This window comes from Cryobacterium sp. PH31-AA6, assembly GCF_030063195.1.
Classification (GTDB): domain Bacteria; phylum Actinomycetota; class Actinomycetes; order Actinomycetales; family Microbacteriaceae; genus Cryobacterium.
Window position 1 is genome coordinate 112,999 of sequence record NZ_JASISS010000001.1, and the last position, 57,671, is coordinate 170,669.

The following is a 57,671-nucleotide window of genomic DNA, read 5'->3' on the forward strand; positions in this document are numbered from 1 at the left end:
CGATCCCGGCACCCCGGACCGACTCGCGGCGCTGCTCGCGGATGCCGGCGGTGCGGAGGATCTGGGCTCCGACCTGGAACCGGCCCTGCAACGGTGGCGACCACGACTGTCCTCGGCGGACGTCATCCGGGCGCTCCGGCAGGCCGCTCGAGTCTCGGCCCGGCTCGCCATTCCCGGGGACGATGTGTGGCCGTGCGGGGTGGACGACCTCGGCCACCACGCCCCGATCGCACTCTGGTGGCGAGGCATCGCACCGGCCCTCACCTCGCTCCCGAACTCGATCGCCCTGGTCGGCGCTCGGGCCGCGACCGGGTACGGCGAACACGTCGCCATGGAAGCCTCGGCCGGGCTGGTCGACCGCGGCTTCACGATCGTCTCCGGAGCCGCCTACGGCATCGACGGGATGGCGCACCGCGCGGCCCTGGCCAGTTCGGGGCTGACCGCGGCCTTCCTGGCCGGGGGAGTCGACCGGTTCTACCCGAGCGGCCACGACGCGCTGCTCGGCCGGATCGTCGCCGCCGGCGCTGTGCTCTCCGAGCTGCCCTGCGGGGCGGCGCCGACCAAATGGCGATTTCTGCAACGCAATCGGTTGATCGCGGCCTCGAGCACGGCCACGGTCGTGCTCGAGGCCGGCTGGCGGTCCGGTTCGCTCAACACGGCCGGTCACGCCGCAGCCCTCGGCCGTCCCCTCGGCGCGGTGCCCGGCCCGGTGACCAGTCCGACATCGGCCGGCTGCCACCGGCTGATCCGCGAATACGACGCCGTGTGCGTGACCACGGCGGCGGAGATGGCCGAACTCGTCGGTGATCGGGTGGTCCAGGTGCCGCTCGATCTGCCCGGCGACGTCGTCGGTGGTCAGCGCACCAGCGACCAGATTCGGGTGTTCGACGCCCTGAGCGCCCGGTCCCCGCGCACGGTGCATGACATTGCGCGCCGGGCCGGGCTCTCGGTCGCCGCCGTGCAGGGCTCCCTCGGCGCCCTCGACCTCGACGGGGCGGCCAGGGAGCGGGAAACCGGCTGGGTGCGCGCCTCCACCTGACCGGCGGGTTAGGTTGGACAGCATGACGCAGGCAACGATGCTCAGTTCCGTGCTCTACGACGCCGGGCTGCCGCGTCCATACGCCGACAGCCGACCGCTGCGGCTGGAGTCCGTGGCGATGCCGGCACCGCGCGCAGGCGAGGTGCTCGTGAAGATCGAGCGGGCCAGCCTGTGCCACTCGGATCTGTCCGTGGTCAACGGGGCACGTCCGCGTCCGCTGCCGATGGCTCTCGGCCACGAGGCCGCCGGCACCATCTCGGCGGTCGGCTCCGGCGTGACGGACGTTCGCCCCGGCGACCGGGTCGTGCTCGTCTTCGTGCCGAGCTGCGGAGACTGCCGTGCCTGCGACGCGGGTCGCCCCGCCCTCTGCCACCGTGGGGCCGAGGCCAACGGCACCGGGGACCTCCTGCATGGCGCGGCCGTCCTGACCACGCCGGCGGGGGAGCGGCTCAACCACCACCTCGGAGTCTCCGCCTTCTCCGGGTTCGCGGTGGTCGCCCGCGAATCCGTCGTCGTCGTGGACGACGACGTGTCGTTCGAGATCGCGGCCCTGTTCGGGTGCGCCGCCCTGACCGGGATCGGAGCCGTGGAGAACACCGCTCGGGTCACCGCCGGCCAGTCCGTCGTCGTCTTCGGCCTCGGCGCCGTCGGCCTGATGGCGGTCATGGCCGCCGCGCGCATCCCCGGAACCTGCGTGATCGCCATCGACCCGCTGCCGGCCAAACAGGAGCTGGCCCTCCGGGCCGGCGCGCACTTCGCCGGTTCGCCGGACCAGGCCGCCGCGCTCGTCGCCGACCACGCCGGCGACGGCGTCGACGTCGCCATCGAGGCCGTCGGCAGCGCCCGGGTCATGGAGGTGTGCCTCGAGCTGCTCACCCGTGGCGGAGCCCTGGTCTCCGTCGGGCTGCCGCACCCCGACCAGACCGTGAGCGTGCAGGCGCTGCAGTTCGCCGGACGGGGGATTCGCATGCTCGGCTCCTACCTCGGCGACTCCGTGCCGGCCAGGGACATCCCGCGCTACCTCCAGATGTGGCGCGACGGCACCCTCCCGGTCGAACTCCTGCACACCGACACGAAACCGATCGCCGAGCTCAACGAGGGCCTCGACGCGCTCGCCGATGGATCCGTGGTGCGGCGGCTCTTCACTTTCGCCTGACCGGGGGCCGCGCCGCGCCGACCGAGCGTCGGCGGCGAGCCGTAGGGTGAAGGGCATCAAGGAAAGGCAGGTCATGGCAGGGGTTCAGAATCACCGGGTCCAGTTCGGCCAGCACGCGCCGGCCAGCCACCTGATCGTGCACATCAGCGACACGCATTTCCTCGGCGGCTCCCGCGAGCTCTACGGCACCGTCGACACCGACACCCCGGTGCGCCAGGCACTGACCCAGCTCGAACGCTCCGGGCTGCGCCCCGACGCCCTCGTCTTCACCGGGGACATCGCCGACACCGGCGAGCCGGATGCCTACCGCCGGGTGCGCGCGCTCGTGCAGGCGTCGGCCGACCGGCTCGGCGCCCGGGTCGTCTGGGTGATGGGCAACCACGACAAACGTGCCGCCTTCCGTGCCGACCTCCTCGGCGAAGCCGAGTCCGATACCCAGGCGGATGCCCCGGTCGACGCGGTGTTCGACCTGAATGGTCTGCGCCTGATCGCGCTGGACAGCAGCGTGCCCGGCTACCACCACGGTGACCTGACCGGGCAGCAGCTCGACTGGCTCGCCGAGGTGCTCCGCACACCGGCGCCCCACGGCAGCCTGCTGGCGCTGCACCACCCGCCGATCCCCACCCTGGTCCCGCTGATGAGCATCCTGGAACTCCGCGGGCAGGAGCGGCTGGCCGCGGTCATCCGCGGCACGGATGTGCGGGCCGTTCTCGGCGGTCACCTGCACTACGCCACCACCGGTCTGTTCGCCGGAATCCCGGTGTCGGTGGCCGCCGCCACCTGCTACACCCTCGACGCGAGCGCGCCGCAGGGCGAACTGGTCGGCCGGATCGGCGGCCAGTCGATCAACCTGGTGCACGTGCACGACGACCAGATCGTGCACTCGACCGTGCCGCTGGGCGAATTCGACGTCGCGACCCGGTTCGACGCGGACTTCCTGGCCCGGATGGAGGCGCTCACCCCCGAGGAACGCACCGAGGCGTTCTCCCGCCAGGCCGGCTCCGCGCCAGGAAGCGTGGCGTGACGCCGTGCGCCTGACGGCGACCCTCGCCGATTTCACCGTCTACCTCGCCGCCGAGCGAGGGTTCTCACCGCACACCATCCGCGCCTATCGGAGCGACCTGTCCGGGCTCCTCTCCTTCGCCGAGGGGCGCGGCGTCGTCGACTCCGCAGCACTGACCCTGGATCTCCTGCGGGACTGGCTCTGGGTGGGCAGCCAGGCCGGCCTCGCCCGGGCCACCATCGCGCGGCGCTCCGCGTCGGCCCGGGGCTTCACGGCGTGGCTGGCCCGCACCGGCGCGAGCCCGGCCGACCCGGCGATCCGGCTGCGCTCACCCAAGCCCGGCCGCACCCTGCCCCGGGTGATCAATCGGGTCCAGATGCAGGATCTGCTCGGCCATCTCGAGCAGCGCGCAGCCACGGGCGAGCCGCACGCCCTGCGCGACCTCGCGATTGTCGAGCTGCTCTATGCGTCGGGGCTCCGGGTCTCCGAGCTCGTCGGCCTCGACACCGCAGACGTCGACCTGCACCGGCTCACCGTGCGGGTGACCGGAAAGGGACAGAAGGAGCGGGTGGTGCCGTTCGGCGTGCCCGCCCAGTCCGCCATCCTCGCCTACCTCGACCGAGGACGCCCCGCCCTCGCAGCGGCGAAGCTCCCGGACGGACTGCCCCCGTCGCCCGTCGCGGCGCTCTTCCTCGGCACCGGGCGGAGGCGGTTGGGCGTGCGGGCCGTGTACCGTCTTGTCGCCACCCTGCTCGCGGATGTTCCCGGGAACGGGCCGGCCGGCCCGCACGCCCTGCGCCACACGGCGGCCACCCATCTGCTCGACGGCGGGGCCGACCTGCGGGCGGTCCAGGAACTGCTCGGCCACGCCAGCCTCGGCACCACCCAGATCTACACCCACGTGTCGGCCGAACGGCTCAAACAGAGCTACCTCAACGCCCACCCCAGGGCCTGAGCGCTCGTCCCCGGCGAGCGGAAGCAGCACCGCCCGAGGGATGCCGCCCAGGTAGACCCGCGGAGAGACGTAGCGGCCGTGCAACCGGGACCCCAGGTGCAGGCATCGATCCGAACAGTGACCGCCCGCGGCGACGTGACCGACCAGCTGGCCGCGGCCGACCTCGTCGCCGACCGCGACGATCGCGATCACGGGCTCCACACTCGAGGTCAGGTCACCGGTGTGGCGGAGCGAGAGCACGGGGCGGTCGACGACGACGCCGGCGAACGACACGACGCCGTCGGACACGGCGAAGACCGGCGCCTCCGCGGATGCCGCCAGGTCCAGGCCCCGGTGGCCCGCGGCGTAGTCGGTGGCGGGCGCCACGAACTCGGCCACGACCGGGTGCGGCGGGGCCAGCGGCCAGGTCCACGGCGCCGGCAGCGTCACGCCGACGGGGACGAAGGAGGCGGCCGCAAGCGCGGCGGCGGCGAGCATTCGGGGGAGCAGCATGCCTCCACCGTGCGGGAGTCGCCGCCCCGGTCGGCTCGGTCCGGGGCATCCGTGCACACCTCCGCCACGGTCCGCGCTGTGGGGGGACCCTGCCGGGACAGGGGTGCACCGGCGCCCCTCCGCCTGGTGCTAAACTCATCCAAGCAGCGCTTCGTGCGCTGACTACGCGTGCCCAGTCGGCCTCCGCATCCACTCGGTCCTCGCTTCCTCGGAAGCAGGCGGATGCGCGCCGGGCACCAGGAGTAGTGATCATCCGATCACGACACAAACCGATTGGCGTTGCTCTGCCCTGCAGGCGCGCCGGACAAGGAGTACGGCTCATGGCCGTCGTAACCATTCGCCAGCTGCTCGACAGCGGCGTGCACTTCGGGCACCAGACCCGCCGTTGGAACCCGAAGATGAAGCGCTTCATCTTCACCGAGCGGTCCGGCATCTACATCATCGACCTGCAGCAGTCGCTCGGGTTCGTTGACAAGGCCTATGACTTCGTCAAGGAGACCGTCGCCCACGGCGGCACCGTTCTCTTCGTCGGCACCAAGAAGCAGGCGCAGGAATCGATTCAGGAGCAGGCGACCCGCGTCGGCCAGCCCTACGTCAACCAGCGCTGGCTCGGTGGCCTCCTCACCAACTTCCAGACCGTTTCCAAGCGTCTGGCCCGCATGAAAGAGCTCGAAGAGCTCGACTTCGAGGACACCGCCAAGAGCGGTTTCACGAAGAAGGAAATGCTCATCAAGAAGCGCGAGCTCGTCAAGCTGCACAAGAGCCTCGGCGGTATCCGCAACCTCACGAAGACGCCGTCGGCGCTGTGGGTCGTTGACACCAACAAGGAGCACCTCGCCATCGATGAGGCGCGCAAGCTCGGCATCCCGGTCATCGCGATCCTCGACACCAACTGCGACCCGGACGACGTCCAGTACCCGATCCCGGGCAACGACGACGCCATCCGTTCCGTTGGCCTGCTGACCCGCATCATCGCGGACGCAGCGGCCGAGGGCCTCATCCAGCGCCACGCCAAGCCGGAGGCCGAAGTCGAGCCCCTCGCCGCCTGGGAAGCCGAACTGCTGAAGAGCGGCGAGACCGCCGCGGCAGAAGAGACCCCCGCACAGTCCTCCGCCGAGACCGCTGAGGTTGCCGACGTTGCCGTCGCCGCCGAGCAGGTCGCCGACGTTGCTGTCGTCGCCGAGGTCCCCGTTGTGGAAGAGGAAGCCGCAGTCGTTGCTGCCGCCGACGCTCCCACCGAAGAAGCCAAGTAAGGATTCGAGTATGGCAAGCATCAGCCTCGCAGACGTCAAGGCACTGCGCGAGCGTCTCGGTACCGGCATGGTCGACACCAAGAACGCCCTCGTCGAAGCCGAAGGCGACATGGACAAGGCCGTCGAGATCCTCCGTATGAAGGGTGCGAAGGGCAACGCCAAGCGCGCCGACCGTTCCACCTCCGAGGGCCTCGTCGCCGCCAAGGAAACCGGCGACACCGCCACCCTGATCGAGCTCGCCTGCGAGACCGACTTCGTCGCCAAGGGCGACAAGTTCGTCGCGCTGGCGGAGAAGGTGCTGGACGCGGTCGCCGCGGCCGGTGCCGGCTCGGTCGAGGAAGGCCTGGCCGCTCCGGCCGGCAGCCAGACCGTCGCGGAACTGATCGACGGCGAAGCCGCGATCATCGGTGAGAAGTTCGAACTGCGCCGCGTCGCATCCGTCAAGGGTGAGAAGTTCGCGATCTACCTGCACAAGACCAGCAAGGACCTGCCCCCGCAGGTCGGCGTTGTCGTCGGCTACTCAGGTGACGACGCTGACACCGCGCGCAGCGTGGCCCAGCACATCTCGTTCGCGAACCCCGAGTACCTGACCAAGGAAGACGTCCCCGCGGACGCCGTCGAGGCCGAGCGTCGGATCGTCACCGAGATCTCGAAGAACGAAGGCAAGCCGGAAGCGGCACTGCCCAAGATCGTCGAGGGTCGCATCCACGCGTACTTCAAGCAGGTCGCCCTGCTCGAACAGGACTACGCCAAGGACAACAAGTTGTCCGTCAGCAAGGTCCTGGCCGATGCCGGACTGACCGTGTCGGGCTTCGCCCGATTCAAGGTCGGCGCGTAACAGGATTCACAATGAGGGAGACCGGGTTGCATCTGCAATCCGGTCTCTTTCTCTGTGTGGGCGGCCAGCCGCGCACACAGTAGTTTTAAGAACAGAGTTTTGGAAACGGCACAACGGAAGGACGCTCACGGGCATGTCAGACACGGAATCGAAGCCGAGCAAGAAGCGCAGGGTCCTCCTCAAGCTGTCGGGTGAAGCGTTCGGGGCGGGCAGCCTCGGCGTCAACCCCGACGTGATCAGCGCCCTCGCCCGCGAGATCGCCGAAGCCGCCAAGACGGTGGAAATCGCGATCGTCGTCGGCGGCGGAAACTTCTTCCGCGGGGCCGAGCTGTCCCAGCGCGGCATGGACCGGGGGCGCGCCGACTACATGGGCATGCTCGGAACCGTGATGAACGCCTTGGCCCTGCAGGACTTCCTCGAGCAGGCCGGCGCGGAAACCCGCGTTCAGTCCGCCATCGCGATGACCCAGGTCGCCGAACCGTACATTCCGCGTCGCGCCGAGCGGCACCTGGAAAAGGGCCGCGTTGTCATTTTCGGCGCCGGTGCCGGACTGCCCTACTTCTCGACCGACACGGTCGCGGCCCAGCGCGCCCTGGAAATCGACGCGGACATCGTGCTCGTGGCCAAGAACGGTGTCGACGGGGTCTACTCCGCTGACCCGCGCACGGATCCCGACGCCCGCAAGATTGACCACATCACCTACCAGGATGCGCTCCAGCGAGGCCTCAAGGTGGTCGACTCGACCGCGTTCAGCCTGTGCATGGACAATGGGATGCCGATGCAGGTGTTCGGCATGGCTCCGCACGGCAACGTGACGGCCGCCATTCTCGGCGCCGATCTGGGAACCCTCGTCTCCAACTAGGATTATTGAAGCCACCGAAGAAGGAGTCACCGTGATCACGGATGTACTATCCGATGCGACCGCACGCATGCACAAGGCGCTCGAAGCCGCCAAAGACGATTTCGCGACCGTGCGAACCGGACGCGCGAACCCGCAGATGTTTGCCAAGATCCTGGTCAACTATTACGGCACCGCGACGCCGCTCGAGCAGCTCGCGTCCCTGCAGAACCAGGAAGCCCGCACGCTTCTGATCGGCCCGTACGACAAGGGCGCCCTGCGCGACATCGAGCAGGCCATCCGCGACACCCCGAACCTGGCAGCCAACCTCGGCAACGACGGCAACGTCATCCGGGCCACCCTGCCGGAGCTCACGGCGGACCGCCGCAAGGAATACGTCAAGATCGTTCGCACAAAGGCGGAAGATGCCAAGGTGTCGGTGCGCAACCTGCGCCGCAAGGCGAAGGACGAGCTGGACGCGCTGAAGAGTGAGGTCGGAGACGACGACGTGGCCAGGGGCGAAAAGGAACTCGAGCAGATCACCAAGACCCACGTCGACGCGATCGACGATGCGCTCAAACGCAAAGAAGCCGAACTCCTCGAAATCTAGGGCGGAGTCAGCGTCATGTCGCACGAACCCACGGACGAACCGCCGCCCAAGCGCGCGCGTGGCGTCAGCCGCGCCGAATTCCGGGCCCAGGTGCATGCGGCCAGGTCCGACATCGAGCGTCAGGTTCAGTCGACCCGCGCTGATTTCGAACGTCAGGTTCAGGCCACCAGGGCGCAGCTCGACGCGACCAATGAACGGATCGAGGCCCGCACCGGGCGCAACCTGATCCTGGCGATCCTGATCGGGCTCGCGCTGGGCCTGTTCATGCTCTTCAGCCTCATCTTCATCAAAGAGCTGTTCATGGTGTGCGCCGCGGCGTTCGTCGGCCTCACGGCCTTCGAGCTGGCCCAGGCGCTCCGTCACGCCGGCCGGAACGTTCCGCGCATCCCCGTGGTCCTCGCCGCGGTATCGGTCGTTCCCGCGGCTTTCTACTTCGGTGCGGCCGGCCAGTGGCTCGCGACGCTGGGCGGAATCGTACTGATCGGGCTCTGGCGCCTTGCCCTGCTGGCCATCGCCTCCCACCGCGCACCCGCCCGCGACGTGCTGGGGGACATCGGCTCGGGGTTCTTCATCCAGTCCTACGTGGTTTTCCTCGGCAGTTTCTCCGTGCTCCTGGCCGCGCAGCCGGAAGGACAGTGGTGGACACTGGCCTTCCTCCTTCTGGTGATCTCCGCGGACACGGCCGCCTATGCGACCGGACTGAGTTTCGGCAAACACAAGATGGTGCCGACGATCAGCCCGAAGAAGACCTGGGAGGGTTTCGCCGGTGCCGGCGTCGTGTGCCTGATCGCCGGTGTGCTCCTCGCCGTCTTCATGCTCGGACAGCCGTGGTGGTTCGGCCTCATCTTCGGCGTCGTCACCCTGCTCAGCGCGACCTTCGGTGACCTGGCCGAGTCGCTGATCAAACGCGACCTGGGGATCAAGGACATGAGCTCGTGGCTGCCCGGCCACGGGGGATTCCTCGACCGGCTGGACTCGATTCTGCCGTCCGCGGCAGTCGCGTATGCTCTGTACCTCATCTTCGCCTGACGTGCCCGCTTTCGACACGACCAGCCGGGTGGGGCAGAATGATCCAGTGACCACCACCTTCCCCCGCACGCCCAAGAGGACGCTCGGCTACAGCGCCGCTCAGGTTGACGCGTTCCTCGAGACAGCCCGGCGAGCCTACGACGGTTCGGATGTGAGCGCGAACCTCTCGGCCGAGAAGATCCGCAACACGGCTTTCGAAATGAAGAAGGGCGGGTACTCGCCCGCACACGTCGATGCGGCTCTTGAACGGCTGGAGGACGCGTTCGCCTCCCGTGACCGTGAGCTGGCCTCCCGCATGGTCGGCAAGCAGGCGTGGCTGGAGGACGCGAAGGCCAGGGCGCAGGTGCTCGTCAACCGACTCAGTCGTCCTTCCGGCCACCGATTCTCCCGCACCAGTTTCCTCAGTGTCGGTTACCGTCGAGCCGATGTCGACCGGTTCGCGAACAAGCTCATCAAATACTTCGAGGCGGGATTCCCCGTTACCGTCGAGGACGTTCGCGGGGCGGTCTTCCGGCCCGAGCGAGGCGGTTACCGTGAGGCGCAGGTCGACGCGGTTCTGGACAGTGTCGTCGACGTGATGTTGGCGGTTCGTTGATCTGGGCCCCGTTATCTGGCCGTTACCTTGAATCTGGGATAGGCTCGACAAATCGTGGCTAGACATCTGAACATCATCGCGACCGTACCGGTCGGCAGGCCGTCCAGACCCCGGATGCGACGGGCCCGCTCTCGCGGTCAGGCCTCCCTGTTCACGTTCGCCTTCACCGCCGCCGCTGCATTCGTGCTGGTCAGCGTCGTCGACCCGTACTCCGGCGCCACGGCATCCCCCTACTTCCAGGTCGCCGGCGACCGCTTCGGCGGCGAGGCGGTCCAGGAGATCCAGGTCGCGGGCGCCTTCGCGAACACGATCACCCGGGACAACTTCACGGTGACGGAGAAGCCGAAGCCGCCCCCGGTTCCCGTCGCCGTCCAGGCCGCGTCCAGCGGCCGGGCACCGACCGCGGCCATTCCCGATCCGGGTTCGGCCCAGGCCATCGCCCGCGACAAGGTGAGCTCCAGAGGGTGGGGCGACGACCAGTTCAACTGTCTCGTCTCGCTCTGGAACAAGGAGTCCGGCTGGCGAGTCAACGCGTCCAACTCGTCGAGCGGAGCCTACGGAATCCCGCAGGCGCTGCCCGGGTCCAAGATGGCCACCGCAGGCGCCGACTGGGAGACGAACGCCGGCACCCAGATCGAATGGGGCCTCGGCTACATTTCCGGCCGCTACGGCACGCCCTGCGGCGCCTGGGCCCACTCCGTCGACAGTGGCTGGTACTAGAAGCGGTCGCCCGTCGCCTCCCTCGGCGCTGCCGTCGTAGACTGGCCGAATGCCACGCAGCAACCGACCCAGAGGCCACCGGCCCGGTTCGGACGAGGGCGACGGCGACGGGCTTGACCGGCTCCGCGCAGGCTGGCGCCGCACGGAAACCCGCCGTGACGGTCTCTGGACGGTGCAACCCGTCGCGGCGACCCGGGCAGGGAAGAGCTACGTCTGCCCCGGCTGCAACCTGGCGATCGAACCTGGCCGTGCCCACCTCGTCGCCTGGCGCGGCGACGGTCTGATGGGGGAGGCCGCCGACCTCGAGGCCCGCCGGCATTGGCACGCGCACTGCTGGAAGATCAAGTGACGCCGCCGGGGTCCGACCGAGAAGGAGCATCCGTGAGCGAGAACACCGTCGAGATTCGCGGAGGAATCGAACTGCCCGCCGTGCGGGAGCACATCGAGTTGCACACGACCGACGGCCTCACCCTGGTCGGCGAGCTCGCGACGCCGGCGGATCGCCCGTCGGTGGCCACCCTCGTCACCCTGCACCCACTGCCAACCCACGGCGGTTTCATGGACTCGCACATCCTGAGGAAGGCTGCCGGGCGCCTGCCTGCCCTGGCCGACCTCGCGGTGCTGCGCTTCAACACCCGCGGGACCACCTCGCCGCGCGGCACGAGCGACGGCACGTTCGGCCAGGGCGACGCCGAGCGAGCCGACGTTGCCGCTGCCATGGCCTTCGTTGCGGAGCGCGGCCTACCGAATCCGTGGCTGGTCGGCTGGTCCTTCGGCACGGAACTCGCGGTCAAGTACGGTCTCGAGCATCCGATCCGCGGGGCCATCCTGCTGTCCCCACCGCTGCACCGGGCGACGGATGCCGAGTTGGCGGCCTGGGCGGGCAACGAGCGCGAACTCGTGGCGATCATCCCGGAGCACGACGATTACCTGCGCCCGGCCGAGGCGAGGCAACGGTTCGCGAGCGTGCCGGGGACCCGGTTCATCGCGGTCGACGGGGGCAAGCACCTGTGGGTGGGGGAGAGCCAGACCCGGCGCATCCTGGACGAGATCGTCGCCGTCGTCAACCCGTCCGCGGCCCCGCTGCCGACCGCCTGGGCCGGCTGAACCTCTGGTCGAACCGGGTCAGAGTTCGTTCTGGCGCGGGACGACGACCTGCTTGATGATCATGATCACCGAGGCGGCGACGGGGATCGCAATGAGCGCACCGAGGATGCCCAGCAGCGAGCCGCCGGCGAGAGCCGCGACCACGACGACGGCGCCCGGAACCGATACGGCGCGATTCATGATGTTGGGGCTGAGCACGTACGCCTCAACCTGCATGTAGATGAGGTAGTAGATCGCGGCGACCAACGCGGTCAGTGGGGAGCTGCCGATCCCCGGAATCAGGCAGGTCGCGACGATGATGACCGAGCCGCTGATCGTTCCGACCAGGGGGATAAGGGAGAGCAGGAACGCGATCAGGGCGAGCAGCGCGGGGAACGGCGCCCCGATGATCGAGAGGAAAGCGAAGCTCAGCACGCCGTTGCACAGGGCGAGGGCGGCCTGACCGACGACGAAGCGTCCGACGGCGGTCGTGATCTGCTCGCTCAGATCGGCGAAGCGCTCCCGCTTCGAGGCCGGGACCAGCTGGTAGGTGGCTCTCTTGATGCTGTGCAGGGACGCGGTGAAGTAGAGCGAGAGGATGAGGATGATCAGCCCGCCGAAGAGCCCGCTCACCAGGGCCAGTCCGGACTGGATCAGGGTCGTGGTGATCGTGGTCAGATTGCCGCCGAGATAATCGGTGATGGACGTGACGATCTCGTTCACCTTGAGGCCGGGGTACTGTGCCTGAATGTCCGCGAGGAATGTCGACGAGTTCACCGACTTGACCAGGTCGGGGATCGCCTTGGACAGGTTGGCGACCTGGGCGACGATGATCGGCACGATCGCGAAGACCACGCCGGTGAGCACGCCGAGAACGGCGACGAGCACGGTGAGGATCGCGGCCCAGCGAGGGAAGCGCTTCTTCTCCAGCCAGGACACGGCCGGGTCCAGGCCGAGGGAGATGAAGAGCGCCGCGCCGACGTAGGTGATGATCGTCTGCAGGGTGACCACGGAACTGATGATGAGCAGGCCCAGGCCGACACCCAGCGTGCCGACCAGCCCGACCTGGAACGCGTTCTTGATCTTCACTCTGAGGTTCCCCCTGCTTCGTTGCTAGTCGTCCGCGGCCGTGACCCTCTCCGCCTGGGTGAGGAGGCCGCGCAGGCTTTCGAAGTAGCCGGCAACCGAGTCGCGCTCAATTCTAATCTGAGAGAGGCGTTCTTCGGCGTCGGTGACGAGGGCGCGTGTGCGCTGTTCGGTCTCGGTCAGCAGGGCGGCGGCCCTGGCCTCCGCCTCGTGCACGATGTGCTCGGCCTTGTCCTCGGCGGTCTTCTTCGCGATCTTGGCGTCGCTGCGGGCGCCGGAGTCCAACTGCTCGTTCAGCGCGCGCAGTTCCGTGGTCCTTTTGTTCGTGTCGGCGAGCTGGCGCGCAGCCTCGTCGAGGAACTTCTGGGTCTGGGCCACTGCCTCCTGGTGCCGGGAAAGGTGCCCCTGCTCTGCCTCGTCCCGTCTGGCCTTGAGCTCGATCTCCAGGTCTGCCCTGGTCTGGTCGATCTCCCGCCGGAGCCTCGCGGCCTCGTGTTCGCCGCGCTTCCGTGCGGCGGTGAGCTGATTGTCCAGGTCGATCCGCAGTTGCTCGCTGTCGGCCGTGAAGTCCGCGCGGGACTGCTCGTTGTCGCGGGCCTGGTCGGCGTGGGACTGTTCGATCTCCCCGGCGAGGTCGGCTCGGGCCTTCTCGATCTCGCGGGCGAGGGAGACCCGCTGACGGTCGAGGTCCCGAGTCAGGTCGGTCAGGGCCTGTTCTCGCTCGATGGCCAGATCCGCCTGCGCGAGATCGATCTCCCGAGCCAGGTCGATCCTGGCCTGTTCGATCTCGATGGCCAGCTCGGAGCGGGCCAGCTCGCTCTCGTGGGCCAGGTCGATCCTGGCCTGTTCGGTCTCGTTGGCCAGGTCGACGCGGTCCTGTTCGGTCTCCGCGGCCAGGTCGATCCTGGCCTGTTCGGTCTCCCTGGCCAGGTCGGCGCGCTGCTGGTCCAACTCGTGCGCGACCTCGGCCCGGGTGAGCTCGGTCTCGCGGGTGAGGCCGGCCGCGATCTCGCGTGCCTCCGTGGCCTCGCGCTGCGCCACGACGCGCACCTCCGCGGCCTCCCGGTCGGCCTCCGAGCGGATGGCCGCGACCTCGCGCTTGACGGTGGCGCGCAACTCGGCCGCCTCGGTGGCGACAGCGCCACGGATCCCGGCGGCCTCCTGCACGGCGTCCTGGGTGAGCGTGGTGTAGTCGTCGTGGGCGCGGGCGAGCAGGTCGTCCGCCTCGACGATGGCGTCTTCCAGGATGTGTTCGGCCTTCACCGCGGCATCCGACAGGATGCGTTCGGCGTGGTCGGCCGCCTCACGGCGGAGGGTGTCGACCTCGGACGCGGCGGAGGCACGGAGGCGCTCGGCGTCGATGTCGGCCTGCGCGATGACCCTGGTGGACTGCTCCTCGGCGACGCGGAGGGTGTTTTCCAGCTTGGTGCCGAGGCCGGAGAAGGTGGGACTGCCCACTTCCTCGATTTCGGCGTTGAGGTCGTCGATGTGCGCCGTCAGGCGCTTGATCTCCTTGGCCGCCTCCGTGCTCTGGCTGTTCGCCTGGATCAGGTCCCGGCGCAGCCCCTGGAGGGCCTTGTCGACCTCCTCCTTGTCATAACCACGGAAAACCTGGGTGAAATCAGCTTCGTCGGTCGGCACGCTATCTCCTCGTAATGGGACTCTGACCCCATTTTCGGTTGTCTCAGGGCAGGGCCGTGATAATTTTAGTCTGTTCGGGCGACACGGGCACATCCCAGGTTCAGGGGGACTATTAGGTGCCTTTCAGGGGCACCCAGTATCGTGAGACGTCCTGTCTGCTGCTGCCCGGGCTCGAATCCGGGTGGTGCACGCGAGCGTGCACCCGGCGGCCGGCGACACAGGAGGGTTTACGTGCGTTTTGTTCTTGCCATTGTGGCACTCGTCCTCGCGGGCGCGATGATCGTTCTCGGCATCGCACAGCGGACGGTCTTTCTCGAACCCGCTTCCACGAGCCTCAGCACCACGATCACGGACGATGTCCGGTTCGCGGTCATCGAGCCCGGTGCGCTCTCCGCGTATCCGGGCAGCCAGACGATCACGATCTCCGGCGCCGACACCGTTTTCGCGGCGTACGGCCGGACCGGTGACGTCAAGGCCTGGATCGGCAACGAGGCGTATGCTGACATCCGCCAGGTCAAGAACACCGCCAAGTTGAGCAACAAGCTCATCGAGGCGCCGCCCGCCGAGGTTCCCCCCGCCGAGGTTCCGCCCGCCGAGGTTCCGCCCGCCGAGGTTCCCCCCGCCGGCGAGACGCCGACGGACGCCCCGGTCGTCGCCCCCGAGGCCCCGCCAAGCACCGACCCGGTCGGCTCCGACCTGTGGTTGCAGGAGTACGGCGGCAAGGGTTCGCTGACCAAGACCATCAACGTGCCCGCGGGCATCTCGGTGATCGTCGCCTCCGACGGCACGAAGCCCGTCCCGACGGAGATCACCCTGACCTGGCCGATCGACAACTCGACCCCGATGGCCGGCCCCCTGATCGCCGGTGGCGGGGCACTCTTCGTCGTCGGGCTGATCCTCTACCTGTGGGCGCTCATCCACCTGCGCCGTTCGCACGGTCCACGCCGGAACCTGCCGAAGGGACCTCGGATGCCGCGGCTGCCCAGGGCGCCCCGCCCCAAGTCAATCAAGGCGAGCGAGATTACCGGTCCGCGCCGCGCGATCACACGCAAGTTCGTCGCCACCGTTCCCGTGCTCGTCGTGACCGGGCTCGTACTCAGCGGCTGCTCGGCCGAGTTCTGGCCGAGTCCGGCCGCCTCACCGGGTGCCAGCGCGACCCCGGATGCGACCAGCGTGGCCAAGACGGTCAAGGATGTTCCGCCGCCGGCGGTCACGGTGCCGCAGCTCGAACGCATCGTTTCGCGGATCGCCGCTCTGACCGCGGACGCCGACGCGAAGCTCGACGGGGACGCCCTCGCCGCCCGCTTCACCGGCCCGGCCCTTGAGCAACGATTGGCCAACTACAAGATCCGGGCTGCCGTCGCGGACTATCCGGCGCTGCCGGCGCTTCCCGCTTCGCCGCTCACGCTGACGCTGCCGCAGCAGTCGTCGACCTGGCCGCGGGTGGTGATGACCGTGATTCAGAACGCGGACGACGCTGCGGTCGCCCCGACGGCGATCGTGCTGAGGCAGGAATCTCCCCGCGCCAAGTATCTCGTCGAGTATGCGGTGCAGCTGGAAGCAGCGGCGAAGGTGCCCGATGTCGCCCCGGCAACGATCGGCGCACCGATCATCGCCCCCGACTCGAAACTGCTGCTCCTGCCGCCGGGCGGAGTGGCCGCGGCCTATGCGGACATCCTGTTGCAGGGCGAAGCGAGTCCGTCCTTCGGACTGTTCGAGGCCACGGGGGATACCTTCCGCACCCAGGTCGGTCTCGACAAGAAGAACGAGAAAAGGGCGGCCCTGCCCACAACGGCCTCGATCGACTTCGCGGCCGCCGTCGGCACGGGGACGCCGGTAGCGCTGGCAACCAACGACTCCGGCAGCATCATCGCCGTGAGCCTCACCGAGACGGAGACCGTGAAACCGGTCGACGCGGGTGCGACGGTCAGCCCCGAGGGCGCGAGCAAAGCCCTGTCCGGTGTCTCCGCCACGGCCAAGGGCATCCAGAGCACCTACGGCGACCAGCTCCTCTTCCACGTGCCGGCCGCGGGTTCAACCGAAAAAATCGTCCTCCTTGGCTTCGCCCAGGGACTGATCTCATCCACGGAGCTTCCATGAGTCTTGTGCCACCGTCCGGCGTCAACATGCGCGGAGCCGTCGACCTCTCGTCACTGGTGAATCGTCCCCCGGCAGTCGCGCCCGGTGCGCCCGCGGTGGCGGACGGGGCCGCCACGGGCCCGGTTCCGGTGCCGAGCCTCACGCTCGTCGGCACCGACGCCAACTTCGGCGAGGTCCTGGAACTGTCCATGACGGTTCCGGTCATCGTCGACCTGTGGGCGGAGTGGTGCGAGCCGTGCAAGCAGCTCACCCCCATCCTCGAAAAGCTCGTTGCCGAGTACGCGGGCATGTTTGTGCTGGCCAAGGTGGATGTCGACGCCAACCCGCAGTTGACCCAGGCCTTCCAAGCCCAGTCGATTCCGACCGTTGCGGCCGTCATCGGCGGCCAGCCCGTGCAGCTCTTCAACGGGGCGATCCCGGAAGGCCAGGTGCGGGAGGTCCTCCAGCGGGTGCTCCAGCTGGCCGCCGAGCACGGCGTCACCGGTGTCGCCGTCGCCCCGGAGCAGACTGAGGAGCCCACCGAGGCCGAGACGCCGGTCGAGCCGGAGCTGCCCCCACTCCACCGCGAAGCATACGAGGCCATCGAACGCGGCGACTACGCCGCCGCGATCACCCTGTACAAGACCGCGGTCGCCCAGGACCCGCGCGACCAGATGGCCATTGCCGGCCTCGCCCAGGTCGGCCTCCTCGCGCGGCTGCAGGGTAGAACCATCGCCGAGATCCGTTCCGCGGCTGCCGCGTCGCCCGACGACCTCGACGCGCAGCTCCTGGTCGCCGACCTGGACCTGTCCGGAGGGCACATCGAGGACGCCTTCGATCGTCTGCTCGAGCTCTTCCCGAGCCAGGACCCGGCGGGCAAGAACAGGATCCGCGAGCGCATCCTGGACCTGTTCGAGGTCATCGGCCGCGACGACCCGCGGGTTGCGCCCACCCGCTCCCGCCTCACCGCCCTCCTCTACTGACCTTCCCCCGCCCCCGTAACTCGCGGTGGGGTCAGGGGCGCAGGCGCAACCACAGACCGGCGAGCGGGGGCAGGGTGAGGGTGGCGGATGCCGGACGGCCCGCCCATGGCTCGTCGACCGCGATCACGGCGCCGAGATTGCCCACGCCCGAGCCGCCGAAGATCTCGGCGTCCGTGTTGACGATTTCCTCCCACACACCCGCGAAGGGCAGCCCGACCCGGTAGCCGGTGTGCGGCTGACCGGAGAAGTTGAACAGGCAGGCCATGGGGTTGCCGTCGTTGTCCCAGCGGAGGAACGAGATCACGTTCTGGGCCGCCGCGCCGCCGTCGAGCAGCTCGAATCCGCCCGGCTCGTTGTCGCGCGCCCACAGGCTCGGGTTGTCCCGGTAGGTGCGGTTGAGGGCGCCGACGAGGTCGAAGAGTCCGCGGTGGGCCGGCTGGTCCAGCATCCACCAGTCGAGGCCGCGGGACTCGCTCCACTCCGACCGCTGGCCGAACTCCTGACCCATGAAGAGGAGCTGCTTGCCGGGGTGGGCCCACATGAACGACAGGTAGGCGCGCACATTCGCGAGTTGCTGCCAGGAGTCACCCGGCATCTTCGCCACCAGGGAGCCCTTGCCGTGCACGACCTCGTCGTGGCTGATCGGCAGCAGGAAGTTCTCGCTGAATGCGTAGACGAAGGAGAAGGTCATCTCGTTGTGGTGGTAGGTGCGGTACATCGGGTCGACGTGCATGTACTCGAGCGAGTCGTGCATCCAGCCCATGTTCCACTTGAAACCGAAGCCGAGTCCGCCGCCGGAGGTCGGAGCGGTCACCCCGCCCCAGTTCGTGGACTCCTCGGCGATCATCACGGTTCCCGGGTTGCGCTTGTACGCGGTCGCGGTGATCTCCTGCAGCAGGCTGATCGCCTCGAGGTTCTCGTTGCCGCCGTAGATGTTCGGCTCCCACTGGCCGTCTTCGCGGGAATAGTCGAGGTAGAGCATGGATGCGACGGCGTCGACCCGCAGGCCGTCGATGTGGAATTCCTCGAGCCAGTAGAGCGCGTTCGCGACGAGGAAGTTGCGCACCTGCTTCTGACCGAAGTCGAAGACGTAGGTGCCCCAGTCCATCTGTTCGCCGCGCCGCGGGTCGGGGTGCTCGTAGAGGGCCTGGCCGTCGAACCTGGCCAGGGCGAAGTCATCCTTCGGGAAGTGGCCGGGAACCCAGTCCATGATCACGCCGATGCCGGCCTGGTGCAGCCGATCGATCAGGTAACGCAGGTCGTCGGGGTGGCCGAATCGGCTGGTCGGGGCGTAATAGCCGGTGACCTGGTAGCCCCAGGAGCCGCCGAAGGGGTGCTCGCACAGCGGCATGAACTCGACGTGCGTGTACGCGAGTTCCTCGAGGTAGGCGATGAGTTCGTCGGCGAGGTCGCGGTAGCCGAGTCCGGGCCGCCACGAGCCGACGTGCATCTCGTAGATGCTCATCGGCCGGTTGTGCTGGTCGGTGGCGCTGCGGGCGGTGAGCCAGGCGGCATCAGCCCACTCGTAGGAGGTCTCGCCGATGACCGACGCCGTTTTCGGCGGGACCTCGGTGTACCTGGCCATCGGGTCGGCCTTGCGCACCCAGTCGCCGGCCTGGGTGAGCATCTCGAACTTGTAGTTGGAGCCGGCGGCGAGCCCGGGAACGAAGAGCTCCCAGACGCCCGTGCTGCCCATGTTGCGCATGGAGTGCAGCACGCCGCTCCAGCCGTTGAAGTCGCCGATCACGCGCGCCGCCCTGGCGTGCGGTGCCCAGACCGAGAAGGAGGTTCCGGTCGTCGCGCCCATGGCGCCCGCGTGCGGACGGTAGTGCGCGCCGAGCACGTCCCAGAGGCGTTCGTGGCGGCCCTCACCGATGAGGTGCAGGTCGAGTTCGCCGAGGGTGGGCAGGAACCGGTACGGGTCGTCGACGATCCAGGTCGGGGCGTCGCTGTAGCGCGCCTCCAGCGTGTAGTCCTGCAGCCCCAGGGTGCTGACCCCCTGCCAGATTCCGTGGCCCAGGTGCGCCAGTTCGATGTGGGCACCGGTGGACAGGATGGCGAAGACCTCGGTGGCGAGCGGGCGCAGGGCACGGATGACCGTGAGCGGGTCGCTGACGGCGTTGCCCACGGCTCCGGGCTGCTGCAGCAGGTGCTGGCCGAGCACCTCGTGCGGGTTGTAGTACCGGCCCTCTGCGACCGCCTCCAGGACCGACGCCGGGAACAGCGGCAGCACCACGGCCGGGGGAGCCGTCGGTGGGCTCACGGGCGGGACTGATGGTGTGGGCGGGACTGCTGCTGCGGCCGGGTTCTCGTGGGCGTGCTTCATGAGACTTGTCCCTTCACGTGCAGGATGTGCACCGGTTCGGTGAATGCGTCGAGGCGCACGAAATTGTCGGCGGCCCAGGTCCAGGTGGCCCCGGTGATCAGGTCCTCCACCTCGAACGACCCACCCTCCGGGATGCCGAACCGGGTGACGTCCAGGTGCACCACCGTCTGCCGCACCGAGTGCGGGTCGACGTTGGCGACGACGATCAGGGCATCCGGCTTGCCCGTGCCGGTGAAGGGCGCGTCGAGGAACTTGCTGTAGACGAGGATCGCCTCGTCCTCGCTGGCGTGGATGTCGAGGTTGCGCAGCTGGCCGAGCGCCGGGTGCTTCGCCCTGATCCGGTTGAGCACCGTGAGGTAGGGCGCCAACGAAGCGCCCTGCTTCTCGGCCGCGGCGTAATCGCGCGGACGGTACTCGTACTTCTCGTTGTCGATGTTCTCCTCCGCGCCGGGCCGGGCCACGCTCTCGTAGAGCTCGAACCCGCTGTACATGCCCCAGGTGGGCGCGGCGGTGGCGGCGAGGGCCGCGCGGATCTTGAACGCCGCCGGGCCGCCGAACTGCAGGTACTCGGAGAGGATGTCCGGGGTGTTCACGAAGAGATTCGGGCGCATGAAGTCGGCCGTCTCGTGGGAGAGCCCATCGAGGAACTCCTCGAGTTCCTCCTTCGTGTTCCGCCAGGTGAAGTAGGAGTAGGACTGCTGGAAGCCGACCTTGCCCAGTGCCTGCATGAGCGCCGGCCTGGTGAACGCCTCGGCCAGGAAGAACACGTCCGGTGCCTCCTCGGCGACCGCGGCGATGAGCCACTCCCAGAAGTCGAGCGGTTTGGTGTGCGGGTTGTCGACGCGGAAGATCGTGACTCCCGCGGCGATCCAGTGCCGCACGATCCGCAACACCTCGGCGCGGATCCCCGCCGGGTCGTTGTCGAAATTGACCGGGTAGATGTCCTGGTACTTCTTCGGCGGGTTCTCCGCGTAGGCGATCGACCCGTCGGGGAGGGTGGTGAACCACTCCGGATGCTCGGTGACCCACGGGTGGTCGGGAGAGGCCTGGAGTGCCAGGTCGATCGCGATCTCCACCCCGCTCTCCTTCGCCGCGTCGAGGAAGAAGGCGAAGTCCTCGAGGGTGCCCAAGTCGGGGTGGATGGCGTCGTGGCCGCCGTCGGCCGACCCGATCGCCCACGGAGACCCCGGGTCACCCGGTCGGGCATTGAGCGTGTTGTTCGGCCCCTTGCGGAAGGCGAGGCCGATCGGGTGGATCGGCGGCAGGTAGACCACGTCGAAGCCCATGGCGGCCACGGCGGGCAGGCGCTTCGCGGCGGTGCGGAAGGTGCCGCTCTGCCAGGACCCGTCCTCGAGGAGCAGTGCCCCTTCGGAGCGCGGGAAGAACTCGTACCAGGAGCCGACGGCGGCGCGAGTGCGTTCGACCAGAATTGTGCGCGGCTCAGAGATCGTCTCCAGGCCCGTGATCGGCCGCACTGCGACGGCGGCGAGCAGCTTGGGGTCCGAGAGCACGGCGAAGCGGGTGTGGGCGGATGCGGTGGCATCGCCGAGGAGCTTCGCCGCAGCCGTGAACAGGCGGCGTTCGGCAATGGGTCGGCCCTTGTCGGTGCCGGCGGCGGTGAGCAGCTTCGTGCCGATCAGGTACATCAACTCGACGTCGATCCCCGCGGCGATCTTCACCGAGGCGTTGTGGTGCCAGGTTGCCCACTCGTCGGCGTAGGCCCGCACGCGGTACTGCCACCGCCCCTGGCTGCCCAGGAGCACCTCGGTCTCCCAGCGGTCCGTCCCGGGCGCGCCGGGGCGCATCGGGTGCCGGCTGAGCGTGCCGTCCGGGCTGGTCAACAGCAACATGACTCCGATGAGGTCATGGCCCTCCCGGAATGCCGTCGCGCCAAAAGGGACGACCTCGCCGGCGAACGCCTTGACCGGCCACAGGTTGTCCGGAATCTGCGGGGACAGGTCCAGGATCGGGATGCGCCCGATCGCGGTCGAAGCCGGTGGCATCGCCGCGGCTGCCGCCGGCGGCTTCACCGGGGTCGTCTTCGGGACGGTCCGGGTTGTTCCGGGGGATTCGGGAGTCGCGCCTGCGCGTTTCACTGTCTTAGCCACCTAATGACCGTAGCGCGAAACCTTGGCGCGGTGCTGTCCGGATTACAGCGTGCGACCCGCATCGGCCCTAGGCTTAGGTCCGTGAAGGCGATCCGCAAATTTACCGTCCGTACCGTCCTGCCCGAGTCGCTTGCCGCGCTCGATGAGCTGGCGGGCAACCTGCGTTGGTCCTGGCATGAGCCGACCCGCCAGCTGTTCGAGCACATCTCACCGGAGCTGTGGCGTGAGATCGGCGCCGACCCGGTCAGGCTGCTCGGTTCCGTCGACCCGGCCAGGCTCGAGTCGCTGTCCAGGGACCACGACTACGTGTCCTGGGCCAACTCCACCCTCGGCAACCTCAGGGACTACCTCGAGCAGCCGCGCTGGTACCAGGGCCTCGAGGGCGAGAAGCCGGAGGCCATCGCGTACTTCTCGCCCGAGTTCGGCATCGCCGCCGCACTGCCGCAGTATTCCGGTGGCTTGGGCATCCTCGCCGGAGACCACCTGAAGAGCGCCTCCGACCTCGGTGTGCCCCTCGTCGGCGTCGGCCTGTTCTACCGTGCCGGCTACTTCAGCCAGGCGATTTCGCCGGACGGCTGGCAGATGGAGAGCTACCCGCTCCTCGATCCCGACGGGCTGCCGCTGTCCGTGCTGCGCCGCGCCGACGGCTCCGCCGTTCAGGTATCGCTGGCCCTGCCCGACAACCGCACCCTGCACGCGAGGGTCTGGCAGGCCATGGTCGGCCGGATCCGCCTGCTCATGCTCGACACCGACATCCCGGAGAACCCGGATGACCTCCGTCTGGTCACCGATCGGCTCTACGGCGGCGGCGGCGAGCACCGCCTGCTGCAGGAGCTGCTCCTGGGCATCGGCGGCGCCCGCGCCGTGAAGCTCTGGAGCAATCTCAACGGGCGCCCGGACCCGGAGGTGTTCCACACCAATGAGGGCCACGCCGGATTCCTGGGCCTGGAGCGCATCTCCAGCCTGATCGGTGAGGGACTGAGCTTCTCCGAGGCACTGCAGGTCGCCCGCGCCGGCACCGTCTTCACCACCCACACGCCCGTCGCGGCCGGGATCGACCGCTTCGATCGCGGCCTGGTGCGGCGCTACTTCGAAACCGACCTGCTGCCCGGTGTCGCGGTCGACGACCTCCTCGCCCTCGGCGCCGAGAACTACCAGGACGGGTCCCCGGACGTCTTCAACATGGCCCTGATGGGCCTTCGGCTCGGGCAGCGCGCCAACGGCGTGTCCAAGCTGCACGGCGAGGTCAGCCGGCGGATGTTCAAGGGCCTCTGGCCGGGCTTCGACGCCGACGACGTGCCGATCGCGTCGATCACCAACGGCGTGCACGCGCCGACCTGGACCGATCCCGCGCTCCTCGCGCTCGCCCAGAACCGGCTCGGCACCAGCGACACCTCCGAGGCGGACTGGGCCTCCGACGCCGTCTCTGACGACGACCTCTGGCAGGTGCGCGGCCAGATGCGGCTCCAGTTCGTCGAGGACGCCCGCCGACGGATCGCGGCCGCCTGGCTCGTGCAGAACCCGGGCGGGATCGTGCCGTCCTGGATCGGCAAGGTCTTCGACCCGAACGTGCTCACGATCGGTTTCGCCCGCCGGGTGCCGACCTACAAGCGGCTCACCCTGATGCTGCACGACCCGGAACGGCTCCGTGCCCTCCTGCTGCACCCGGAACACCCGATTCAGATTGTGATCGCCGGCAAATCGCACCCCGCCGACGAGGAGGGCAAACGCCTGATCCAGAAGGTCGTGCAGTTCGCGTCGGACCCTGAGCTGCGCACGCGGATCGCGTTCCTGCCCGATTACAACATCGGGATGGCCCAGCTGATGTACCCGGGCACGGATGTCTGGCTCAACAACCCGCTGCGGCCCCTCGAGGCCTGCGGCACGTCCGGGATGAAGGCCGCCCTGAACGGGGCGCTCAACCTCTCGATCCTCGACGGCTGGTGGCCGGAATACTTCGACGGCAAGAACGGCTGGGCGATTCCGTCCGCCGACGCCGCGGGGGACTCCGCCGAGCGTGACCGGCTCGAGGCCGATGCGCTGTACGAACTGCTCGAGCACCACGTGGCGCCCCGGTTCTACGACCGCAACGCCGATAACGTTCCCGAGCGGTGGGTCTCCTCGATTCGGCACACCCTCGCCGGGCTGTCGCCCGAACTGAACGCCGGCAGGATGGTGCGCGAGTACGTGCAGCGGCTCTACCGGCCGGCCGGCCAGGCCGAGGCCAGGCTCTCCGCCAACAACTACCGCGCCGCGCGCGAGCTGGCGGTCTGGAAGGGCCGGATCGTCGACGCCTGGCCCGGTGTGGCCGTCGCCCACGTCGAATCGGGCGGGGTCGCAACCGTTCCCAAGGTCGGTGACGAACTGCACCTCCGCGCCCACGTGCACCTGAACGGCCTCGACCCGAGTGATGTGACCGTGGAGGTCGTTTACGGGAAGAGTCTGGGCAACGACGAGCTGAGCGACGTCAACAGAATGGCCCTGGCGCCGGCGGTCGGCCCCGATCAGGAGGCCGCGAGCGGTACCACCGCGGGAGCATCGACACTGTTCACCGGCACGGTCCAGTTGGATCGCGGCGGCGCGTTCGGCTACACCGTGCGGGTCGTACCCCGCAACGACCTGCTCCTCAGCCCGGCCGAGATGGGACTGATCGCCGTAGCCGGGTAACCCGGGGCTCAGGCGCGGGCGATTGCCGCGAACACCGCGCCGGTCATCCCGGCGAGGTCAGCGGGCGTGAGCTCGATGTCGAAGCCCCGGCGGCCGCCGGATACGAAGACGGTGTCGAAGAGTTGGGCATCCTCGTCGATGACCGTCGGCAGCGCGGTCTTCTGCCCGATCGGGCTGATTCCGCCGACGACGTAGCCCGTTTTGCGTTCCGCGGTCTTCGGGTCGGCCATCACGGCCTTCTTCGCACCGACGGATGCCGCCAGCGCCTTGAGGTCGAGCTGGCGGGTCACCGGGACGAGGCCGACGACAAGGGTGCCATCCGCCTCGGCGAGGAGGGTCTTGAACACCCGGGCCGGGTCGAGGCCGAGCTTCTCCGCCGCTTCCAGGCCGAAGCTGGTCGCCTGGGCGTCATGCTCGTAGAGGTGCGGAGCGAACGTGATCCCGGCCTTCTCGAGCGCGAGCGTGGCCGGCGTGCCCGCACCGTGTTCCGCCCGTTTGCCCATCTCTGGTCTGTCCGCGGTCAGTGCGCCCGGAAGAGCTGCATCGACGCGCCGGGCACGAGCAGCCGCGCACCGGGGGCATGTTCGATCACGGCGTCGCTGATGTCGTCGTGGCTCGAGTCCCAGAGCAGCGTGTACGAGCCCACTCCCGCATGCTCGGGCAGGGTCACCGTGACATCCGCTTCCCGGCCCTGCACGATCAACAGGATGCGGTTGAAGTCCTCTCGCTCCGGAGTGCTCGCCGCGACGTACTGCAGCGTGCGCTCGTTCGACGAGTTCCAGTCCTCCTCGGACATCGACTCGCCCAGGGCGTTGTACCAGTCCATCTCGCTGGCGCTCAGGGTTGTTTCGCCGGGGCGGCCGAACCGAACCGGCCTGAGGGCCGGATTCTGTTGGCGCAGCTCGAGCAGTCGCCGACTGACCCGGTGCAGGTCGACCTGCCAGTCGTCCAGATCCCAGTTCAACCAGGTGAGTTCACTGTCGTGGCAGTACGCATTGTTGTTGCCGCGCTGGCTGCGGCCGAATTCGTCGCCCGCGGTGATCATCGGCACCCCGGCCGAGAGCAGCAGCGTCGCGAGGAGGTTGCGCATCGCCTTGCGCCGAGTGGTGAGGATGGTCGTGTTCCGGGTGGGACCCTCGACGCCGTGGTTGAAGGAGTTGTTGCCGTCGGTGCCGTCACGGTTCGACTCGCCGTTGCCGACGTTGTGCTTGACGTTGTAGGCGGTGAGGTCGGCCATCGTGAAACCGTCGTGGGCGGTGATGAAGTTCAACGAGGCGAGCGGCCCGCGCTCCTGAGAGAACGTGTTGGACGACCCGGACAGGCGGGCGGCGAAGCGGCCGATCCCGCTGCCGGCGTGCCCATCGCGCGCCGCGGCGAGGTCGGTCAGCCAGAACGAGCGCATCCGGTCGCGGTAGCGGTCGTTCCACTCGATCCAGCCGTCGGCGAAATTGCCGGTCTGCCAGCCGCCCATGCCGATGTCCCACGGCTCGGCGATGAGCTTGACGTCGGCCAGCTCAGGGTCGGCCTGGATCGCCGCGAGGAGTGGGTGGTCACGCTGGTACTCCACGTTGGCGTCACGGCCGAGCGTGGCCGCCAGGTCGAAGCGGAAACCGTCGATCTGGACCTCGTTCGCCCAGTAGCGCAGCGAGTCGAGCACCAGGCGGTGCGGCACGTCGTGCGAGACGTTGAGGGTGTTGCCGCAGCCGGTGACGTCGATGTAGGCTCCGGCATCGTTCTGTCGATAGTAGGTGGCGTTGTCGATACCGCGCAGGCTACTGACGGGTCCGTTCGGGCCCTCCTCGGCGGTGTGGTTGTACACCACGTCGAGGATGACCTCGAGGCCGGCCTCGTGCAGGAGTTTGACCATGCCCTTGAACTCGCGGAGCACTGCCTCAGGGCCGGCGGATTGGGACGCCATGGTGGCGTAATCGGCGTGCGGCGAGAAGAAATTGAAGGTGTTGTAGCCCCAATAGTTGGTCAGGCCCTGTTTGATCAGGCGCTGTTCCGACACGAAGGCGTGCACGGGAAGCAACTGGACCGAGGTGACGCCGAGGTTCTTCAGGTAGTCGATGGTGGAGGAGTGGGCCAGACCGGCGTAGGTTCCGCGGAGGTCGGCGGGCACGGCCGGGTTGAGCTTGCTCAGCCCCCGCACGTGGGCCTCGTAGACGACGGTGTGGTCGAGCGCGACCTTCGGTTTGACCGACCCGGCCCAGTCGAAGTCACCGTCGATGACGGACGACTGCCACTCGTCGGGGCCGACCCGAACGAGTCCCCGGGAATACGGTTCGATCAGTGTTTTCTCGGGGTGGAACGAATTGCGCGCGGAGGCAGGGCCGGAGACCCGGATGCCGTACCGGCGGCCGGGGGAGAGAGTGCGGGATTTCCCCGACCACACGTCGTTCGCGTCCCGGGTCATCGGCACGGTCTTGACGATCCAGTTCGGGTCGGTGTCGTCGAAAATGCACAGTTCCATCGAATCGGCATTTGTGGACCATACGCGCAGCTCGCCGCCGTTGGCCCCTACCCGGACGCCGAGGTTGCGTAGGGGGTCAGCGGAAGTCATGGGTTCTAGAGTAATGAGTAGAGACGGTCGGTTTTGACCACGCTCTCACGTGCCGACCCCGAAAGCCTGCGGAGGATCCCCATGGCGGTCTACCTGGACCACGCCGCAACCACCCCGATGCTTCCCGACGCCATCAGGGCGTTTACCGAAGCGATGACGGTCGTCGGCAACCCGGCCTCGATCCACAGCCAGGGCCAGCTCAAAAAACGGATGCTCGAGGAGGCCAGGGAAATCGTGGCAGCCGGTGTGGGAAGCGATCCGATCGAGGTCGTCTTCACCGCCGGCGGCACCGAGTCCATCAACCTCGGCATCAAGGGCCTGTTCTGGGCGAGGGCGCCCCGCCGGCGCATCCTCGTGCCCGGCGGCGAACACCACGCCACCGTCGACACCGTCGAGTGGCTCGAACGCCACGAGGGCGCGGTGGTCGACTGGCTGCCGCTGGACGAGCACGGGAGAGTCGAGCCGGCCGCCGTCGCCGCCGCGATCGCCGCCCACCCGGACGAGATCGCACTGGTCACCCTGCTCGCCGCCAACAACGAGGTCGGCACGCTCCAGCCCGTCGCGGAGATCGCCGCGCTCGCGGCGGCCCACGGCATCCCGGTCCACGTCGACGCGGTTGCGGCCTACGGGCACATGCCGATCGACTTCCGCGCTCTCAGCCGCACCGGCGTTTCCGCGATCAGCGTCTCGGCGCACAAGATCGGCGGCCCGGTCGGCATCGGCGCGCTCGTGCTCTCCCGCCGGGCGACCGTTGAGCCGCTGCTGCACGGCGGCGGGCAACAGCGGCAGGTGCGCAGCGGCACCCAGGATGTCGCGGCCGCCGTGGCCTTTGCCGTCGCGGCCGCGGCGGCCGGTGACGACCTGCCCGGCGAGAACGCCAGGGTCGCCCGGCTGCGGCAGGCTGTCGTGGACGGGGTGCTCGCTGCCGTGCCGACGGCGCGCCTGAACGGCGACCCCGACCCGGCCGGGCACCTGCCCGGAACCGCCCACTTCACCTTCCCGGGCTGCGAGGGCGATTCGCTTCTGTTCCTGCTCGACGTCGCCGGCGTCTGCGTGTCGACCGGCTCGGCCTGCCAGGCGGGCATTCCCGAGCCCTCGCACGTGCTCCGGGCCATGGGGCGCAGCGAGGCGGAAGCCCGCGGGGCCCTCCGGATCACCCTGGGCCGCAGCTCGACCATGGCCGACGTCGACGCCCTGCTGGCGGCGCTGCCCGCCGCGCACGCCCAGGCCGCCCGCGCCGGCATGGCCGACCGTGTCCCCGGGCGCTGACCCCGCGGGCCGGGTTCCGGCGCCCAGTCTCGCGTTGGCCATTCGCGCTGACCCGATTACACTCGTCAGGTGAAGGTTTTGGCAGCAATGAGCGGTGGGGTCGACTCCGCCGTCGCCGCAGCCCGCGCGGTCGAGGCGGGACACGAGGTGGTCGGCGTGCATTTGGCTCTCAGCCGGATGCCGGGAACGCTCCGTACCGGTAGTCGAGGCTGCTGCACCGTCGAGGACTCGATGGACGCCCAGCGGGCAGCGAACATCATCGGCATCCCGTACTACGTCTGGGACTTCTCCGAGCGATTCAAGCTCGACGTCGTCGACGACTTCATCGCCGAATACGCGGCCGGCCGTACCCCGAACCCCTGCATGCGCTGCAACGAGCGGATCAAGTTCGCCGCGCTGCTGGAGAAGGCCATCGACCTCGGCTTCGACGCCGTCTGCACGGGGCACTACGCGAGCATCCTGACGGATGCGGACGGCAACCGTGAGCTGCACCGGGCCAGCGCCTGGGCCAAGGACCAGTCCTACGTTCTGGGCGTGCTCACCGCAGAGCAGCTCGCCCACTCGATGTTCCCGCTCGGGGCCACCCCGTCCAAGGCCGAGGTGCGTGCCGAAGCCGCCGAACGCGGATTCTCCGTGGCGACCAAGCCCGACTCCTACGACATCTGCTTCATCCCCGATGGCGACACCCGCGGCTGGCTCGCCGAGCGCGTGCCACCGGCCACCGGTGACATCCTCGACCGCGACGGCAACACCCTCGGCAGCCACGAGGGAGCGGCCGCGTTCACGGTCGGGCAGCGCAAGGGCCTCTCGATCGGAACCCCCGCCGCCGACGGCAAGCCGCGCTTCGTGCTCGAGGTGCGCCCCATCTCGAACACCGTGGTCGTCGGGCCCAAGGAGGCGCTCGCGATCAAGGAGATCGCCGGGACCAGGTTCACCTGGGCCGGACTCGCGCCGGAGCATCCGGACGTGGCCTTCGACTGCGACGTTCAGATCCGCGCCCACGCCGACCCCGAGCCCGCCGTGGCCCAGGTGGTCCCGACCGACGACGGTGGCCTGGAACTCCGGATCCTGCCGGTCGAGCCGCTCACCGGCGTCGCGCCCGGCCAGACCGCGGTGGTCTACCTCGGCACCAGGGTTCTCGGACAGTGCACCATCGACCGCACCGTGAGCGCGCTCGCCGTCACCGAGCCGGCCACCGCCGCGCATGCCTGACGAGGTGGCCGCCGAAACGCCGGCGGCCCTGCACCAGGCCGCCACCGAGGCCGCCGAGCTCACCCAGCGGATCCTTGCGGCGAGGGACGCCTACTATGAGCGCGACGAGGTCGTGCTCTCGGATGCCGAGTACGACGCGCTGGTGCTCCGCCTGGGCACCCTCGAACGAGAGTTCCCCGAGCTCGCCAGCCAGGACAGCCCGACCCAGACGGTCGGTGGTCGCGCCGAAACCAGCCTGTTCGCGCCGGTGCAGCACGCGGAGCGCATGCTCAGCCTCGACAACGTGTTCTCGATCGAGGAATTCGCGGAGTGGGCGGCCAAGGTGGAGCGCGACTCTGCCCGCCGGGTCCATTTTCTCTGCGAACTCAAGATCGACGGTCTCGCGATCAACCTCCGCTACGAGAACGGCGTGCTCGTTTCCGCCGCGACCCGCGGCGATGGAGTGGTCGGTGAGGACGTCACCGAGAACATCCACTGGGTGCCCGGGATTCCGCGGCAGCTCTCCGGCACGGGTCACCCCGCCCTGATGGAGGTGCGCGGCGAGGTCTTCTTCCCGGTCGCGGCCTTCCGAGAACTCAACGCCGAACAGGCCGCGGCCGGCGAACGCGTCTTCTCGAACCCGCGCAACGCCGCGGCGGGCTCGCTGCGCCAGAAGGCCGAGGGCAAGGGCCCCGAACCGCTGCGTTTGATGCGCGCCAGGCTCGACCGGCTCCGGATGCTGGTGCACGGAATCGGGGCCTGGGCCGACCCGCCCGTGGGCGCCCAATCCGAGGTCTATGACCTGCTGGGCGGTTGGGGACTGCCGACCAGCACCTACTTCAGGGTCGAGCCGGATGCCGCGAAGGCGGCGGGCTTCATCGAGTACTACGGCGTTCATCGCGCCAGCGTCGAGCACGAGATCGACGGCATCGTGATCAAGGTCGACGAGCTCGCCCTGCACGCCGAACTCGGCGCCACCAGCCGGGCTCCCCGCTGGGCGATCGCCTACAAGTACCCGCCCGAGCAGGTGAACACCAAGCTCCTCGACATCGTCGTGAGCGTTGGCCGCACCGGCAGGGCGACCCCGTTCGCGGTGATGGAGAAGGTGCTGGTGGCCGGCTCCGAGGTGCGCCAGGCGACGCTGCACAACCAGGATGTGGTCAAGGCCAAGGGCATCCTGATCGGGGACACCGTCGTGCTCCGGAAGGCCGGCGACGTCATCCCCGAGGTCCTCGGCCCGGTGCTCGAGCTTCGCGACGGCACCGAACGCGCGTTCGTGATGCCCGCGAACTGCCCCGAGTGCGGCACCCCCCTCGCCCCGGCCAAGGAGGGCGACATCGATCTGCGCTGCCCGAACGCGCGCAGCTGCCCCGCGCAGGTGCGTGGGCGGGTCGAGCATATCGGCTCACGTGGCGCGCTCGACATCGAGGTTCTCGGCGAGGTCGCCGCGGCCGCGCTGACCCAGCCGACCGTGCCGGCCGAGCCGCCGCTCTCCACCGAGGCCGGACTCTTCGACCTCACCCTGGCCGACCTCCTGCCGATCGAGGTGGTCGTGCGCGACGCCGAGACCGGCCTGCCCCGCGAGGAAGCGGACGGCTCCATCCGTCTGCGCACCCCGTTCCGCCGCAATCCGAGCTCGGCGGAGAAGAAGCAGGGGCTGACCGGGCCGCAGCCGTCCTCCAACGGGGTCAAGCTGCTGCGCGAGATCGAACTGGCCAAGACCAAGCCGCTGTGGCGGTTGCTGGTGGCCCTCAACATTCGCCACGTCGGACCGGTGGCCGCGCGCGCACTGGCCGGCCACTTCGGCTCGCTCGAGCGGGTCCGCGCCGCCTCGCGGGATGAACTCGCCGAGGTGGACGGTGTCGGCGGCATCATCGCGGATGCCGTCATCGCCTGGTTCGAGGTCGACTGGCACCGGGACATCGTCGACCAATGGGCGCGGGCCGGCGTGCAGTTTGCGACTCCGGACCACCCGGGACCCGGCGCGGCTGCCGCGGCCGGCGGGGTGCTCTCCGGCCTGACCGTTGTCGCGACAGGCTCGCTCGAGGGGTACAGCCGGGAGGAGGCCCAGGAAGCCATCATCGCCGCCGGCGGCAAGTCGGCCTCCAGCGTGTCGAAGAACACGGACTACGTCGCCGCTGGGCCCGGCGCCGGGTCGAAACTGGCCAAGGCGGAGCAGCTCGGCCTTCGAATCCTCGACGCGGCAGAATTCCACCTGCTCGTCACCGCCGGCCCCGAGGCACTCGGGGACGCCGTCCGGGGTGATCCGATGCCTCCGTCGGGCGCAGGCCAGTAGGGGGCTTGGCAAGAAACAATTTGGCCGAATTCGCACCCCTTTATGGGGGGAAGGCGACCGGTTTTCCGGGGCTCGGGTTCAGTAGGCTGGAAGAGCAAGCCTTGTGTTTCACGTCGAGCAAACAAACAGCTCGGTGTTCGTGAGGGGACGTACCCGAGTTTGCTTTTGACCGCAGCGACATTGATATCGGCCTCATTGACCTTCTCCATGGTCAGTGAGCCCTTCGAGATGCGCTCGATCTCCTTCCCGGTGGCCACCGCCCGGACCGCGATCGCCCCGCCCCGGGTCACGTCGGCTCGGACTGCCCTCCAGCCCGGTGTCGTCATCGTCGCCGCGCCGTTGTGGCTCGACCTCTCGTCGTCGACGGGAACGTCGGCGACCGTGCCGCTGGCGGCCCTCGGACTGTCGTCCAACCCGTCCTCCGGTCGTGGTTCCAGCGTGGCTTCCCCGGTCTCCGCGGTCGGGGTCGGCACGGCCGGTGAACCCGGGGTCGCGGCGCAGCCGGTGGCCGTGGTGGGCGGAGTGGACGCCGGCCTCGATTCGGTGCGGCGGATGTCCGGGGTCAGCCTCCTGGCCGGCCTGTCACAGTTGTCCATCGGCGACATCTCCACCTTCGTCGGCGAGTTCCCCGGCCAGGTGGATTCCCTGCTGGCCGTCCCACCCGCGGCGACCGAGGTCACCGGCTGGTGGACGGGGCTCGGCGGCACCGAACGTTCCTCCCTCCTCGCCGCGGCACCCCGGCTGGTCGGCAACCTCGACGGCATCCCCTTCCGCGAACGGGGGCGGGCCAACGCGCGTTTCCTGAGCCAGAGCCTCGCCGACGTCGACGAACGCCTCTCCGGCACCATCGACGACGCCTCCAGGGAGGCGCTCACCCGGGAACTCGCCGTTCTGACCCAGGTCGAGGCCGCCCTCCGTTCGAGTGTCGACGGGCCGCACCGGTCCCTGATCATTCTCGACACCGTGGCCGGCGGCCGGGCCGCCATTGCGCTCGGGAACCCGGACACCGCGGCGTTCGTCAGCTACCTCGTGCCGGGCATGAACTACGCGGTGGAAGCTCAGATCGTGAACTGGACCGCGACGGCGGATGCCCTGTACGCCGAACAGCGCACAGTGCTCGCAGAGCGGGCCGGGAACGGCGGGCGCTCCGCGGCCGCGAGCATCGCGGTCGTGTCCTGGATCGGCTACGAAGCCCCGGACCTGTTCAGCGTCGGCGGACTCGACCACGCCGTTGTCGGTGCCGACTTCCTTGAGAAATACTCCCAGGGCCTCCGCTCCGATCGAGTCGGCCACCAGCCGTTCGTCTCCCTGTTCGCGCATTCCTACGGCTCGACCGTCGCGCTCACGGCGCTGTCGCGCGGGTCGTTCGAGGTCGACGCGCTCGTCCTGGTCGGCTCGCCCGGCAGCCAGATCCAGTCCGTCGACAGCCTCAGCGTGGCAGGCGGCAACGTCTTCGTCGGGAAGGCCGACTGGGACCCCGCGGTCAACAGCGCCTTCTTCGGCAGTGACCCCGGCGCCGCCTCCTACGGCGCGCGCCCCCTCGGCGTGTACGGTGCGCACGACCGGCTGACCGGAACCTGGCTCACCGGGTCGCTCGGCCACAACGCCTATTTCGACCGGGGCAGCGAGTCCCTGCACAACATGGCCCTGGTCGGAACGGACAACGCGGATCTGGTCACCAACGGCTCCGAATAGAATTGGGGAATCCACCTCGACGATAATCGGAGCAACATGTCTGAAATCACGGCCGAGCAGGTAGCGCATTTGGCCAACCTCGCCCGGATCGACCTCAGCCCGGAGGAGATCAACCGCCTCACCACCGAACTCGGCCAGATCGTCGATTCCGTCGCAAAGGTAGCCGAAGTGGCGACGCCGGACGTGCCGGCGACCAGCCACCCGATGCCGCTGACCAACGTTTTCCGCCCCGACACGGTCGTTCCCTCGCTCACCGTCGAACAGGCGCTCTCCGGCGCGCCCGACCACGACGGCGACAAGTTCAAAGTGCCCGCGATCCTGGACGAGGAGTGACCATGACCAACCTGATCAAGCTGTCCGCCGCCGATTTGTCCGGCCTGCTGGCCGACCGCTCGGTGAGCTCAGTGGAAGTGACCCGCGCCCACCTCGACCACATCGCGGCCATCGACACCGATGTGCACGCCTTCCTGCACGTGGCGGGGGATGCCGCCCTCGCCACCGCGGCCCGGATCGACGCCCGCCGCGCGGCCGGCGACACGCTCGGCCCGCTCGCCGGCGTGCCGATCGCCATCAAGGACGTGCTCGCCACCCAGGACATGCCGTCCACGGCCGGATCGAAGATCCTCGAGGGCTGGATTCCGCCCTACGACGCCACCGTCGTCAGGCGCGTGCGCGATGCGGGACTCATCTTGCTCGGCAAGACCAACATGGACGAGTTCGCGATGGGTTCGTCGACCGAGTTCTCCGCGTACGGCCCGACCCACAACCCGTGGGACCTCGACCGGATCCCCGGTGGATCCGGCGGCGGCTCCGCCGCGGCGGTGAGCTCCTTCGAGGCGCCCCTCGCCCTCGGCAGCGACACCGGCGGATCGATCCGCCAGCCGGCCGCCGTCACCGGTTCCGTCGGCGTCAAGCCGACCTACGGTGGGGTGTCCCGTTACGGGTCGATCGCCCTCGCATCCTCCCTCGACCAGGTTGGACCGGTCACCCGCACGGTCTACGACGCGGCACTGCTGCACGATGTGATCGGCGGCCACGACCCTCTCGACTCGACCTCCCTCACCGATTCCTGGCCGTCGATGGCTGCGGCCGCCCGTGCCGGCCTGGCCGACGGTGCCCTGAAGGGCGTGCGCGTCGGTGTGATCAAGGAGCTGGCCGGCGACGGCTTCCAGCCCGGCGTCACGCAGCGCTTCGATGAGACCCTGGCCCTGCTCTCCGCCGCAGGGGCGGAGATCGTGCAGGTCAGCGCGCCCAACTTCGAGTACGCGATCGCCGCCTACTATCTGATCCTTCCCGCCGAGGCCTCGAGCAACCTGGCCAGGTTCGACTCGGTGCGTTTCGGTATCCGAGTCAACCCGGCCGATGGACCGCTCACCAGTGAACGCGTCATGGCGGCAACCCGCGACGCCGGGTTCGGTCCGGAGGTCAAGCGCCGGATCATCCTCGGCACCTACGCACTGAGTGCCGGATACTACGACGCCTACTACGGCAGCGCCCAGAAGGTGCGCACGCTCATCCAGCGCGACTTCGACGCGGCCTTCGCCCAGGTCGACGTGCTGGTGTCGCCCAGCGCCCCGACCACGGCGTTCAAATTCGGTGAGAAAATGACCGACCCGATGGCGATGTACCTCAACGACGTGACGACCATTCCGGCGAACCTCGCCGGGGTGCCGGGCATGAGCCTGCCGATGGGGCTTGCCCCGGAGGACGGGCTCCCCGTCGGCCTGCAGATCATGGCACCGGCGAAACTGGATGCCCGCCTCTACACCTTCGGCGCCGCCGTCGAGCGTCTGCTCGAGGCAAGCTGGGGGCACACCCTGCTCAGCCGGGCGCCCGAGCTCGCGCCCACCGAAATGTTCGCCAGCGAAGAGGGAGTCGTCTGATGAAAAAGGCCGAACTGATGGACTACGACAAGGCCCTGGAGCTGTTCGAGCCGGTGCTCGGCTTCGAGGTGCACGTCGAACTGAACACCAAGACCAAGATGTTCTGCGGCTGTGCCAATGAATTCGGGCAGGGTGCCAACACGAACACCTGCCCGACCTGCCTGGGCCTGCCCGGCGGCCTCCCGCAGGTGAACGCGAAGGCGATCGAGTCGAGCATCCGGCTCGGCCTCGCTCTCGGCTGCGAGATCGCCGAGTACTCCCGCTTCGCCCGCAAGAACTACTTCTACCCGGATACCGCGAAGAACTTCCAGACCTCGCAGTATGACGAACCGATCGCCTTCAACGGCCAGCTCACGATCGAACTCGAAAGCGGCCGACTGGTCACGGTCGACATCGAGCGGGCGCACATGGAGGACGACGCCGGCAAGCTCACCCACGTCGGTGGGGCGACCGGGCGCATCCAGGGTGCCGACTATTCGCTCGTCGACTACAACCGCGGCGGGGTGCCGCTGGTCGAGATCGTCACCCAGATGATCGAGGGCGGCGAGGCGGACTCACCCGAGATCGGGCGCACCTACGTCGCCGCGATCCGCGAGATCGTGAAGGCCCTCGGCGTGTCAAACGCGAGGATGGAAGAGGGCAACGTGCGCTGTGACGCCAACGTCTCCCTCCGCCCCCGCGGGTCGAACATCCTGGGCACCCGCACCGAGACCAAGAACGTGAACTCTCTGCGTTCGGTCGAACGCGCCGTACGTTACGAGATCCAGCGCCAGGCCGCGCTCCTGGCCGCGGGTGGAACCATCACCCAGGAGACCAGGCACTGGCACGAGGACACCGGCATCACCTCGGCCGGACGGCCCAAGTCCGACGCCGACGACTACCGTTACTTCCCCGAGCCCGACCTCGTGCCCGTCGCTCCCTCACGCGAATGGGTGGAGGAGCTTCGCGCCACACTGCCGGAGCCCCCGGCCGCTCGGCGCAAGCGGCTTCAGGCCGACTGGGGCTTCGCCGACCTGGAATTCCAGGACGTCGTCAACTCCGATCTTCTCGACGCGGTCGAGGCCACCATCGCCGCAGGCTCGGCCGCGCAGGCTGCCCGCAAGTGGTGGACCGGCGAGGTCGCCAGGCTCGCGAACGTCGCCGGTGTGACCGCAGACTCGCTCGTGCAGCCCGTGCAGGTGGCCGCGCTGATCGAACTCGTCGTGGCCGGCACGCTCACCGACCGACTGGCCCGCCAGGTTCTCGAGGGCGTCATCGCGGGCGAAGGAACCCCGCTCGAGGTCGTGGAGCTCCGCGGCCTCGCGGTGGTCTCGGACGACGGTGCGCTGATCGCGGCGATCGACGAGGCCCTCGCCGCCCAGCCCGACGTGCTCGCGAAGATCCGCGATGGCAAGGTCCAGGCGGCCGGTGCCGTCATCGGCGCCGTGATGAAGGCCATGCGCGGCCAGGCGGATGCCGCCCGGGTGCGCGAACTGGTGCTGGAGCGAGCCGGAACGGCCGAGTAATGGCAATCCGGAAGAGGCAGCAGCCCGCCGAACCCGGGCGAACCGGCTTCGGCATCGGGGTGCAGGTCGTGGTGCGCCTCGACCGCAGCAGCCATCCTGAGGCCATGGACGAAGACCCGAGCGGCGTAATCGTGGCCGCCGGCGAGATGGAGGGGGCGGCCCTGTACGCCCCGATCTCCGGACGGGAGGCGGTCTGGGTGGTGCAGTTCGACGAACCGTTCTTCGGCCTCGACGGATCGGGCCCACACGAGTCCGCCCGGGTCGCGCAGAGCTCGCTCGCCGCGGCCCCGGAAGAGTGAGCGTGGGCGGCGTGCGTCAGGCCGGCGCCGCCGACATCCGGCGCTGGCGGCAGTACCTGGCCGACGAGCAGGCCGAGGCCGCGGTCTACCGCGACCTGGCCGCGCGCAGGACGGGCGAGGAGAGGGAGATCCTGCTCGCCCTCGCCGAGGCGGAAGGGCGCCACGAGGCGCACTGGCGGGATCTGCTCGGCGACCAGGCGGGGGCACCCCGGCGGGGCGCCATGCACACCCGGTTCCTCGGTTTGCTGGCCCGCCGTTTCGGCTCGGTCTTCGTGCTCGCACTGGCCCAGCGGGCCGAATCCCGCTCGCCGTACGACAACGATGCCGATGCCACGAGCACGATGGCGGCGGATGAGCGAATCCACGAGGAGGTCGTGCGCGGCCTGGCGGCCCGAGGCCGACTGCGGTTGGCCGGAACCTTCCGCGCCGCCGTCTTCGGGGTCAATGACGGGCTGGTGAGCAACCTGGCCCTGGTGCTCGGCATTGGGGCGACCGGCGTTCCCGCGACCACGATTCTGTTCACCGGTCTGGCCGGACTGCTCGCCGGGGCCCTGTCGATGGGGGCGGGCGAGTACGTGTCCGTGCGCTCCCAGCGGGAGCTGCTCGAGGCGTCGACCCCGATCCCGGCGACCCGCACGGTGCTCTCGCACCTCGACCTCGCGGCCAATGAACTGACCCTGGTCTACCGGGCCCAGGGCATGACCGTGGAGCGGGCAGAGGTGCATGCGCGCGAGGTCCTCCGCACGGTGGCCATCGCCACCGGGCCGGTTGATCTGGCATCCCCAGGCGAGCTCGCACCGTCGGACGATGAGCACCAGGCGATCGGCACCGGTCTCGGCGCGGCGACGTCGAGCTTCTGTTTCTTCGCCTCCGGGGCCGTGTTGCCCGTGCTGCCCTACCTCTTCGGACTCAGCGGGCCGGCGGCGATAATCGTGGCGGCCGTGCTGGTCGGCCTGGCCCTCCTCGCCACGGGCGCGATTGTCGGACTGCTCTCCGGCGGCCCGCCCCTGCGCCGTGCCCTCCGGCAGCTCGTGATCGGCTTCGGCGCCGCGGGCGTCACCTACCTGCTTGGACTGATGTTCGGCTCAGTCGCGTAGGCGCGGGCCGCCCGCCCGGTGATTGCGCCTGTCGAAATCACTCCACGTCTACCCTCCACAATGCGGGTTTGATCAGGTTATCCACACCCCTCGGTTGGCGTCATGGTGCGGGCTGGGAATGTCGGTGGCTGGTCGTAGTGTTCGGGTATGGCCACCCCGGTGAGTACCTCCCAACAAGAGCTCGGACGGCTCTTCGACGCGGTCGCGGCAGCCGAGAAGGCGATCGCCCAGTGCTTCGCGTCCCGGGCCGAGGCTGTCGACCGGGCCCGCCGGTTCAGCGCCGCGCATGCCGCGGGGATTCCGCTGAGCCTGCAGGCGCGGTGGACCCGGGAGGAGATCGCCGAGCGGGAGCTCTCCAGTGAGCTGGCCGCGACCCTGCGGATCCCGGAGCGCACCGCGGAGAACCTGCTCGCGGAGAGCCGGACTCTGGCCGATGACCTGCCCGGCACCCGGGCGGCGTTGGCGGCGGGGCGGATCAGCTACCGGCACGCGCAAACGGTGGTGCAACAGTCCTGGTCGATCCCGGTCGACGGGCTCGCCGCCTTCGAACAGGCGTTATTGCCCGCGGCGGAGAAGCTCACCGTGGCCAAACTCAAGCACAAGGCCCGCCTGTTGCGGGAGCGGCTGCACCCGGAGACGATCACCACCAGGCGGGAGAAGTCGATCGGGGACCGCACCAGCGGGGTGGTCCCCGAGCACGACGGGATGGCGACGCTGTACGTGACGACGGGGGCGGAGCTGGTGCAGGCGATCTTCCACCGGGCCACCGACCTCGCCACCAGCCTGCAGGGCCCGGGCGAGAAACGCACGCTCAGCCAGATCCGCACCGATGTGCTCAGCGACCTGCTGATCGACGGGGTCACCCCCACCGGGGTGGGCGCGGGAGTGAAAGCGAGCGTGCAGGTGACCGTGCCGGTCATGACGCTCCTGGGCCACAGTGACGAGCCCGGCTACCTCGAGGGGTACGGGCCGATCGACGCCGACACCGCCCGGGACCTCGCCTCGCGGGCGCCGAGCTTCACCCGGCTACTCACCCACCCCGAAACCGGGGTGATCCTCTCCGTCGGCCGAGACCGGTACAAGGTCCCCAAACGCATGCGCCAATTCCTCCGCCTCCGCGACGAAACCTGCCGTTTCGTGGGCTGCAACCGGTCCGCACGCAACGCGGAACTCGACCACACCCATGACTGGGCGCTGCTGGGCATGACCGCAGCCGACAACCTCGCCCACCTCTGCACAGCCAGCCACGCCCTGAAAACCCAAACCCGCTGGACCGTCGCCCAACAACCCGGCGGCATCCTCACCTGGACCTCACCCACCGGGCGCGACTTCACCACCGAACCCGCCACCACGCTCCCCACCGAACCACCGAGCGGACGGCACGCGCCCAGCGGGAGCGGAGACGACCCGCCGTTCTGACCGGCCGGCTACCGGGCGACTACCGGGCCGGGGCCGGGGGCAGCGCCACGTCGCCGCGCAACGATGCACGGTGTGCCCGCACCATGAAGTTCACCGACCGCACAGCGATGCTTCCGATCAACAGGGTGACCGCCGCCAGCACCATCAGGAGGCCCCAGGCCTGCTCGTGCCGTCACGACGCACGCTGCATCGCCTCGGACTCGAAGGTCACGACCCTGGGCCTGGAGACTCGTTAGTCCTCGCTGCCCGAGTCGCTGCCGTGGCCGGAGGAACCGCGGTCGGCCATTTTCTTGCTGTCGTCTTTCAGGTCTTTCACGGTGCGGGTGGCCGGGACGGCCGGGGTGGCCGGAGTCGCAGCGCGGTGCTCGCCGTCTTCGTTGTGCGCCGGGGTGGCGGGAATGGCCGGGGTCGCGGCGTGCGTAGAACCGTTCTGCCTGGGGTCCTTCTGCTTGGTGTCCTTCTGCTTGGTGTCCTTCTGCTTGGTGTCCTTCTGCTTGGTGTCCTTCTGCTTGGTGTCCTTCGACTTGGTGTCCTTCGACTTGGTGTCCTTCTGCTTGGTGTCCTTCGACTTGGCGGTCCCTTCGTCGGCGTCATCGCCTGACTCGGGCGCTGACGAGTCCTCGTCGCTCACGCCGACTTGGCTATCGCTGACGGGCTCGCTGAACGTAGGAGCGGGGGTGGGGTCGATGCTGCCACGTCCAGGGTCGGCCTGAGCGGCGACGATGCCGATTGACATCAACCCGGCAATGCCCAGTGACGCAAAGACGATGGAGCGCTTCTTTGTCCTCTTCGACATGAACGGGCCTTTCGTAAGCGCCGGATGGGCCGACGGCTGGAAGCGCTGGACTTCTCGCTACGCCCATACTGTCGGTTCCTGGCAGGAAACGGGCAGAAATATCGGTGAGATCAGTTCTGGACTTGCCGGTGGCATAACTAACTGGCGCGGACCGGTGCCGGGCGCCCGTCGCCGCGAAGCGACGCCGCGTGCGCGCTCACCATGAGGTACACCGACCGCACGGCGATGCTACCGATCAACAGGGTGACCGCCGCCAGTATGAGGAGTCCCCAGGCCTGCTCGCCGGGAGCCTCGGCCAGGTCCAGCCAGTGCATTGCGTAGGTGCCGCTCGACGCGGCCGTGAACGTGAAGGCCCAGAAGCCGAGCGTGAACGACAGCCGCCAGTAGGTGACGATCATGGCCAGCTGCACGCCGATGAGCAACACGAAGGTGCCGACCAGCAGGTGCTGCATGGTGTCGAGCCGGCCCCCGTTCACCGCGAACCAGGCGTTGCCGGCGACGGCCGGCGGGGCAGACCAGATCGCGAACGTGGGGCGGAGCGGGGCGGGCAACGCGTGGCGGAAGGCCGTTCGACCGAGGATGATCGTGCCAAGGATCACCCAGAAGAGCAGGCCGACCCCGACCCCCGCCATGCCGGCCTCCGGCCAGCCCAGGATCGCGGCGGACTGGCCGGCGATCAGGAAGGCGGCAACGGTGGGCAACAGGTAGCCGGCGTGCACGGCGTCGAGATTGTTCTCGCGCACCGCCAGCTGGGCCAGGAAACGTGAGCCGAGCACGAGCACCAGGGCGATGCAGACGAGGATGAGCGGCCGGGCGACGAGCGGGTAGTCAGCGGCGAAATGGGCGCCGATAAGCATTCCCGTCGTCGGTGCGAGGGAGGCGAATGGTCCCTGGATCGAGTCGTCGATGTCCCCGAGAATCCGCCCACCGCGGTTGTGGCTGCGCACGAGGTAGTTGCCGATGGCTAACACCCAGACGATGAGCGCAAGGAGCCACAGCGCCTCGCCGACCTCGGGCGGCGTGTGCAGGGTGGCGACGGCCATCGTCCAGGTTCCGGCCAGGCCGGAAAGGCCGAATGGGATTCCCAGGCTGGTCAGGGGTGCGCGTCCGGTGGTGGCCACGCGTCGGAAAGACCATGATCGTTCGGTCACAACGGGCGCTCCTCGGTTTGTTCGACCGCGCATCAGACTGGTTCACGACCACCGACAATGCTCCGGGACCACCGGGTGCCAGGGCCGCGGCGGACTCTGGTGATGTGGAATCAGTGCGCACGACAGACCCGGCCCGGATCAACGAGGTCACCGAGCAGCCGTTGGACATCCCGGCGCACGTCAGCGCCGTGTCGACCGGCGCGTGCGGCGCGGTGGTCACCTTCATCGGCCAGGTGCGCGACCACGATCCCGACGCCGCCGGTCAGGTCACCGGCCTCGACTACAGCGCCCACCCGGATGCCGGCCGCATCGTCGCCGAAATCGCCGCCCGGTTCCGCGCCGAGTTCCCGCAGGTCAACCTCGCCGTGAGCCATCGGATCGGCCATCTCGACGTCGGCGACCTCGCCCTCGTCGCCGCGGTCGCGAGCGCGCACCGGGGTGTCGTATTCCAGGTCTGCGAGAGTCTCGTCGAGGCCGTCAAGGCCGAGGTTCCGATCTGGAAGAAGCAGTACGAGGTCGACGGCTCCCACGCCTGGGTCGGTCTGGGCTGAGCGCACACGAAGCATCCGTTTATTAAACGAACGTGTACCCTCTTAATTAGCGAGGCGGTTTCCGGCGGCCTCAGTGCGGGTGCGCATTGAGCCGGGTCTGGGGCTATGACTTCGACCCCGGATCGAACATCGTGGATGTCTACGTCGTCTACCTACGGGCGAAGTTCGGCGCCGCGCGGATCGAAACGGTCAGAGGAATGGGCTACCGGCTGCGCTGAGCCGGTAGCCCATTTCCGTGGAGCTGGGGACAGGTCAGTCGTCGCTGCCGTCGTCGCTGCCGTCGTCGTCGTCACTCGCGTCGTGGCCGTCTTTCACGTCTTTCTCGTCGTGGGCGGCCGGGACGGCAGGGGTGGCCGGAGTCGCCGCGTGGTCTTCGCCGTCTTCGTGGTTCGCCGGCGTGGCGGGAATGGCCGGGGTCGCGGCGTGCTCGGAGCGCTCGTGCTCGGCGTCCTCGCCTGCCTCGTCCGTCGCCTGCTCATCCTCGCTCACCTCTACCTCGGGGGTTGAGGTGCTGCTGTCATCGGCGGCGTCATCGGCGACATCATCGGCGACATCGGCGACATCATCGGCGACATCGGGGGTGTCCGTTTCGTCGACCGCGTCGTCGGTGACCGATTCACTCGACGTGGCCACCGGGGTGAGATCGACGCTCCCGTGGCCGGGGTTCGCCTGGGCCGCGACGATGCCGACCGACATCAGGCCGGCGAGACCAAGGGAGGCAAGGACGATGGAGTGCTTCTTCGTCATCTTCAACATGAACGGGCCTTTCGTTAGCGCCGGATGAGCCGGCGGCTGGAAGCTGGTGGAATCTCGTTACGCTCTTACTCTCGGTTGTCAGGATAAGGCGTGAAGGAGAAAATCGTGAGAGGTTTCTTAGGTTCGCGTGTGGGTTAGTCGTTGCCGCCGGAATTGCCAAGGTCGACAGGGCGGTTGCTCTTGTCGCTCCTGCCGGTCCTCTCGCTCGTCGCGCTGCTGCCGTCCGAATCGTCGTCGTGGTCATCGACGACGACCGGGGCAGGGGCGGGAACTAGAGCAGGGTCGGGCTGCACCGCGGACGATGACGAGTCCGTGCCCGACGTGTCCGAGTCTCCGCGCGGCGGGGCAGTGGGCTGGGACGCGGCACCCGCTTGCCCGGTGTCGTTGTGTTCACGCTCATCCTGCCCTCCACGATTCGGCCCGCGGGGCCGCAGTGTCGTGGGGGCTGCAGTGTCGCGGCCGGATCGGTGCTGTGCGCAGGCCTGGCTTGATCCGAGGAGAAGCGCGCGAAGCGCGCATGAGAGTGTTCTTAGCCACGAACCGGGCGCATTGCCGTCGCCAGCGTGGCCCGTCCGCCGACCGCGCAGTCAGTCGGCGCACGCCGCCGCCGATTCTCCGGAACACCGTGCCTGCCCTGGCGTACTCTGGTGCTGTGGATTCAGGACGCACGACCGAACAAGCCTCGATGGCAGGGCCTTCCGACGCGGGCCGGATCAACGAGGTCACCGAGCAGCCGTTGGACATCGCGGCGCACGTCAGCGCCGTGTCGACCGGCGCGTGCGGCGCGGTTGTCACCTTCATCGGCCAGGTGCGCGACCACGATCCCGACGCCGCCGGTCAGGTCACCGGCCTCGACTACAGCGCCCACCCGGATGCCGGCCGCATCGTCGCCGAAATCGCCGCCCGGTTCCGCGCCGAGTTCCCGCAGGTCAACCTCGCCGTGAGCCATCGGATCGGCCATCTCGACGTCGGCGACCTCGCCCTCGTCGCCGCGGTCGCGAGCGCGCACCGGGGTGTCGCATTCCAGGTCTGCGAGAGTCTCGTCGAGGCCGTCAAGGCTGAGGTTCCGATCTGGAAGAAGCAGTACGAGGTCGACGGCTCCCACGCCTGGGTCGGTCTGGGCTGAGCGCACACGGAGCATCCGTTTATTAAACGAACGTGTATCCTCTTAATTAGCGAGGTGGAAACGCCACGCCAATTAGAGCGTCGAACCCATTAGATCGCCACGCCAACGAGGAGGACCACCATGGCCGCCGAACCCATCACCCTGAGCGCCCAGCGCACCGGACACCCGGAGGCGGCCGACAGCGCCGCGCCGGAGCACGACTGCCAGTGCGGCCACGATGAGGCCGAGACGATCGTGCTCGACGGGCGCACCATCCCGCACGCGGTTCGCCACGCCGCGATCTTCGGCGCCCTCGAAGCGATCCAGCTCGGCTTCGCCCTCGACCTGATCGCACCGCATGACCCGCTGCCGCTGATCGCGCAGTTGGAGAAGGCGCGACCGGGCGCATTTGCGCTGTCCTACGTCGAGCGCGGCCCGGAGGCCTGGCAGGTGCGTTTCACCCGCGTCGCCTAGCCACCCCTCGCTCGCGCAGCCGGTCCCGACCGGCCAGCTCAGGAAACAACCGGACACCACCGTGAGAAGCTCCACCCCCGCACCGCAGGACGCCGGCCGCCCCGCGCGCAGCACCGTTACCGCCGCACCGAGGCGCACCGTGGGTCGTCTCATCCTGTTGCTGGCCGGGGGCATCTCCCTGCTGGCCGGGCTCGACGGGGCGCTCCTGCTGCTCGGGCTTTCCGCTCCGGTCGTGAGCTCCCGCCTGGCCGATGTGCATGGGCCCCTGATGGTCTTCGGTTTCGTCGGCACCGTCGTGGTGCTCGAGCGGGCGGTCGCGATCCGGCGGCGCTGGGCCTTCCTGGCACCCGCGCTGCTCGGTGCCGGCGGCCTGGCCCTGCTGTCGCCGCTTCCCCTCCCGGTCGGCCAGCTGGCCTTCGTGGCCGGTTCGGCCCTGTTGCTGCCGATCTACCGGGTGATCTGGCGGCGGGCGCCGTCCACCTCCACCGCGGTGCAGGCACTCGGCGCCCTGCTCGGGCTGATGGCGACGGTGCTCTGGGTGGGCGGGGTGCCCACCCCGCGCCTGATCCCGGCGATGAGCCTCTATCTCGTGCTCACGATCGCGGGGGAGCGGCTCGAGCTGGCCCGGATCTCGCCGTCGGTCGACGATCGTGCCGAGGCCCGGCTGCTCGGGGTGTCCCTGGCGATGGTCGCCGGAGTCGTCGTCGCCCTGTTCTGGCCGCCGATCGGCTACCCGCTGCTCGGGATCGGGATGTTGGCCCTCGTCGCCTGGCTGTTCCGGCACGACGTGGCGACCCGGCTGATCAGGTCCCGAGGACTGCCCCGGTACATGGCCGCTTGCCTGCTGGCCGGCTACGGCTGGCTGGTCGTCGCAGGGGCAAGCTGGCTCATCCTCGGTCCGATCTTTTCGGGACCGGCCTACGATGCCGTGCTGCATTCGATCTTCCTCGGCTTCGTGGTATCGATGATCATGGCGCACGCCCCGACGATCCTGCCCGCCGTTCTGCGCCGGCCGTTGCCCTACCGCCCGGTGATGTACGGCCCGGCGGTGCTCCTGCACGTCTCTCTCCTCGCGCGGATCCTGCTCGGTGACGCCCATGGCCTGGCCGGACTGGTCGAGTGGGGCGGCGTGGTCAACATCGTTGCCGTGCTCTCCTTCGTGGTCGTCGCCGTCGCCTCGGTGCTGCTCGGGATGCCGCGGCCTCCCTCTGCCGAGCCGTCCGCCCCTCGCTCGACAACAACATCGACATCAGCATCGACAACAGCATTGGACGTTCCCCGATGAGCCGCAGGCTCTGGCACATTCTCACCGGCGTCCTCGTGCCGGCCTGGCTCTTCCTCACCCTCATCGCCGTGCTGATCCATCGTTTTCTGCCCGTGGCCCCCTGGCTGATGGTGCACCTGCTCTTTCTCGGCGCGGTCAGCAGTGCCATCCTGATCTGGAGCCAGCACTTCGCGGACACCCTTCTTCGGCGCCAGGCCGCCGGCGGGCGGACGTCCCTCGGCCTCCGACTCGCGGCGCACACCGTGGGGGCGATCCTCGTGATCACCGGCATCGTCGGCGGCTGGTGGCCGGTCGTCCTGGTCGGCGGCAGCCTGGTCGCGGGCAACGCGGTGGCCCATGCGGCGATCCTCCTGGCCCAGTCGAAGGGTTCTCTCCCCGGCCGGTTCGCCCCCCTGGTCCGCTACTACATCGCCGCCGGCGTCGCGCTGGCCCTCGGTGTGACCGCCGGGGTGCTCATGGCCCGCACCGACGTCGACGGCGAACCCTTCGAGCGCCTGTTCATCGCGCACATCGGACTGAACCTGCTCGGCTGGGTCGGCCTGACCGTGGTCGGCACGGTGGCCCTGCTCTGGCCGACCGTGCTGCACGCCAGGGTGCAGACGACCAGGGCGTCGGCACCCGGCACGCTGTCCCTCTTCCTCGGCGGGCTTTCCCTGCTCGTCGTCGGCTGCCTCGCCGACCTCCGCCTGGTCACCGCGCTCGGAGTCGCCGTCTACCTGGTCGGTCTCGTCCTCGTCATGATCGAGGTCGTGCGCCTCGGGCGCGCTTCCCCGGCGGTGACCTTCGCCGGCTGGAGCCTCGGCTCGGCTCTGGCCTGGTTCGCCCTGTGCGTGCTCGGCTTCGGCCTCCTCGTGGCGCTCGCCCCCGACTGGGTCGGCGCGGCCGACCGGCTCGATCAACTCATCCCCGTCTTCGCGGTCGGCTTCGCCGCCCAGATCCTGCTCGGTGCCCTCAGCTATCTGCTGCCCGTGGTGCTCGGCGGTGGCCCCCGGGTCGCGAAGGCCACCGCCCGCGAGCTCGACCGCGGCGGGCTGTTCCGGGTGATCGTGGTCAACCTGGGCCTGGTCGTCTACCTGCTCCCGGTCACCAGTCCGGTCAAGGTCACGCTCTCCCTCCTCGTGGTCGGCACCCTCGCCTCATTTCTCGTTCTGATGACCCGCGCCATGCGGGTGAACCGACGGCTGCGAGCGGACATCGACCCCTCCGTTCCGCCCCCGCCCGCCGCGCCCGCGGCCACCCCTCCGCGCCGCACCGGCGCCGTCCTCGCGGCGACCGGGGTCCTTCTCCTCGCCGTCACCGGCGGGGTGGCCCTTGACCCGGCGGCCGCAGGACTCGCGGGCACCGCGGCATCCGTGCCGTCGACCGGCCACACGACCACGGTCGACGTGGTGATGAAGGACACCCGGTTCACCCCGGACTCGGTCACGGTGCCGGTCGGCGACACCCTGGTGATCAACTTGAGCAACGAGGACGACATGGTGCACAACCTCGTCCTGGAGAACGGCGTGCTGTCGGGGTCGGTCGTTCCCGGAGCCAGCACGACGGTCGATGTCGGCGTCGTCGGCGCGGACATCGCCGGGTGGTGTTCGATCGCCGGGCACAAGCTCCTCGGGATGGTGTTCGATGTCGTCGTGGAGCGCACCGCCGCCGGCACATCCTCGGAGTCGAGCGACCACGGCGGGATGACCGAGCCGCCGGGCGGGCCGTCCGCCGCCGAGGACCTCGACCTGATGAAGGCACCGCCCGCCGCCTTCGCCGCGCGGGACGCCCGGCTGGAGCCCGCGACCGCGGAGACCGTGCACACGCTCACCATGCGCGTCACGAATACGGAGACCGAGGTGTCGCCCGGCGTCACCCAGACCCTGTGGACGTACAACGGCACCGCTCCGGGGCCGACCCTGCACGGCCGGGTCGGCGACGTGTTCGACATCACCTTCGTCAACGACGGCACCATGGACCACTCGATCGACTTCCACGCCGGCGCGCTCGCCCCCGACAAGCCGATGCGCAGCATCGGCCCGGGGGAGAGCCTCTCCTATCGCTTCACGGCCACCCGCTCCGGCATCTGGCTCTACCACTGCTCCACCATGCCCATGTCGGTGCACATCGCCAACGGCATGTTCGGCGCGGTCATCATCGACCCGCCCGGCCTGCCCGCGGTCGACGAGGAGTACGTGCTGGTGCAGTCCGAGCTCTACCTCGGCGCGCAGGGCGGTGAGGCCGACGGCGACCGGGTGGTGACCCAGAACCCCGATCTGGTGGTCTTCAACGGTTACGCCAACCAGTACGGGGCCAGGCCTCTCGTGGCCCGAGTCGGTGAGCGGGTGCGCATCTGGGTCCTGGATGCCGGACCCAACGTCGGCAGCTCGTTCCACGTTGTCGGGGGTCAGTTCGACACCGTGTTCAAGGAGGGCGACTACTCGCTGAAAGACGGCGGCAGCACCGGCACCGGCGGCTCCCAGGTGCTCGACCTTGCGGTCGCGCAGGGCGGCTTCGTCGAGCTCAGCTTCCCCGAGGCCGGACACTATCCCTTCGTCAGCCACATCATGTCCGATGCCGAGAAGGGCGCTCGCGGAGTCGTCTCCGTACTCCCGTGACAATGCCCGGAGTGCTCTGGGAAAACGCTGATCGCGGCGTGTCGCACCCGGCCGTGAATTGGTCCGGTCGAATCCCGTTCCGTCGGGCTGCTGCACAAATATCGAGTCTGACCATGTTTTTATCCGTTCGTATATCGGACCGTCCGCGGATCTAATTCCATTTGTAACTACGATCATAATTTTAAAAACGTGGTAGCTTTCAAACACCCCGCGTGACCTATCCGGGGGAGGGAACGCGGCCGCGACACTTCGGCAGTACGGCGACCTTGATCCAGGCAACAGGGAAAGGGGCCTCCGTGGTCCGATTGAAATCCAGTGCGCGGAATCTGCGTTCGGAGTTGATGGTTTCCAAGGGCTGGCTGCAGGGCGTCGCCCTGGTGATGATCTTCGGCTTCGCGGTGATGGGGTTCCTTGCCGCGATGACCTACACCGACTCGATGCCGCAGCCCAGGCAGGTCGTCGATGCACAGGGCGCCGTCGTCTTCACCGGTGCGGAGATCACCGCGGGGCAGCAGACCTTCGTGGCGCGCGGCCTGCAGGAGTACGGCTCCATCGTCGGCCACGGCGGCTACCTCGGCCCGGACTACACCGCCGACTACCTCCGCCGCTCCGCGACCTTCGTACTCGACGCGCTGACCGAATCGGGAATCCAGGACCCGCACGGCGCCCTCGTCGAGATGATGCGCACCAACCGGTACGACAAGGACACCGGTGACCTCGTCTTCACCGATCTTCAGATCCAGGCCTTCGAGGCCGTACAGCAGCACTACGCCGACTTCTTTGGCACTCCGACGACGGAGAACGGCCTGCTCCCCAGCGTCATCACCGATCCGGCCGACATTCACAACCTGACCGCGTTCATCGCGTGGACCTCGTGGGGCGCTGTCGCGGAACGGCCCGGACACGACTATTCGTACACGAACAACTGGCCGGCCGAGCCCCTCGTCGACAACGGCCCGACGGCGGACATCATCGTCTGGAGCGGACTGTCCCTGGTCTCCCTGATGGTGGCCCTCGGAGGCCTGTTCGCACTGTACGGGCGTTGGAGCAAGCGGATGGGCTGGCAGCACGGCGAGGAAACCCCGCCGTTGTCCTTCCGCCAGCCCGGAACGGTCAAGGTGACGCCCGCGCAATCGGCGACAGCCTGGTTCTTCTTCGTGGTCGCGCTGATGTTCCTCGCGCAGGCCTTCCTCGGTGCCGCGGTGGAGCATTACCGGGTCGATCTGGAGGGCTTCTTCGGGCTCGACCTGGCGCAGCTGCTGCCGATCAACCTTGCCCGCACCTGGCACGTTCAGCTCTCCCTGCTCTGGACCGCCGCCTCGTTCCTCGCCGCCGGAATCTTCCTGGCCCCGTACATCTCCGGCCATGAACCCAAGAGACAGCACTGGCTGGCCTATGGCCTGCTCGGCGCGCTCGCCCTCGTCGTGGTCGGTTCGCTGACCGGCGAGGCCCTGAGCATCTTCGGGTTCCAGGGCGCCAAGGATTCTCCGTTCTGGGGCATGCAGTGGGAGTACATCGACTTGCCGAAGTTCTGGCAGGGGCTGCTGACCGTGGGTCTCTTCCTCTGGATCGCGATCATCTACCGGGGGATCCGTGCCCGGCTGAAGTCGGAACACCGGTTCAACCTGCCGTGGTTGTTCTTCTACTCCGGCCTGGCCATCCCGGCCTTCTACGCGGTCGGCATGCTCGCCGGCACCGAGGTCACCCTCAGCGTCGCCGAGTTCTGGCGGTTCTGGGTCGTGCATCTCTGGGTCGAGGACTTCCTCGAACTGTTCACCACGGTGATGGTGGCCTACATCTTCGTCATGCTCGGCGTGGTGCACCGCAAGATCGCGATGCAGATCATCCTGCTCGACGTGATTCTGTATTCCGCCGGCGGCATTCTGGGCACCATGCACCACCTGTACTTCTCCGGCACCCCGGTCGAGCACATGGCGCTGGGTGCGTTCTTCTCCGCTCTGGAGGTCATTCCGTTGACCTTCCTGACGGTCGAGGCCTGGAGCTTCCTGCAACTCGGGGCCAGGCAGCAATCGCGCAGCTCCGCCCCGTTCCCGCATCGCTGGTCGGTCATGTTCCTCGTGGCCGTCGGCTTCTGGAACTTCCTTGGCGCCGGCGTCTTCGGGTTCCTGATCAACCTGCCGATCGTCTCCTACTACGAGATCGGTACGGCCCTCACCGCCAACCACGCGCACGCCTCCATGATGGGCGTCTACGGGATGATGGGCGTCGGCCTGTCCTTGTTCGCCCTGCGCTACCTGATTCCGGCCAAGCGCTGGCCGGACAGGCTGGCCAAGATCTCGTTCTGGTCGCTCAACATCGGGTTGGCCTGGATGACCTTCGCCACCCTGTTGCCGCTCGGTGTGCTGCAGTTGTGGCACTCCGTGAACGATGGCTACTTCGAGGCCCGAAGCATGAACTTCATCACGGGCACCGGTAACACGGTGCTGGAGTGGTTGCGGATGCCTGGTGATCTGGTCTTCATCTTCGGGGGAGTCGTTCCGTTCGTCTGGATCGCCTGGCTCGGCGTGCGGTACCGGATCAAGGGCACCACCCAGGACGTCCCGATGGAGGCGCTGTTCGTGGAGGAGCAGCCGGTGCCGGCCGTCGGCGTGGACGACGCGCCCGACTCCGGCTACGGGGCGCTCTATCGGCCCCGCAGCACCGACGAGGCCGGCGGACCGGGCCCGATCGGGGGCGCATGATGGGCCCGATCGACCCGGAAGTCTGGTTCGCGCTGGCCTACGGCGGCTTCCTGCTGCTCGTGGCCCACACGCTCGACATCCTGGCCCGGCGCACGGCGACGAGCACCACCAGTGCTCGTTCCGGCGGGTTCAGCTACCACGAGGACCATGACGCATGGAAGTGTTCAGAGGACCAGTGGCTCTGGCCGATCTCCTTCGACCCGGAAAACCGGGTGACCCGCTATCGCGCGTCGCCCACGGTCTGCAATCCGTGTCCGGTCAAGTACGGCTGCACTACCGGCCACTCAGGGCGGGAGGTCGTGCGCAATATCGACTCCTGGCCCAGCTCGGAGGCGGAGCGATTCCACCGCGGGATCGCCTGCGCCGTGGTGGTGCTCGGAGTCGTCTGGCCCCTCGCCGTCATGTTCCAGGGGCGAAGCCCCCTGGAGCTGACGGTGCTGGGGGCGGCGGCGGTCGCCATTCTGGCGGGAAGCTGGCCGCTCTGGTCACACCTGCGCCGTGCCCCAGCACGGTTCCCCGACCACCTGAAGACCGAGGGCCTCGACGAGAGCGTCGCGGCCCGCGCAATCACGGCCGCTGCTGAACTCGCCAGGCAGAGCGGGTACGGCAGCATCAGGAAGACGGGACCGCGACCGGTACAGATCGAACCGTACGCGAGTTCCAGACCGGCATCGGACGACGATTCCGGATCAGGCACGACGAAGGGAAACACAGTGCGCGCCGCATTCTCGGCCCGGTGGGCCGAACTCGAGAAGGAAGCCGACCCGGCAGGCACCGTGCCCACCGACGACTGGAGCCGAAGGGTGAACCCATCATGACCCCGTGGCTGATCGTGCCGGTCGTGCTCTTCGTTCTCCTGGTCGTCTGGCTGCTGGCATCCTTCAAGATCCTCCAGGAGTACGAGCGAGGGGTCACCTTCCGCTTCGGTCGGCTCCGGCCCGTTCTCCAGCCCGGGGTGCAGCTGATCTTTCCCGGCATCGACAAGATGGTGCGGGTCGACCTCCGGATCGTGACGCTGACGATTCCGCCGCAGGACGTCATCACCAAGGACAATGTGCCGGCGAGGGTCAATGCCGTGGTGCTCTTCCAGGTCACCGACCCGGTGCGATCGGTGATGGCGGTCGAGAACCATGCCGTCGCCACCTCGCAGATGGCGCAGACCACCCTGCGCTCCGTGGTGGGCCGTGCCGATCTGGACACGCTGCTGGCCCACCGTGCCGACCTGAACGAGGACCTCGCCCGCAGCATCAATGCCCAGACCGAACCCTGGGGCGTGCAGGTCAAGGTCGTCGAGATCAAGGACGTCGAGATTCCGCAGGCGATGCAGCGGGCCATGGCGCGTGAAGCTGAGGCCGAGCGCGAGCGCAGGGCCAAGATCATCAACGCTCGCGGTGAGCTGCAGGCGTCGGAGGAGCTCGGTCAGGCGGCGGAGATCCTCAGCCGCAATCCCGCCTCGCTCCAACTCCGCTACCTGCAGACGCTGCTCGAGCTCGGCGCCGACCACAACTCCACGGTGGTGTTCCCGCTCCCGATGGACATCATCGGACCGTTCCTGAACAAGGTTCCGCAGTGGCTCGACCAACAGGGGGCCGCCACCCAGAAAACGGAGATGAAGCCATGACTGACGCCGAAGTGACTGACACCCAGGTGCTGGACCGCGCCCGCTGCATCCGCTGGATGCTGATCGGAGCGTTCGTGGGCATCTTCGCCCCGATCGCCGGCTTCCTCGGCGGCTCCACCGTCAGCGCCGACCGGCTCGTGGCCGGCCTGGAGCCGTTGTTCGTCTGGCTGTTCGTCGGCATGATGGTCGGCGGCATCGGCGTGGTCATCGGCGTCATCGGCGCCCTGCGCTGGGTGAAGGGCAAGTACCACCTCGAGTGATCATGTCGACACCGCGTGAAGGACGAAGGGCCCGACCGGATATCCGGCCGGGCGCTTCTGCGTGAGCCGAACTGCTCAGGCGATGCTGGGCTGATAGCCGCAGCTGGGGTCCTCGGCGAGGGGATCCCCGGTCACGGCGTACGCGTGCGACCGGGAGCCGCCGCAGACGGTGCGGAACTCGCACTGACCACACCGGCCCCCGAATAGATCGGGAGTGCGCAGCTCCTGGAGTAGCTGCGCCTCCCGATAGATTTCGGGGAAGGGCTTGTCGTGAACAGACCCTACGGAGACGGGCAGGAACCCGCTCGGGTAGACGAGGCCGACATGGTCGACGAAGGCGAAGCCGCGACCGGAGTTCACGTCGATCGGCGGCCGTGGCTTTCGCCGTCGGGGCTCGTCCCCGGTCAGCAGCCCCTCGGCGGCTGCCCGCAGGGCGGCGCGGAGTGGACCGACCGGGAATGCGGCATCCAGGTCATCGACCCCTGCCCGCTGAAGGGCGATGCGCCGGTAGTGCGGCGCCTCGGTGGTCTTGATCGCGACCAGCTCGGAAACGTCGTGCAGCCAGTGCAGAACCTCCTCCTCCTCGTCAGCGGTCAGGGCGTTCAGGAGCTTGCCCCGGCCGGTCGGCACCAGGAAGAAGACGCTCCACAGTGTGGTGCCGAGCTCGAGCACGGTCTTGAGAATGCCCGGCAGTTCGTGCACGGTGTCCCGGGTGACGGTCGTGTTGATTTGCAGGCGGTAGCCGACGTCGCGCACCATCCTGGCCGCGATCATGGTGTCATCGAAAACACCGTTCACGCCACGGAACGCATCGTGGGTGGCGGCGGATGCGCCGTCGAGCGAGAGCGAGACCGCCTTGGCGCCGGCCTCGTGCAGCAGGGCCAGCACCTCCCGGGTCAGGCGCGGGGTGACCGAGGGGGACAGGGCCATGCTCAGGCCGAGACCCGTGCCGTGGGCGACGAGCTCGGGCAGGTCAGGGCGTTCGAACGGATCACCACCGGTGAGCACGACCAGCGGGCGCGGAGTGCCGAACGAGGCCAGGTCGTCGAGGAGTTTGTAGCCCTGCTCGGTGCTCAGTTCGAACGGGTTGCGGCTGCGGATCGCGTCGGCCCGGCAGTGCGTGCAGACCAGCTGGCAGGCGCGGGTGACCTCCCAGATCACAATGAAGGGGCGTTCGCCGGCATCGTGATGCATGAGCCGGATCGGTCGTTTGGCTGGTGACAAGGTCACGGGTGTCCTCTGCTCTGGGTCGGCCGCGAGGCCGCCGATGGTGCTGCGGAGGAGAAATGGGTGGTGTCGAGCGCGTCGGGGTCTCCTGACAGGTCTGCGCCAGAGGCGGAATCCCGCCCTCATTTGTTTTTACCATACTTATAGGGAAAACTAATTTCATGCCGACCCAAGCGATCGATCCCCGCACCCACGCCGTGCTGTCCGGGATCAGCCGGGTGGCCGTTCTCGAGGTCCTTCGGGCCGGGACCGAGCCGCTGGACGTGTCGGCCATCGCGGGCCAGGTGGGGCTCCACCCCAACACGGTTCGATCACACCTCGACCGGCTGGTGAGCGTCGGGCTCGTGGAGGAGGCCGCCGAAGCGCGCGTGAGACCCGGCCGGCCCCGGCTGCTCTACAGGGCAACGGTGCCGGTGGAGGAGGCCCCCGAGGACTCCTACCGGCTGCTGGCCGGCATCCTCGCGGGTGGTCTGGCCGGCGGCCCCGCGTCGGGCGCCGAGGCCGCGGTGGCCGCGGGGCGGCGCTGGGGTGGCGGGCTTGTCCTCGAGCCGCTCGCGCCCCTCGAGGCGGACGCGGCAACCCGGCGCATCGTCGAGATTCTCGGCGAGGTCGGCTTCTCGCCGAAGGTCGGCGAGCGGCAATCGACGCCGGAGGCCGACGTGGACGCAGGTTCGCACGTCCTGATCGAACTCCACCGCTGCCCGTTCCTCGATGTGGCCAGGGAACACCCCGACATCGTCTGTTCGGTGCACCGAGGACTCATGGAAGGCGCCCTCGAGCGCCTGCAGGCGCCCGGAGTCGGCGTGACCCTCGAACCGTTCGCGCGGCCCAGCGTCTGCCTCCTCCACCTCACCACACCCGCGGCGATCCCCACCGACGGGTAGCGGTTCACCATCTGAAAAGGAGATGATTGCGCAATGACGTCGACTCACCCCGCGTCGAGCTACCGCACGCTCGCCTCGTTCAGCAGGATCCAACTGCTGTTCTTCCTGCAGCAACGCGGAACCATGACGGTGGGTGACCTGGCCGAGGCCAGTGGGCTGCACCACAACACGACCCGGGAGCACCTGCACCGATTGATCGGTGACGGTTTCGTCACCTGCACGCCCGAGGCCAAGGACTGCAAGGGGCGTCCGAGGATGCTCTACAGCGCCTCGGCCGGCCAGGCCGACGGCGACGACCCCGTTCGGGCGCAGAAGGCCGAGGCCGCCGAACTCCACGGCGACCAGGTGCGCCGGATGCTGCGGGTCGAGGCCGTCATCCACTCGCCGCTGCAACGGCAGCTGGACGCCCTCGACGACCACCTGGACGAGTCAGGATTCGACGCGACCCTCGATGTCGACGGAGAACACGTGCACCTGCACGAATGCCCGTACATCGACATGGTCAGGCTGCATCCCGAGGTTTGCCGCGTGCACTTCGGACTGCTGAAGGGCCTGCTCGAGGTGACCCGCGGTCCGCTCAGCGCGGACGCCCTGCACCCGCTGGTCGAAGAGAACACCTGCACCCTCGACCTGCACCGGTCCGACGAGGAACCGGTATTCGCACCCCGACCGGAGCCGGCAATCATTTATCACGGTGTTTCCGGCTTGTAGCCCTTTTTCCGGCCGGTGAGACTGAACCCCAAGGTGGTTGTCGCCGTGGCGACCCCGGGCAGTGCAAGGGGTACGCAGTGAAACCACTCAAGGATTCCGCCTTCTCAAAGCCGGCCAGGCCGGCGAAGCCGGGGATCGACGGCCCGATCGACGACACGATCCTGAAACTCGGACGCTTCCTGCGCCGCGGCAAGGCCTCGCCCGACCTGCGCTCGGTCTTCCTTACGGGCGGCCGGGACGCCGACACGTTCTACCGTGACCGCTGGACCCATGACAAGGAGGTGCGGTCCACCCACGGCGTGAACTGCACCGGCTCCTGCTCCTGGAAGGTGTACGTCAAGGACGGCATCATCACCTGGGAGACCCAGCAGACCGACTACCCCACCGTCGGCCCCGACTCTCCCGAATACGAACCGCGCGGCTGCCCGCGGGGCGCCGCCTTCAGCTGGTACACCTACTCACCCACCCGGGTGAAGTACCCGTACGTGCGCGGGGTGCTGCTCGACCTCTACCGCGCGGCGAAGGCCCGCACCGGCGACCCGGTGCTCGCCTGGGCCGAAGTCACGGGTGACCCGGAGAGTGCGCGTGCCTACAAGAGCGCCCGCGGCAAGGGTGGCCTGGTGCGGGCCAGCTGGGATGAGGCGGCCGAGATCGTCGCCGCGGCGCACGTGCACACCATCAGGAAGTACGGTCCGGACCGCATCGCCGGATTCTCGCCCATTCCCGCCATGTCGATCGTGTCGCAGGGGGTGGGCAACCGGTTCATCTCCATGCTCGGCGGCACCATGCTCTCCTTCTACGATTGGTACGCCGACCTGCCCGTCGCGTCCCCGCAGGTGTTCGGCGATCAGACCGACGTGCCGGAGTCGGCCGACTGGTGGAACTCGTCCTACCTGATCATGTGGGGGTCCAACGTGCCGGTCACCCGAACCCCCGACGCGCACTTCATGGTCGAGGCCCGCTACCGGGGACAGAAGGTCATCACCGTCTCACCCGACTACGCCGACAACTCCAAGTTCGCCGACGAATGGCTGGCCGTGCACCCCGGCACCGACGGTGCGCTCGCGCTGGCCATGGGTCACGTCGTGCTCAGGGAGTTCCTGGTCGACCGGCGCACCCCCCGCTTCGTCGACTACATGAAGCGCTACAGCGACTCCGCCTATCTGATCAGCCTGACCAAGCGCGGCGACGCCTGGGTGCCCGGCAAGTTCGTCACCGCGGATGCCCTGCCCGGCATGGCCGCGACCGTCTCGAGCGCGGCGTTCAAGCCCGTGCTCCTCGACCAGGACGGCCAGGTCGTCGTGCCAGGCGGCTCGATCGGCCACCGATTCTCCGAGGCCGACGTCGGCAAGTGGAACCTCGACCTCGAGGGTGTCGACCCGCTCCTGTCGATCGCGGATGCCCCCGACTACGACCAGGCATCCGTCGCCATCGACATGCCCAGGTTCGATCTGGCACCCGAGACCGACGAGGTCGGCGAGCAGCACGCGGGAGGCGCGGGCATCATCCGTCGCGGCGTACCCGTGCGGATGGTGGCCGGCCAACTGGTCACGACCGTGTTCGACCTGCTGCTCGCCCAGTACGGCGTGGGCCGCCCCGGCCTGCCCGGCGTCTGGCCGACCGGGTACGACGACGCCTCCTCGCCCGGCACCCCCGCCTGGCAGGAAGCGATCACCTCGGTGCCGAGGCAGGCCGCCGAACGGATCGGCCGGGAGTTCGCCCAGAACGCCGAGGACTCCGGCGGCCGCTCGATGATCCTGATGGGAGCGGGCACCAACCACTGGTTCCACTCCGACACCATCTACCGCGCGTTCCTCGCCCTGACCACCA

At 68.7% G+C, this 57,671-nt stretch carries 48 protein-coding genes and 2 pseudogenes (2 of these 50 only partly in view); 39 read left to right on the plus strand and 11 right to left on the minus strand.

Annotation, left to right across the window (positions count from 1 at the left end; all coding sequences use genetic code 11):
• From dprA to QMG61_RS00590, 4 genes are all read left to right on the plus strand, one after another.
• A protein-coding gene (gene dprA / locus QMG61_RS00575; protein ID WP_283492614.1) for a DNA-processing protein DprA crosses the window boundary here: on the plus strand, positions 1 to 1,039 show its 3' portion. The gene continues 221 nt to the left of window position 1, outside the view; the window shows 1,039 of its 1,260 coding nt (coding positions 222-1,260); the start codon falls outside the window, past its left edge; its stop codon occupies positions 1,037 to 1,039.
• A gap of 37 nt (positions 1,040 to 1,076) precedes the next feature.
• Positions 1,077 to 2,195, plus strand: coding sequence for an alcohol dehydrogenase catalytic domain-containing protein (locus QMG61_RS00580; protein ID WP_283492615.1), 1,119 nt, complete (start codon positions 1,077 to 1,079; stop codon positions 2,193 to 2,195).
• 73 nt (positions 2,196 to 2,268) lie between these two features.
• On the plus strand, positions 2,269 to 3,219 hold the full coding sequence (locus QMG61_RS00585) for a phosphodiesterase (RefSeq protein WP_283492386.1): 951 nt from the start codon (positions 2,269 to 2,271) through the stop codon (positions 3,217 to 3,219).
• Positions 3,220 to 3,223: 4 nt separating this feature from the next.
• On the plus strand, positions 3,224 to 4,153 hold the full coding sequence (locus tag QMG61_RS00590; protein WP_283492387.1) for a tyrosine recombinase XerC: 930 nt from the start codon (positions 3,224 to 3,226) through the stop codon (positions 4,151 to 4,153).
• 120 nt (positions 4,154 to 4,273) lie between these two features.
• Here the strand turns inward: QMG61_RS00590 and QMG61_RS17465 are convergent.
• Positions 4,274 to 4,645: pseudogene (locus tag QMG61_RS17465) on the minus strand (peptidoglycan DD-metalloendopeptidase family protein); the annotation flags it as partial.
• A 320-nt stretch (positions 4,646 to 4,965) separates the two neighbouring features.
• Between QMG61_RS17465 and rpsB the strand changes: the two are divergent.
• The 9 genes from rpsB to QMG61_RS00640 all read left to right on the plus strand — a co-directional run bounded on the left by rpsB (position 4,966) and on the right by QMG61_RS00640 (position 11,635).
• A complete protein-coding gene (gene rpsB / locus QMG61_RS00600) occupies positions 4,966 to 5,898 on the plus strand; it encodes a 30S ribosomal protein S2 (protein ID WP_283492389.1) in 933 nt (310 codons plus the stop codon).
• A 10-nt stretch (positions 5,899 to 5,908) separates the two neighbouring features.
• Entirely contained in the window at positions 5,909 to 6,736 is an 828-nt protein-coding gene (gene tsf, locus QMG61_RS00605; RefSeq protein ID WP_283492390.1) for a translation elongation factor Ts, read from the plus strand.
• Positions 6,737 to 6,869: 133 nt separating this feature from the next.
• Positions 6,870 to 7,598 carry a UMP kinase gene (gene pyrH, locus QMG61_RS00610; protein ID WP_283492391.1) on the plus strand — a complete coding sequence of 243 codons (729 nt, stop codon included), beginning with the start codon at positions 6,870 to 6,872 and terminating at the stop codon, positions 7,596 to 7,598.
• Positions 7,599 to 7,629: 31 nt separating this feature from the next.
• Positions 7,630 to 8,184, plus strand: coding sequence for a ribosome recycling factor (frr, locus tag QMG61_RS00615; RefSeq protein ID WP_283492392.1), 555 nt, complete (start codon positions 7,630 to 7,632; stop codon positions 8,182 to 8,184).
• Positions 8,185 to 8,199: 15 nt separating this feature from the next.
• Positions 8,200 to 9,213, plus strand: a complete 1,014-nt coding sequence (locus QMG61_RS00620; RefSeq protein ID WP_283492393.1) for a phosphatidate cytidylyltransferase — start codon at positions 8,200 to 8,202, stop codon at positions 9,211 to 9,213.
• Positions 9,214 to 9,259: 46 nt separating this feature from the next.
• Positions 9,260 to 9,808 (plus strand): DivIVA domain-containing protein, encoded by a 549-nt coding sequence (locus tag QMG61_RS00625; RefSeq protein ID WP_283492394.1) that lies wholly within the window; start codon positions 9,260 to 9,262, stop codon positions 9,806 to 9,808.
• A gap of 54 nt (positions 9,809 to 9,862) precedes the next feature.
• Positions 9,863 to 10,528, plus strand: a complete 666-nt coding sequence (locus tag QMG61_RS00630; RefSeq protein ID WP_283492395.1) for an aggregation-promoting factor C-terminal-like domain-containing protein — start codon at positions 9,863 to 9,865, stop codon at positions 10,526 to 10,528.
• 49 nt (positions 10,529 to 10,577) lie between these two features.
• The gene (locus QMG61_RS00635; RefSeq protein ID WP_283492396.1) at positions 10,578 to 10,877 is read left to right on the plus strand and encodes an Rv1322 family protein; all 300 of its coding nucleotides are present in this window, start codon (positions 10,578 to 10,580) and stop codon (positions 10,875 to 10,877) included.
• Positions 10,878 to 10,909: 32 nt separating this feature from the next.
• Positions 10,910 to 11,635, plus strand: coding sequence for an alpha/beta hydrolase (locus QMG61_RS00640; protein WP_283492397.1), 726 nt, complete (start codon positions 10,910 to 10,912; stop codon positions 11,633 to 11,635).
• Between the two features lie 18 nt (positions 11,636 to 11,653).
• Here the strand turns inward: QMG61_RS00640 and QMG61_RS00645 are convergent, their stop codons facing one another.
• On the minus strand, positions 11,654 to 12,703 hold the full coding sequence (locus tag QMG61_RS00645) for an AI-2E family transporter (RefSeq protein ID WP_283492398.1): 1,050 nt from the start codon (positions 12,701 to 12,703) through the stop codon (positions 11,654 to 11,656).
• A 24-nt stretch (positions 12,704 to 12,727) separates the two neighbouring features.
• Entirely contained in the window at positions 12,728 to 14,341 is a 1,614-nt protein-coding gene (locus QMG61_RS00650) for a DivIVA domain-containing protein (protein WP_283492399.1), read from the minus strand.
• A gap of 231 nt (positions 14,342 to 14,572) precedes the next feature.
• Between QMG61_RS00650 and QMG61_RS00655 the strand changes: the two genes are divergently transcribed.
• The gene (locus QMG61_RS00655) at positions 14,573 to 16,441 is read left to right on the plus strand and encodes a DUF8094 domain-containing protein (protein ID WP_283492400.1); all 1,869 of its coding nucleotides are present in this window, start codon (positions 14,573 to 14,575) and stop codon (positions 16,439 to 16,441) included.
• Complete coding sequence (locus tag QMG61_RS00660) at positions 16,438 to 17,403, plus strand: tetratricopeptide repeat protein (RefSeq protein ID WP_283492401.1); 966 nt, start codon at positions 16,438 to 16,440, stop codon at positions 17,401 to 17,403. The genes QMG61_RS00655 and QMG61_RS00660 overlap by 4 nt, the downstream gene beginning before the upstream one ends.
• Positions 17,404 to 17,434: 31 nt before the next feature.
• On the opposite strand, the gene glgB is transcribed toward QMG61_RS00660, so the two are convergent.
• Positions 17,435 to 19,666, minus strand: coding sequence for a 1,4-alpha-glucan branching protein GlgB (glgB, locus tag QMG61_RS00665; RefSeq protein WP_502846984.1), 2,232 nt, complete (start codon positions 19,664 to 19,666; stop codon positions 17,435 to 17,437).
• Positions 19,667 to 19,725: 59 nt separating this feature from the next.
• Entirely contained in the window at positions 19,726 to 21,732 is a 2,007-nt protein-coding gene (locus QMG61_RS00670) for an alpha-1,4-glucan--maltose-1-phosphate maltosyltransferase (RefSeq protein WP_283492616.1), read from the minus strand.
• Between the two features lie 186 nt (positions 21,733 to 21,918).
• Between QMG61_RS00670 and glgP the strand changes: the two genes are divergently transcribed.
• Positions 21,919 to 24,504: an alpha-glucan family phosphorylase gene (gene glgP / locus QMG61_RS00675; protein ID WP_283492403.1), complete on the plus strand. Its 2,586-nt coding sequence runs from the start codon at positions 21,919 to 21,921 to the stop codon at positions 24,502 to 24,504.
• Positions 24,505 to 24,512: 8 nt separating this feature from the next.
• Here the strand turns inward: glgP and ybaK are convergent, their stop codons facing one another.
• Positions 24,513 to 25,007 carry a Cys-tRNA(Pro) deacylase gene (ybaK, locus tag QMG61_RS00680; RefSeq protein ID WP_283492404.1) on the minus strand — a complete coding sequence of 165 codons (495 nt, stop codon included), beginning with the start codon at positions 25,005 to 25,007 and terminating at the stop codon, positions 24,513 to 24,515.
• 17 nt (positions 25,008 to 25,024) lie between these two features.
• A complete protein-coding gene (gene glgX, locus QMG61_RS00685; RefSeq protein WP_283492405.1) occupies positions 25,025 to 27,067 on the minus strand; it encodes a glycogen debranching protein GlgX in 2,043 nt (680 codons plus the stop codon).
• 81 nt (positions 27,068 to 27,148) lie between these two features.
• Between glgX and QMG61_RS00690 the strand changes: the two genes are divergently transcribed.
• The 10 genes from QMG61_RS00690 (at position 27,149) to QMG61_RS00735 (ending at position 39,721) form a co-directional block, all read left to right on the plus strand.
• Positions 27,149 to 28,336, plus strand: coding sequence for a cysteine desulfurase family protein (locus tag QMG61_RS00690; RefSeq protein ID WP_283492406.1), 1,188 nt, complete (start codon positions 27,149 to 27,151; stop codon positions 28,334 to 28,336).
• 69 nt (positions 28,337 to 28,405) lie between these two features.
• Positions 28,406 to 29,548, plus strand: a complete 1,143-nt coding sequence (gene mnmA / locus QMG61_RS00695; RefSeq protein WP_283492407.1) for a tRNA 2-thiouridine(34) synthase MnmA — start codon at positions 28,406 to 28,408, stop codon at positions 29,546 to 29,548.
• Positions 29,541 to 31,823 carry an NAD-dependent DNA ligase LigA gene (gene ligA / locus QMG61_RS00700; RefSeq protein ID WP_283492408.1) on the plus strand — a complete coding sequence of 761 codons (2,283 nt, stop codon included), beginning with the start codon at positions 29,541 to 29,543 and terminating at the stop codon, positions 31,821 to 31,823. Before mnmA ends, ligA begins: the two co-directional genes overlap by 8 nt.
• A 207-nt stretch (positions 31,824 to 32,030) precedes the next feature.
• On the plus strand, positions 32,031 to 33,518 hold the full coding sequence (locus tag QMG61_RS00705) for an alpha/beta hydrolase (protein WP_283492409.1): 1,488 nt from the start codon (positions 32,031 to 32,033) through the stop codon (positions 33,516 to 33,518).
• 36 nt (positions 33,519 to 33,554) lie between these two features.
• Positions 33,555 to 33,851: an Asp-tRNA(Asn)/Glu-tRNA(Gln) amidotransferase subunit GatC gene (gene gatC, locus QMG61_RS00710; RefSeq protein ID WP_283492410.1), complete on the plus strand. Its 297-nt coding sequence runs from the start codon at positions 33,555 to 33,557 to the stop codon at positions 33,849 to 33,851.
• A gap of 2 nt (positions 33,852 to 33,853) precedes the next feature.
• A complete protein-coding gene (gene gatA / locus QMG61_RS00715; protein WP_283492411.1) occupies positions 33,854 to 35,401 on the plus strand; it encodes an Asp-tRNA(Asn)/Glu-tRNA(Gln) amidotransferase subunit GatA in 1,548 nt (515 codons plus the stop codon).
• The gene (gatB, locus tag QMG61_RS00720) at positions 35,401 to 36,906 is read left to right on the plus strand and encodes an Asp-tRNA(Asn)/Glu-tRNA(Gln) amidotransferase subunit GatB (protein ID WP_283492412.1); all 1,506 of its coding nucleotides are present in this window, start codon (positions 35,401 to 35,403) and stop codon (positions 36,904 to 36,906) included. Before gatA ends, gatB begins: the two co-directional genes overlap by 1 nt.
• A complete protein-coding gene (locus QMG61_RS00725) occupies positions 36,906 to 37,205 on the plus strand; it encodes a hypothetical protein (RefSeq protein WP_283492413.1) in 300 nt (99 codons plus the stop codon). Before gatB ends, QMG61_RS00725 begins: the two co-directional genes overlap by 1 nt.
• Complete coding sequence (locus QMG61_RS00730; RefSeq protein WP_283492414.1) at positions 37,202 to 38,302, plus strand: VIT1/CCC1 transporter family protein; 1,101 nt, start codon at positions 37,202 to 37,204, stop codon at positions 38,300 to 38,302. Before QMG61_RS00725 ends, QMG61_RS00730 begins: the two co-directional genes overlap by 4 nt.
• Positions 38,303 to 38,449: 147 nt before the next feature.
• Positions 38,450 to 39,721, plus strand: coding sequence for an HNH endonuclease (locus tag QMG61_RS00735; protein WP_283492415.1), 1,272 nt, complete (start codon positions 38,450 to 38,452; stop codon positions 39,719 to 39,721).
• Positions 39,722 to 39,953: 232 nt separating this feature from the next.
• Here QMG61_RS00735 and QMG61_RS00740 read toward each other — a convergent pair whose 3' ends face one another.
• Together QMG61_RS00740 and QMG61_RS00745 are read right to left on the minus strand one after the other, a co-directional pair.
• Positions 39,954 to 40,517: a hypothetical protein gene (locus QMG61_RS00740; protein ID WP_283492416.1), complete on the minus strand. Its 564-nt coding sequence runs from the start codon at positions 40,515 to 40,517 to the stop codon at positions 39,954 to 39,956.
• Positions 40,518 to 40,654: 137 nt separating this feature from the next.
• Positions 40,655 to 41,668 (minus strand): SLAC1 family transporter, encoded by a 1,014-nt coding sequence (locus tag QMG61_RS00745; RefSeq protein WP_283492417.1) that lies wholly within the window; start codon positions 41,666 to 41,668, stop codon positions 40,655 to 40,657.
• Between the two features lie 104 nt (positions 41,669 to 41,772).
• Here QMG61_RS00745 and QMG61_RS00750 point away from each other — a divergent pair, with 104 nt between their 5' ends.
• Positions 41,773 to 42,219 carry a molybdenum cofactor biosynthesis protein MoaE gene (locus QMG61_RS00750; RefSeq protein ID WP_283492418.1) on the plus strand — a complete coding sequence of 149 codons (447 nt, stop codon included), beginning with the start codon at positions 41,773 to 41,775 and terminating at the stop codon, positions 42,217 to 42,219.
• 86 nt (positions 42,220 to 42,305) lie between these two features.
• Positions 42,306 to 42,437, plus strand: a pseudogene (locus QMG61_RS00755) (winged helix-turn-helix domain-containing protein); the annotation flags it as partial.
• A gap of 34 nt (positions 42,438 to 42,471) precedes the next feature.
• Here QMG61_RS00755 and QMG61_RS00760 read toward each other — a convergent pair.
• Positions 42,472 to 42,975 carry a hypothetical protein gene (locus tag QMG61_RS00760; protein ID WP_283492419.1) on the minus strand — a complete coding sequence of 168 codons (504 nt, stop codon included), beginning with the start codon at positions 42,973 to 42,975 and terminating at the stop codon, positions 42,472 to 42,474.
• Positions 42,976 to 43,660: 685 nt separating this feature from the next.
• Here QMG61_RS00760 and QMG61_RS00765 point away from each other — a divergent pair.
• The 8 genes from QMG61_RS00765 (at position 43,661) to QMG61_RS00800 (ending at position 53,019) form a co-directional block, all read left to right on the plus strand.
• Positions 43,661 to 44,101, plus strand: coding sequence for a molybdenum cofactor biosynthesis protein MoaE (locus QMG61_RS00765; protein WP_283492420.1), 441 nt, complete (start codon positions 43,661 to 43,663; stop codon positions 44,099 to 44,101).
• Between the two features lie 120 nt (positions 44,102 to 44,221).
• A complete protein-coding gene (locus QMG61_RS00770; protein WP_283492421.1) occupies positions 44,222 to 44,554 on the plus strand; it encodes a DUF2249 domain-containing protein in 333 nt (110 codons plus the stop codon).
• Positions 44,555 to 44,615: 61 nt separating this feature from the next.
• The gene (locus QMG61_RS00775) at positions 44,616 to 45,839 is read left to right on the plus strand and encodes a DUF8744 domain-containing protein (protein WP_283492422.1); all 1,224 of its coding nucleotides are present in this window, start codon (positions 44,616 to 44,618) and stop codon (positions 45,837 to 45,839) included.
• A complete protein-coding gene (locus QMG61_RS00780; protein ID WP_283492423.1) occupies positions 45,836 to 48,436 on the plus strand; it encodes a multicopper oxidase domain-containing protein in 2,601 nt (866 codons plus the stop codon). Before QMG61_RS00775 ends, QMG61_RS00780 begins: the two co-directional genes overlap by 4 nt.
• A 296-nt stretch (positions 48,437 to 48,732) precedes the next feature.
• Positions 48,733 to 51,138, plus strand: a complete 2,406-nt coding sequence (locus tag QMG61_RS00785; protein ID WP_283492424.1) for a nitric-oxide reductase large subunit — start codon at positions 48,733 to 48,735, stop codon at positions 51,136 to 51,138.
• Positions 51,135 to 51,956 carry a hypothetical protein gene (locus QMG61_RS00790; RefSeq protein ID WP_283492425.1) on the plus strand — a complete coding sequence of 274 codons (822 nt, stop codon included), beginning with the start codon at positions 51,135 to 51,137 and terminating at the stop codon, positions 51,954 to 51,956. The genes QMG61_RS00785 and QMG61_RS00790 overlap by 4 nt, the downstream gene beginning before the upstream one ends.
• Complete coding sequence (locus QMG61_RS00795) at positions 51,953 to 52,759, plus strand: slipin family protein (protein WP_283492426.1); 807 nt, start codon at positions 51,953 to 51,955, stop codon at positions 52,757 to 52,759. The genes QMG61_RS00790 and QMG61_RS00795 overlap by 4 nt, the downstream gene beginning before the upstream one ends.
• Positions 52,756 to 53,019: a hypothetical protein gene (locus QMG61_RS00800; protein WP_283492427.1), complete on the plus strand. Its 264-nt coding sequence runs from the start codon at positions 52,756 to 52,758 to the stop codon at positions 53,017 to 53,019. Before QMG61_RS00795 ends, QMG61_RS00800 begins: the two co-directional genes overlap by 4 nt.
• A gap of 75 nt (positions 53,020 to 53,094) precedes the next feature.
• On the opposite strand, the gene QMG61_RS00805 is transcribed toward QMG61_RS00800, so the two are convergent.
• Complete coding sequence (locus QMG61_RS00805; protein WP_283492428.1) at positions 53,095 to 54,249, minus strand: TIGR04053 family radical SAM/SPASM domain-containing protein; 1,155 nt, start codon at positions 54,247 to 54,249, stop codon at positions 53,095 to 53,097.
• A 158-nt stretch (positions 54,250 to 54,407) separates the two neighbouring features.
• On the opposite strand from QMG61_RS00805, the gene QMG61_RS00810 reads away from it, so the two are divergent.
• The 3 genes from QMG61_RS00810 to QMG61_RS00820 all read left to right on the plus strand — a co-directional run.
• Positions 54,408 to 55,130, plus strand: a complete 723-nt coding sequence (locus QMG61_RS00810; protein WP_283492429.1) for a helix-turn-helix transcriptional regulator — start codon at positions 54,408 to 54,410, stop codon at positions 55,128 to 55,130.
• Between the two features lie 33 nt (positions 55,131 to 55,163).
• Entirely contained in the window at positions 55,164 to 55,841 is a 678-nt protein-coding gene (locus QMG61_RS00815) for a helix-turn-helix transcriptional regulator (protein WP_283492430.1), read from the plus strand.
• Positions 55,842 to 55,918: 77 nt separating this feature from the next.
• A protein-coding gene (locus QMG61_RS00820; protein WP_502846980.1) for a nitrate reductase subunit alpha crosses the window boundary here: on the plus strand, positions 55,919 to 57,671 show its beginning. It continues 2,027 nt past the right edge of the window; 1,753 of the gene's 3,780 nt are visible here — the first part of the coding sequence; it begins with the start codon at positions 55,919 to 55,921; the stop codon falls past the right edge of the window.

What these genes read in the sequence shown, in the direction of transcription:
- QMG61_RS00580 (WP_283492615.1), top strand. Translation starts at nt 1,077, where the DNA reads ATGCTCAGTTCCGTGCTCTACGACGCCGGGCTGCCGCGTCCATACGCC.
- QMG61_RS00585 (WP_283492386.1), top strand. Translation starts at nt 2,269, where the DNA reads ATGGCAGGGGTTCAGAATCACCGGGTCCAGTTCGGCCAGCACGCGCCG.
- rpsB (WP_283492389.1), top strand. Translation starts at nt 4,966, where the DNA reads ATGGCCGTCGTAACCATTCGCCAGCTGCTCGACAGCGGCGTGCACTTC.
- tsf (WP_283492390.1), top strand. Translation starts at nt 5,909, where the DNA reads ATGGCAAGCATCAGCCTCGCAGACGTCAAGGCACTGCGCGAGCGTCTC.
- pyrH (WP_283492391.1), top strand. Translation starts at nt 6,870, where the DNA reads ATGTCAGACACGGAATCGAAGCCGAGCAAGAAGCGCAGGGTCCTCCTC.
- QMG61_RS00620 (WP_283492393.1), top strand. Translation starts at nt 8,200, where the DNA reads ATGTCGCACGAACCCACGGACGAACCGCCGCCCAAGCGCGCGCGTGGC.
- QMG61_RS00635 (WP_283492396.1), top strand. Translation starts at nt 10,578, where the DNA reads ATGCCACGCAGCAACCGACCCAGAGGCCACCGGCCCGGTTCGGACGAG.
- QMG61_RS00660 (WP_283492401.1), top strand. Translation starts at nt 16,438, where the DNA reads ATGAGTCTTGTGCCACCGTCCGGCGTCAACATGCGCGGAGCCGTCGAC.
- QMG61_RS00670 (WP_283492616.1), bottom strand. Translation starts at nt 21,732, where the DNA reads ATGCCACCGGCTTCGACCGCGATCGGGCGCATCCCGATCCTGGACCTG.
- ybaK (WP_283492404.1), bottom strand. Translation starts at nt 25,007, where the DNA reads ATGGGCAAACGGGCGGAACACGGTGCGGGCACGCCGGCCACGCTCGCG.
- glgX (WP_283492405.1), bottom strand. Translation starts at nt 27,067, where the DNA reads ATGACTTCCGCTGACCCCCTACGCAACCTCGGCGTCCGGGTAGGGGCC.
- QMG61_RS00690 (WP_283492406.1), top strand. Translation starts at nt 27,149, where the DNA reads ATGGCGGTCTACCTGGACCACGCCGCAACCACCCCGATGCTTCCCGAC.
- ligA (WP_283492408.1), top strand. Translation starts at nt 29,541, where the DNA reads ATGCCTGACGAGGTGGCCGCCGAAACGCCGGCGGCCCTGCACCAGGCC.
- QMG61_RS00705 (WP_283492409.1), top strand. Translation starts at nt 32,031, where the DNA reads ATGGTCAGTGAGCCCTTCGAGATGCGCTCGATCTCCTTCCCGGTGGCC.
- gatC (WP_283492410.1), top strand. Translation starts at nt 33,555, where the DNA reads ATGTCTGAAATCACGGCCGAGCAGGTAGCGCATTTGGCCAACCTCGCC.
- gatA (WP_283492411.1), top strand. Translation starts at nt 33,854, where the DNA reads ATGACCAACCTGATCAAGCTGTCCGCCGCCGATTTGTCCGGCCTGCTG.
- gatB (WP_283492412.1), top strand. Translation starts at nt 35,401, where the DNA reads ATGAAAAAGGCCGAACTGATGGACTACGACAAGGCCCTGGAGCTGTTC.
- QMG61_RS00725 (WP_283492413.1), top strand. Translation starts at nt 36,906, where the DNA reads ATGGCAATCCGGAAGAGGCAGCAGCCCGCCGAACCCGGGCGAACCGGC.
- QMG61_RS00735 (WP_283492415.1), top strand. Translation starts at nt 38,450, where the DNA reads ATGGCCACCCCGGTGAGTACCTCCCAACAAGAGCTCGGACGGCTCTTC.
- QMG61_RS00740 (WP_283492416.1), bottom strand. Translation starts at nt 40,517, where the DNA reads ATGTCGAAGAGGACAAAGAAGCGCTCCATCGTCTTTGCGTCACTGGGC.
- QMG61_RS00760 (WP_283492419.1), bottom strand. Translation starts at nt 42,975, where the DNA reads ATGTTGAAGATGACGAAGAAGCACTCCATCGTCCTTGCCTCCCTTGGT.
- QMG61_RS00765 (WP_283492420.1), top strand. Translation starts at nt 43,661, where the DNA reads ATGGCAGGGCCTTCCGACGCGGGCCGGATCAACGAGGTCACCGAGCAG.
- QMG61_RS00770 (WP_283492421.1), top strand. Translation starts at nt 44,222, where the DNA reads ATGGCCGCCGAACCCATCACCCTGAGCGCCCAGCGCACCGGACACCCG.
- QMG61_RS00780 (WP_283492423.1), top strand. Translation starts at nt 45,836, where the DNA reads ATGAGCCGCAGGCTCTGGCACATTCTCACCGGCGTCCTCGTGCCGGCC.
- QMG61_RS00790 (WP_283492425.1), top strand. Translation starts at nt 51,135, where the DNA reads ATGATGGGCCCGATCGACCCGGAAGTCTGGTTCGCGCTGGCCTACGGC.
- QMG61_RS00795 (WP_283492426.1), top strand. Translation starts at nt 51,953, where the DNA reads ATGACCCCGTGGCTGATCGTGCCGGTCGTGCTCTTCGTTCTCCTGGTC.
- QMG61_RS00800 (WP_283492427.1), top strand. Translation starts at nt 52,756, where the DNA reads ATGACTGACGCCGAAGTGACTGACACCCAGGTGCTGGACCGCGCCCGC.
- QMG61_RS00810 (WP_283492429.1), top strand. Translation starts at nt 54,408, where the DNA reads ATGCCGACCCAAGCGATCGATCCCCGCACCCACGCCGTGCTGTCCGGG.
- QMG61_RS00815 (WP_283492430.1), top strand. Translation starts at nt 55,164, where the DNA reads ATGACGTCGACTCACCCCGCGTCGAGCTACCGCACGCTCGCCTCGTTC.